Source organism: Streptomyces fradiae, assembly GCF_041270065.1.
GTDB lineage: Bacteria > Actinomycetota > Actinomycetes > Streptomycetales > Streptomycetaceae > Streptomyces.
In genome coordinates this window covers 3,653,589-3,709,256 of the sequence record NZ_CP065958.1, presented here as the reverse complement: position 1 = coordinate 3,709,256, position 55,668 = coordinate 3,653,589, and the positions used below count along the sequence as shown (strand labels likewise).

Sequence of the window (55,668 nt, the reverse complement as noted above, 5' to 3'; positions counted from 1 at the left end):
AGTGCGCGTCACGGGCACTGCGCGGCAGCGTGGCCCACGCGTAGTCCAGCGCCTTCCCGCAGTCCACGGGCTGCTCCCTGGTCGACTCCGAGAACGAGTACGCGCCCCAGGCCAGGCACCCGGCCGGCAGCAGCAGGAGCCCGCTCAGCCCCAGCGCGATCCAGATCCAGCGGTGCGAGCGACGCTTCCCCGTGTCCGTCTCCTTGACCCCCATGGGTCGAGATCATGTCAGCCCGCAGCTGATCGCGCCGTGGGGACTTGCCACGCCCCGCCCGCCATGGGGGAGGATGGCGGGCATCCGTACGAAGGGAAATCCCGGTGAGCATCGACCCGTCCTCGATTCCTAATTTCGGGGCACAGCCCCAGCCTCAGGCCGGAGGACCGGCGGGCCCCGTCGTCCCCGACCAGGACCTGGTCAAGCAGCTGCTCGACCAGATGGAGCTGAAGTACATCGTCGACGACGAGGGTGACCTCGCGGCGCCGTGGGAGGACTTCCGCACGTACTTCATGTTCCGCGGCGAGGCCGAGCAGCAGGTCTTCTCGGTCCGCACGTTCTACGACCGCCCGCACGCCGCGGACGACCGGGCCAAGATCCTCGACGCGATCGACGACTGGAACCGGCGCACCCTGTGGCCCAAGGTCTACACCCACCTGCACGAGGAGGAGGACGGCTCCGCCACCCTCCGTCTCATCGGTGAGGCCCAGATGCTGATCGGCACCGGCGTGGCCCTGGAGCACTTCGTGTCCTCCACCGTCAGCTGGGTCCGCGCGTCGATCGAGTTCGACAAGTGGATCGTCGAGCAGTTCGGCCTGGAGTCCCCGGAGGACAAGGCGTCCGGCGACGGCGAAGGCGACGCCGAATAGCCACGGGCTACAGGGCCATGCGCGCGAGCGTCAGCGCGTACGGCGCATAGGCGAAGGAGAGCCCGGCCAGGCCCGCGATCACCACGATCGCGGCGCCCGGCCGGGCTCTCGTCATCGCGCGGGCCAGCGGCAGCAGCAGCGGGAAGGCCGGCAGCAGGAAGCGCGGCTTCGACTCGAAGAAGCCCGAGCCGCCCACCGTGATCAGGACGAGGACCCCCGTGTAGACGAGCACCGGCAGCGGCGGCCGCTCCGCCCGCTCCCCGCTCACGAGCAGCGCGAAGAGCAGCACCCCCGCCCCGGTGATCACCAGGGCCATCGCGAAGCCGAACTGGGTGGTGCCGGTCAGCATGTCCCGTACGAAGCGGAGCGCGCCCCGCCCGAAGTCGAAGCGCGAGGTCCAGCCGTCCTGCACGGCGAAGTAGCCGCCGAGCAGATCGCCGCGCCGGGCCCCGACCCACAGCAGGTACGAGAGCCAGCCGACCGGCGCGAGCACGGCCCCCGCCCACACCGGCGGGGCGACCCGCCCGCGCCGCCGCCACAGCTCCAGGCCGGCGGCGGCGAGCACCGCGGCGGCGATGGCGACCCCGTTGGGCCGGGACAGACCGGCCAGCGCGGCCAGCGCCCCCGCCCACAGCCAGCGCCGGGTCAGCAGCGCGTACAGCGCCCAGGCCGCGAAGGCGGTCATCAGCGGCTCGGTGTACGCCATGGACAGCACGATCGAGTGCGGAAGGAGTCCCCACAGCAGCACGGTCAGGACGGCCGTGCGGCGGCCGGCGAGCCGCTCCGCGACCAGGAAGATCCCCCAGGCCGCGGCCCCGGCGGCCGACCAGGACAGCAGCAGCCCGGCCGTGCCGCCGCTGATGGGCAGCACGCCGGTGACGGCCCGGACGAGCCCCGGATAGAGCGGGAAGAACGCCAGGTCGGACTGGACCACCCCGTCCGGCCAGGTCAGCGTGTGCCCGTAGCCGTGCGCCGCGATCCGGGTGTACCAGTCGGAGTCCCAGGACTTCGCGAGCAGCGCCCGCGGGGAGCGCCCGATGTGCCGGGCCCACAGGGCGAGCACCAGTATTCCGGTGAGCCGGGCCGCGGCGAAGAGCCCGAGGGCGGGGGCCGCCCGGCGCAGCGACGCCCGCCACCGGGGCGCCCGCCACCACGGTGCCCGCCGTACGGGTGGGGCGGCGGGCGCGGCGGCGGACGCCGGCCGGTCGAGGGTCTCGGCGGACAGGGGGCACCTCCGTGCGCACGGCGAACCGATCATTACCCGACAAATCGGTTTACCTGAAGGGCGCCGCCGGGTGCCGGAAGCGCGCCCGTCAGAAGCGCCGGATCACCCGCAGCTTGTCGGTGTAGAGGTCGCCCGGCGCCCCGTTCAGGACCGACTTGCCGCCGACGTCGCCGATGGTCGGCCCGTTCGGCGTCTTGCGGCTGGAGACGAAGCGCTGCTTGCCGTACCCGTCCACGCCCAGATAGATCCCGATGTGACCGCCCGCGTCCGAGGACTCGTCGGTGTCGAAGAAGACCGTGTCGCCGATCCGCAGCCCGTCGAGCGACGGCGCCTGACCGGTGGCCTCGGCGACCACCACACCGGGCCCGGAGGCCGCGAGGTCCTTCGACTCGCGCGGCAGCCGGCCGCCGCCGAACTGCTGATAGCGGACCATCGGCAGGCCCAGGTGGTAGCCGTAGACCATCCGGACGAAGCCCGAGCAGTCCAGGCAGCCGTCGAAGTCGGGGTTGGCGTCCCAGTGCTCGCCGCTCTCGGCGAAGTCCCAGTCGAGCCCCATGAACTGGTGGAAGTCCGCCCCGACCTTGCGCAGCCCGGTCACCGGGTCGGCCTTGCTGTACCCGGCCGTGCCCAGCACCCGCGCGCCCTGCCGCGCCGGATCGGTGACGTCCGGGGCGTACGGCCGGTACATCGAGCTGTACGCGAGGACGTCGGGGGAGGTGTCCCCGGCCCAGGCCCGGATCCGCTGCTCCACCGCGGGCGTCCACGTGCCGTCGTACGGCTCGGGCAGCACCCGCACCCAGGTGTCGTGGGTGACCAGCGGCGGGTCGGCCCACAGCGCCGAGTCGATCCGGAAGTCGTACACCCGGGCCTGCGGGCTCACCGTCGCGCCGAGCGAGGACAGACCGCGTACGCCGACGGTCCCGGCGCCGAACACCTTGGCCGGGTCCGGCTCCGGGTCGCGCACCGCGTGCTGCCAGCCGGTCGGCTCGGTCACGCCCGTGCCGTGCTTCCAGGCCCGCGCCCGCAGCACGTCACCGGCCTTCTCGACCCGCACCCACCAGTGGTCGAAGGCGGCGAAGCCGCTGCCGACCGTGACCGCCGTGCCGAGCACGGTCGAGACGTCGGCCAGCTCCTTCTCCAGGACCAGCTGCACCTCACCGGCCGGGGTCACGACGAGCCGGGCCCGGTAGTGGTTGTTGACGTCCTGCGCGCCGAACACGAGCGCGAGCGAGACGGGCGCGCCGGCCGGCAGCCGGTCGAAGGAGAACCGGGCGGCCGCGGAGAGGTCGCCGATGCCGTGGTCCGGCAGCAGCGCGTAGCGGCTCTTGTTGGGAGCCAGGGTGATGGCGGCCCGGCCGGACTCCAGGAAGTAGTCGGCGTCCGTGCCGTTCACGTGCGACCAGGTGCCGCCGCCCGGCGACATACCCCAGCCGCCGGTCGGCGGGGTCCGCGAGAAGGCGTCGGCGACGGCCTTCTTCTGCTCGGTGAACCAGCGCCGCGGCCCGCGCACGGTCACCGTCCGCGCCCCGGTGGTCAGCGTGGCGAGCACGCCGCCCGCGTCGGACACCTCCAGACCACCGGGCAGCGCCCGGGTGGTCAGCGCGCCCGCCGGGTGCGCCGTGAAGTGCCACGGGTCGGTCGGGTCGACCACCATCGGCAGCCGCCCGTCCGCGCCGCCCGGCCCGGCGAGCCCCGCCACGGTCGCTGTGGCCGCGGTCGCTGTTGCCGCGGTGGCCGGCGCCGCCGCGGCGAGCGGCAGCGCCCCGCCCGCCGCCACCCCGGCCAGCGTGCCCAGCAGCGCGCGGCGGCTGGGCGTGAACTCTCCTCTGGACATGCGTCCCCCCTGCTCCGAACGGCCGTCCGCCACTCGGAGGCCGGTCAGTCCGGGACCCTACTTGCGGCTAACTCATCCGCTTCAGCCGGTCCACCGCCTCCTGGAGGACCTCCGTCTTCTTGCAGAACGCGAACCGCACGAACGGCGCGCCCTCCTCGCGGTGGTCGTAGAACACGGCGTTCGGGATGGCGACCACGCCGGCGCGTTCGGGGAGCGCGCGGCAGAAGGCGAAGCCGTCGGTCTCGCCGAGGGGACGGATGTCGGTGGTGACGAAGTAGGTGCCGGCCGGGCGGTGCACGCCGAAGCCGGCCGCGGTCAGGCCCTCGCTCAGCAGGTCGCGCTTGGCGAGGAGTTCGGCGCGCAGGCCCTCGACGTACGTGTCCGGGAGGCGCAGGGCCTCGGCGACCGCGTACTGGAACGGGCCGGAGGAGACGTACGTGAGGAACTGCTTGGCCGAGCGGACGGCGGCGGTCAGCTCGGGCGTGGCGGTGATCCAGCCGACCTTCCAGCCGGTGAAGGAGTACGTCTTGCCGGCCGAGCCGATGGTGACGGTGCGCTCGCGCATGCCGGGCAGGCTGGCGAGCGGGATGTGCTCGGCGCCGTCGAAGACCAGGTGCTCGTACACCTCGTCGGTGACGACGAGCAGGTCGCGCTCCTGGGCGAGCTCGGCGATCGCGGTCAGCTCGGCGCGGGTGAGCACGGTGCCGGTCGGGTTGTGCGGGGTGTTGAGCAGGATCAGCCGGGTCCGGTCGGTGACCGCCGCCCGCAGTTCGTCCAGGTCGAGGGCGAAGGCGCCGTCGTGCGGGCGGAGGGTGACCGGGACGCGGGTGCCGCCGGCCATGGCGACGCAGGCGGCGTACGAGTCGTAGTACGGCTCCAGGGCGATCACCTCGTCGCCCGGTTCGACGAGCGCGAGCAGCGCGGCCGCGATCGCCTCGGTGGCGCCGGCGGTGACCAGGACCTCGCGGTCGGGGTCGTACTCCAGACCGTAGAAGCGCCGCTGGTGCTCGGCGATCGCGGTGCGCAGCTCGGGCACGCCGGGGCCGGGCGGGTACTGGTTGCCGCGTCCGTCGCGCAGGGCGCGGACGGCGGCCTCGCGGATCTCCTCCGGGCCGTCGGTGTCGGGGAAGCCCTGGCCCAGGTTGATCGAACCGGTGCGGGCGGCGAGCGCGGACATCTCGGCGAAGATCGTGGTGCCGAACTCCGCGAGCCGGCGGTTGAGCAGCGGTCGTGTCATGGGCGCCATCCTGGGCCGAAGCTCTGGACTTGCTCAAGTGCGCTTTGACGCTCTCCGGGGCGGGAATCCCCCTCGCACAGGCGCCGAACAGGCGCCGAGTGGGCCGAACAGGCATCGGGGCCGGTCGTCGACCGGCTCCTCACTGACGGGGGACGACATGGAAGTCTTCGTGGTGTTCGCACTCATCGTGCTCGTGGTCGTCGGCTTCTCGGCGGCGTCGGGCGGCAGCTCCCGCCGACGGCGCCGGCGCCGTCGCGGCGGCTGGTCGAGCGGCGGCGGCAGTGGCGGCGGCTGCGGCTCGTCCTCGTGCGGGTCCTCGTCCTGCGGTTCGTCCTCGTGCGGGGGTGGCGGCTGCGGCGGAGGCGGCGGCGGCGACTGAGCGGTGCGCGGCGCCGTGACCGAGCGGCGCGTGGGGAGTGTGCCCGGGCGGGTTGGTGTGCCCGGGCAACGGCCTTGGGTGATCGTTCTGTTGGGTGATGGTGGGAACCATTGGGCGATTGTGGGAATCCCGCGATCGAATCCGACTGAACAGTTGAACCGAGAGGCCCCCGAGGGGATGGAAACCACGCCAAGTTGGGCAAAAACGCTGTGAGCCGACCATGGTTCGTGATTCCCTCGCTGTCGAGAACATCCAGCCCTCGGACCGTGTGTGGACCCGAGCCGGCGATCCCCACTCCCGGTCGAGACCTCGACCGGGACGCCCCCGGCCCACCCGTCAAACCGTGTTTGCGGAGCCGATCCATGCTCACCACCCTGAAGACCTCCTACACCGATACCCGCGCGGCCGACCTGGCCTGGGCGCTGGGGCGCGATCCGCTGCCCGCGCTCGCGGTGCTCGACCTCGAACTCGCCGGAGCGAAGCTGCAGTTGCGGCTGCTCGGCGCCTCCCACCAGGTGCTCCTGGAGGAGGAGAGCCGCAGTTGCTCGGAGACCGTCGCCTGCATGCCCGGCAGCAGCACCCCGCTGCCGCTCGGTGTGTCCAAGCGGGTGGGCGAGTGGGAGTACGAGTTCGCCGCCCGCGTGGAGACCCTCACCCAGGGCTCGTTCGCGGGCCGCGCACAGGAGTTGCTCGCGCTCGTCGCCGACCATCCGCACGGCCTCGCGGGGACCTTCCCCGGCTCGCCGCACGCCTTCACGGCGATGCTGGCGCAGCGCCACGAGGGCCAGGTGCGCTGGCGCACCTGGCACGCCTACCCGCAGGAAGGGCAGTTGGTCGTGACCCGGACCCGGATCGGTGCGCGTATGCCCGCTTCGCTCTGACGCGCCGTACATATGCCTCAGGTGCACTCGTGTGGGTGACTGGCGGCGACGAAAATGTGACGTAGCGTTACGAACATGATCGACCCGCCCGTGACCATGACCCTGCCGCCCAAACGGGCGGCGCGGTCGCCCGAGCGGCCGACCGCGGTGCGCTACCCGGTCCTGGCGGTGGTGTTCGTGTGCGCCGCCTGCGGCCTGGTCTACGAGCTCGAACTGGTGGCGCTCGCCTCCTATTTGATCGGCGACTCGGTCACCCAGGCGTCCGTCGTGCTGTCCGTCATGGTCTTCGCGATGGGCCTCGGCTCGCTGCTCGCCAAGCGGCTGCGCTGCCGTGCCGCGGTCGGCTTCGGCCTGGTCGAGGGCGGTCTCGCGCTGATCGGCGGCTGCTCGGCGATGGTGCTGTACGCGTCCTTCGCCTGGCTCGGCGAGTCGCGCTGGGTGCTGGTGGGGTTCTCGCTGGCCATCGGCGTGCTGACCGGGGCGGAGATCCCGCTCCTGATGTCGCTGATCCAGCGGGCGGAGTCGTTCCGGGCGGAGTCCTTTCGGGCGGCGCCGGGGGGCGGGGGCGGTTCGTCCGTCGGGGGCTCGCCGGCCGGATCCGGCGGCGGTCCGTCCGCCGCCGGACCGGGCGTCGGCGGGGCCGAGCACCGCAGGCGGCGGCCCGAGTCGCACGACGCCGCCGGGACGGTCGCCGACCTGTTCGCCGCGGACTACGTCGGCGCGCTCGTCGGCGGCCTCGCCTTCCCGTTCCTGCTGCTGCCCTGGCTCGGACAGCTCACCGGCGCGCTGGTCACCGGCGCGGTCAACTCGATCGCCGGCGGCGGCCTGGTGCTCTGGCTGTTCCGGCACGACCTGACGGCCCGTTCGCGCGCCCTGCTCGTCGGCGCCAACCTGTCCGTCCTCGCCGTGCTCGCCACCGCGACCGTCCTCGTCGACGACTTCGAACAGGCCGCGCGGCGCGCCGTGTACGGCGACAGCATCCGGGTCGCCATCCACACCGAGCTCCAGGAGGTGGTGGTCACCGGCAGCCGCGGCGGCCCGCCCGATCTGTTCCTGGACGGCCGGCTGCGGGTCGGCGGCCGCGACGAGTACCGCTACCACGAGGCCCTGGTGCACCCCGCGATGAACGGGCCGCACGGCCGCGTGCTGATCCTCGGCGGCGGCGACGGCCTCGCCGCCCGCGAGGTGCTGCGCTACCCCGACGTGGACGCGGTCACCGTCGTCGAACTCGACCCGGGCGTCGCCCGGCTGGCCCGCACCGACCCCGGCCTCGCCGCGCTCAACGAGCGGGCCCTCCACGACCCCCGGGTCACCGTCGCCTACGGGGACGCGTTCACCTGGCTGCGCTCGGTCCGGCCCGTGCAGGAACGGTACGACGTGGTGATCTCCGACCTCCCGGACCCGGGCATCACCGCCGGCGCCAAGCTCTACTCGGAGGAGTTCTACGGGCTCGCGGCCGGCGCCCTCGCCGACGGCGGGCGGCTCGTGGTGCACGCGGGCTCGGCGACGGCCCGGCCCCGCACGTACTGGACGGTCGACGCCACCCTGCGCGCCGCGGGGTACGCCACCCGTCCGTACGGCGCCGGCGGCCGCACCGGCGGGGTGACCACCGGGCCCGACCGGGCCGGCCGCTCCACCGGCGGCGCGCCGCCCGCCGGGGGCGGGTGGGGCTTCCTGCTCGCCGCGCCCGGCTCCGTACGGCCCTCGCTCGGTCTCGACGTGGCGGCGCCGCAGTTGCGCTCGCTGACCGTGCAGGGGCTGCGGGTGGCGGAGCGCTGCGTCGAGCGCAGCCGTACGGAGGAGACGGACGCCCTGCCGCCCTCGACGCTGGTGCACCCGCGCTACTGACCGAGCCCGCGCCGGGGCGCAACGGGCCGGGGCGGCCGGGGGCGCAAACAGGCGACGGGCGGGCCGGGCCTGAGTAGGCTCGGCTCCCATGGAGCATGAGGTGTTCGTCCCGGTCCCGGCCGAGGTCCTGCGCGACACGCTGACGGACCCGGCCCGGGTGGCGCGCTGCGTCCCCGGGTTCCAGCAGGACACCGACGGGACGGCCGGGCCGCTCGCGGGCCGGCTCAAGGTCCGCGTCGGCGGCAACACCATCACCTACCGGGGCGCCCTGCGGCTCACCGAGCACGGCGGGCGCTTCGCCGTCGAGGGCGAGGGCACCGAGGTGCGCGGCAAGGGCACCGCGGCGCTCGCCCTGACCCTGGCGCTCACCCCGGTGGCCGAGGGCACCACGATCGGCTTCACCTGCCGGATCACCACGGCCGGCCGGCTCGCCGACACCGACGCGGAGGCCCGCGCCGTGGCGGGCGCGCGGTTGCTCGACCGGTTCGCGGAGGCGCTGGCCGCCGTCTCGGACGTGGCGGCGGAGGTCGCCGCCGAGGAGGCGGCCGAGGTGGCGGCGGCCGCCGGTGAGGCCGACAGCGACGACGACGGGGTGGACGACGGCGTGGAGGAGCCCTTCGCCGCCCCGGCGCCGGCGGACGACGACGCCGCCGGACAGCCCGCCGAGGCCGCGCACGCCCGCCGCACCATGATCGGCCGCAGCGCGGAAGAGGTCGACCACGCCCCGCCCCGCGGCCGCTACGCCCCCGTCCCCGCCGCCGAATCCACCGGCCCCACCGCCACCCTCCGCTGGATCGCCCCCGCCGCCGCCCTGGCCCTCGCCTCCGCCGTGGTGGTCGGCCGCGCGCTGCGGAAGCGCCGCGGCTGAACGGTGGCCCGACCGGGCGGCGGGAAGCCTCGTACACGCCTTAGGGTCGGGGCGTGAGCACTCTGACGCGACTGACGGCCGGCGACGCCGAGTTGACCATCGATCCGGAGCACGGCTGCCGGATCGACAGCCTTCGTATCGGCGGCACCGAGCTGCTGCTGCCCGGCGAGCGCCACGGCAGCTTCGTGATGGCGCCGTGGGCCGGGCGGACCGGGTACGGGCGGTTCCGGGACGGGGCCGTCGAGCACCAGTTGCCGGTCAGCGCGCACGCCGCGCCGCACGCACTGCACGGCACGGTGCGGGACGTCGCGTGGAAGACCGCGTACGTCACGGAGACCGCGGCCGCCTTCACCACCGAGCTCGCCGAGCCCTGGCCGTACGCCGGGAAGGTCACCCAGGTCGTCGAGCTGGGCGAGGACGCGCTCACCCTCCGGCTCGGGATCGAGACGCTCGACGCCTCGTTCCCGGCGCAGGCCGGCTGGCACCCCTGGTTCCGGCGCAGCCTCGACGGCGGGCCCGAGGTCGAGCTCGGCTTCCACCCGGCCTGGCAGGAGGAGCGCGGCGCGGACCACCTGCCCACCGGGCGGCGCATCGACCCGCTCCCGCGCCCCTGGGACGACTGCTTCGGCATGCCGGAGGGCGTCGACGTCACCCTCACCTGGCCGGGCGCGGTGGAGCTGAGGATCACCAGCGACGCCCAGTGGGTGGTGGTCTACGACGAGCCCGCCGACACGGTCTGCGTCGAGCCCCAGTCGGGCCCGCCGAACGGCCTCAACACCCTCCCCCGCCTGGTCACCCCCATCGACCCCCTGGAGGTCACCACCACCTGGAGCTGGCGTCGGCTGTGAGCCCCCACCGCGTCCCGGCTTAAGCTCATGGCATGACTGACGTACGCGCCGATCTGCTCCAGCAGATCAAGGACAAGGCCGTGGTGCACGGCAAGGTGACCCTCTCCTCGGGTCTCGAGGCCGACTACTACATCGACCTCCGCCGGATCACGCTCGACGGCGAGGCGGCCCCGCTGGTCGGTCAGGTCATGCTCGACCTCACCAAGGACCTGGACTTCGACTGCGTCGGCGGTCTGACGCTCGGCGCCGACCCGGTCGCGACCTCGATGCTGCACGCCTCCGCCGCGCGCGGCGAGCGGCTCGACGCCTTCGTCGTCCGCAAGGCGCAGAAGGCCCACGGCATGCAGCGCCGTATCGAGGGCGCCGACGTCAAGGGCCGCCGCTGCCTGGTGGTCGAGGACACCTCGACCACCGGCGGCTCCCCGCTGACCGCGGTCGAGGCCGTCCGCGAGGCCGGTGGCGAGGTCGTCGCCGTCGCGACGATCGTCGACCGCGGCGCCGCCGACGCGATCGCCGAGGCCGGCCTGCCGTACCTCACCGGCTACCGGCTGTCCGACCTCGGCCTGGCCTGACCCGCCTGACCCGATCGGCTCTGACCTGGGGTTTTGTGAAAGGGCGGGGTGTTTCACGTGAAACACCCCGCCCCTTCGTGTGCCTCGCCGGTGGGCCCCCGTGCCGGAGTCTGGAAGGATGGGGGCGACGATGACGTCGCCCCCCAGGTCAGGGACAGCACACGCACCTACCCGCACATCACAAGGAGCGGACGAATGCCCATCGCAACCCCCGAGGTCTACAACGAGATGCTCGACCGGGCGAAGGCAGGCAAGTTCGCCTACCCGGCCATCAATGTCACCTCGTCCCAGACGCTCCACGCCGCCCTGCGCGGCTTCGCGGAGGCCGAGAGCGACGGCATCATCCAGATCTCGACCGGTGGCGCCGAGTTCCTGGGCGGCCAGTACAACAAGGACATGGTCACGGGCGCCGTTGCCCTGGCCGAGTTCGCGCACATCGTCGCCGCGAAGTACGACATCACGGTCGCCCTGCACACCGACCACTGCCCGAAGGACAAGCTGGACGGCTATGTCCGCCCGCTGCTCGACATCTCCGCCGAGCGCGTGAAGGCCGGCCAGAACCCGCTGTTCCAGTCGCACATGTGGGACGGTTCCGCCGAGACCCTGGCCGACAACCTGGCCATCGGCCAGGAGCTGCTCGCCAAGGCCGCCGCCGCCAAGATCATCCTTGAGGTCGAGATCACCCCGACCGGTGGCGAGGAGGACGGCGTCAGCCACGAGATCAACGACGAGCTGTACACCACCGTCGATGACGCCCTGCGCACCGCCGAGGCCCTGGGCCTGGGCGAGAAGGGCCGCTACCTGCTCGCCGCCTCCTTCGGCAACGTCCACGGCGTCTACAAGCCCGGCAACGTCGTGCTTCGCCCCGAGCTCCTCAAGGACCTCCAGGCGGGCGTCGCCGAGAAGTACGGCAAGACCTCCCCGTTCGACTTCGTCTTCCACGGCGGCTCCGGCTCCACCGCCGAGGAGATCGCCACCGCGCTGGAGAACGGCGTCGTGAAGATGAACCTCGACACCGACACCCAGTACGCCTTCACGCGTCCGGTGGCGGACCACATGTTCAAGAACTACGACGGTGTCCTGAAGGTCGACGGCGAGGTCGGCAAGAAGTCCACCTACGACCCGCGCACCTGGGGCAAGCTCGCCGAGGCCGGCATGGCCAAGCGCGTCACCGAGGCGTGCGCGGCGCTGCGCTCGACCGGTACGAAGCTGAAGTAAGCGCCTGACCCAGGCGTAGTTGTACGACGGGCCCGGCACCACGAGAGTGGGGCCGGGCCCGTCGGCGTTCCCGTGTACTCACAAGGGGTGGAGATGTTCGACTTCGACCGCGCGATAGACCGGCACGGCACCTCGTCCGTCACCTGGGACGGCGCCGCCGAACGCTTCGGCGTCCCCGGCCTGCTGCCCTTCACCGTCTCCGACATGGACTTCGCCTCCCCGCCCGCCGTCCTGGAGGCCCTGCACGCCCGGATCGACCACGGGGTGTTCGGCTACACCGACTGGCGGCTCGGCGCGTTCCGGGAGGCCGTACGGGACTGGTACGCGCGCCGCCACGGCACCGCGGTCGACCCCGAGGCCATGGTCTTCGCGCCCTCCGTGCTCAGCCAGCTCTCCCAGCTCCTGCGCATGTGGACCGAGCCCGGCGACGGCGTCGTCGTGCACACCCCCACCTACGACGGCTTCCGCAAGGTCGTCACCGGCCTCGGCCGCGAGCTGCGCGGGGTGCCGCTGGACGACCCGGAGGCCCTGGAGCGCGAGCTCGCCCGGCCCGACAGCCGGATGCTGCTGCTCTGCTCCCCGCACAACCCGACCGGGCGGGTGTGGCGGGCCGAGGAGCTGAAGGAGTTCGCCCGGCTCGCCGAGCGGCACGGCGCCGCCGTCGTCAGCGACGAGATCCACGCCGACCTCACCCGCGCCGATCACGCCCACACCCCGTGGACGGCCGTCGCCGAGCCCGGGCGGGGCCGCCGCTGGGCGCTCGTCACCTCCGGCACCAAGGCCTTCAACTTTCCCGCGCTCTCCGGCTCGTACGGCTTCCTCGGCGACCCGGACGAGCGCGTCACGTTCCTCGGGCGCATGGAGAACGGTGAGGGCCTCGGCTCCCCGGCGGTGCTCTCGCTCACCGCGCACGTCGCCGCGTACCGGCACGGCGAGCCCTGGCTGGACGCGCTGCGCGGCTATGTCGCCGGCACCATGGGCATGGTCGCCGAACGCCTCGCCGCCGGGCTCCCCGAGCTCGACTGGACCCCGCCGCAGGCCGGCTACCTCGCCTGGATCGACCTGCGCCCGCTCGGCATCGACGAGACCGCGCTCCAGGAAGAGCTGATCACGAAGGAGAAGGTCGCGATCATGCCGGGCGGCGTCTACGGCACCCCCGGCTTCGTCCGCCTCAACCTGGGCTGCCCCCGGGCCAAGGCCGAGCGGGGCGTGGACGCGCTGATACGGGCGGCGACCCGGCTGCGCCACTGACCGTACGGGCCGGCCGTGATCGGTCGCGGGGTCCGGCGGATCGGGGGACCATGCAGGCATGACCGACACGGCGGGCACGGCGGGCGCGGCACCCGGTCTGGGGATCCGGCTGGCCTCGGGCACGGGCCGCTGGGTGGTCTTCACGACCGTCCTCGGCTCCGCGATGGCGATGCTCGACTCCACCGTCGTCAATGTCGCCCTGCCGCACATCGGCGAGGACCTCGGCGCCGACCTGGCCGACCTGCAGTGGACCGTCAACGCCTACATGGTCACTCTCGCGGGCCTGATCCTGCTCGGCGGGGCGCTCGGCGACCGCTACGGGCGGCGCAAGGTCTTCGTGGTCGGCGTGGTGTGGTTCGCGGCGGCCTCGCTGCTGTGCGGGCTCGCCCCGAACGCCGGGGTGTTGATCGCGGCCCGCGCCCTCCAGGGCGTCGGCGGGGCGCTGCTCACCCCGGGCTCGCTCGCGCTGATCCAGGCCAGCTTCCACGAGGACGACCGGGCGAAGGCCGTCGGCCTGTGGTCCGGGTTCGGCGGGGTCGGGGCGGCGATCGGGCCGTTCGTCGGCGGCTGGCTGGTGGACGGGCCCGGCTGGCGGTGGGTGTTCCTGTTGAACGTGCCGCTGGCGCTGATCTGCGTGCCGGTGGCGCTGCGGCACGTTCCGGAGTCCCGGGACGGGACCGTGCGCGGCCGGTTCGACGCGCTTGGCGCGGTGCTCGGCGCGGCGGCGCTCGCCCTGGTCACGTACGCGCTGATCGCGCAGATCTGGTGGCCGGGTGTCGTGGGCGTCCTGGTCGGCACCGGCTTCGTGCTCGTGGAGCGGCGGCGCGGCGAGGGCGCGATGATGCCGCCGTCGATCTTCCGGTCCCGGACGTTCACCGCGGTGAACCTGGTGACGCTGTGCGTGTACGCGGCGTTCAGCGGTTTCTTCTTCCTGGCCGCGCTCCAGCTCCAGGTGGTGTCCGGCTACTCGGCGCTGCAGGCCGGCACCGCGCTGCTGCCGACGACGGTGCTGATGCTGCTGCTCTCGGCGAAGTCGGGCGAGCTCGGCGAGAAGACCGGGCCGCGGCTGCCGCTGACCGTGGGCCCGCTGCTGTGCGCGGCGGGGATGCTCCTGATGCTGCGGGCCGGGGAGGACGCCACGTACCTGACCGACGTGCTGCCGGCCCTGCTGGTGCTCGGGCTCGGCATGACGATGCTGGTGGCGCCGCTCACCGCGACCGTGCTCGCCTCGGTCGACGTGTCCCGCTCGGGCCTGGCCAGCGGCATCAACAACGCGGCGGCCCGGGCGGCCGGCCTGATCGCCGTCGCGGCCCTGCCGCTGCTCGCGGGCATGGGCCCGGAGGCGTACCGCTCGGCGGAGGAGTTCGGCGCGACCTTCCGCCGGGCGATGCCGATCTGCGCCGGCGTCCTGGTGGCGGGCGCGATCCTCGCCTGGACCACCCTCCGCACCCCGGCCCACGCGCGCTGCCACCCGGAATGCAAGGTCCACTGCGGCGTCACCGCCCCACCCCTGGACCCGGGCACGGAGGCGACCCCGGAGGCGGCCACGGACCCGGGCACGAACCGGAGCCCGGGCGCGGCCTGAGGCAGACTGGGCCCCATGGCCATCCACGAGAACCTGCTGGGGGGACCGCCCCCCACCCACCTGCCCGACGACCCGGAGCCCCGTGAGCTCCTGGCGAGCGGGGCCGCGCCCGCCGACGTCGCGGCGAAGTACCCGACCTCCTCGCTCGTGTGGGCGCAGCTCGCCGACGACGCGTACGAGGGCGGCCGCGTCATCGAGTCGTACGCCTACGCCCGTACCGGCTACCACCGCGGCCTGGACGCGCTGCGCCGCAGCGGCTGGAAGGGCCACGGCCCGGTGCCGTGGGAGCACGAGCCGAACCGTGGCTTCCTGCGGGCCCTGCACGCTCTGGCCCGGGCGGCCGGGGAGATCGGGGAGAAGGAGGAGTTCGAGCGCTGCACGACCTTCCTGCGCGACTCGTCGGAGACGGCGGCCGACACCCTGGGCTGACCGCCCGAACCCTTTCCTGACGGCGCCCCCGACGGCCCAATGCACCCATGCTGTAACAGCTGCCCCCGATCGTTCGAGTGTGTTCGAACGCGTGGTTACGATCGCGGGGATCGCACATCGGGCCGTCGGGGGAGGGCCTCTTTCGGGGGGAAGGCCGCTTTGGGGAAGCGCCGTGCCACGCAGCAGAGCCGTCGACGCCGCAGGGGGAAGCAGCGGGGGAGGGGCGGCCGGTTCGTGCTGCCGGTGCTCGCGCTGGCGCTCGTGGCGCTGGGCGGCGGGGCCGCACTCGCGCACTTCGAGGGGCAGGACGGCCACGTGACCGCCGCGCCGCCCTCGGAGCCCGTACGCACACCGTCGTCGCAGCCGCCCACCCCGACGCCGAAGCCCCAGCCCAAGCCGACGCCGACGTCCAGACCCACGCCCCGGCCCACCCCGAAGAAGACAGCAAAGCCCGCCCCCGAGAAGACCGCCGTGCCGCGGTCCGGCGCCGGCACCTTCACCACCGCCCGGGCCACCGGCACCCCCGTCGGCACCGGCGGCACGCTGCGCCGCTACCGCGTCCAGGTCGAGGACGGCGTGGACGTCTCCGCCCGTGAGGCGGCCACCGAGATCGAGCGGATCCTCGCCCACCCGCGCGGCTGGGCCGCGCACGGCCGGGGCCGCTTCCAGCTGGTCAGCGCCGGTGAGAACGCCGACTTCGTGATCCGGATCGCCACCCCCGACACCGCCGACCGGCTGTGCGCCGCCAACGGCATGAACACCCACGGCGAGCTGAACTGCGAGACCTCCACCGGCGTCGTGGTCAACCTCAAGCGCTGGCTGCTCGGCTCGCCCACCTTCGCGGGCCCGCCCCACGAGTACCGGCACCTGATCATCAACCACGAGGTCGGGCACGAGATCGGGCTGCGCCGGCACATGGGCTGCCCGGGGCCCGGCAAGCCCGCGCCGGTCATGATGCAGCAGATCAAGGGACTGCACGGCTGTCATTCGAACGCGTATCCGTATGACGAAGACGGGATCTACATCGAGGGCCCGCTCGTGTCATGATGCGCTTGGGAGCGCGTGCGACGAAGCCCGCCTCCCGAGGGGACCGGGGCTCCCGTGCCGGCCGGGTCGATGACCGCCGAACGGAGGAGCGGACCGCTACCCGGTAGTTCGTATCGAGGAGACAGAAATGTCCACCTTCCCCGATGCCTCCGGAGCCGGTACGGTCGCCGACGTCGTCGCCGACGCGCCGAACCTCGACTTCGCGGGCACCACGCCGTACGAGGACTACGTCCAGGCGGACGTCCTCACCCACCTCCAGCACCTCCGCTCGGACGACCCCGGCGAGATGGTCTTCCTGGTCACCACCCAGGTCATGGAGCTGTGGTTCACCGTGATCGTCCACGAGTGGGAGACCGCGAGCCACGCGCTGCGCCGGGACGACATCCCGGTCGCCATGGACGCGCTCAAGCGCTCGGTGCGCGAGCTGGAGGCGCTCAACCACTCCTGGCGCCCGCTCGCCCACCTCACCCCCGCGCAGTTCAACTCCTACCGCGGCGCGCTCGGCGAGGGCTCCGGCTTCCAGTCGGCGATGTACCGGCGCATGGAGTTCCTGCTCGGCGAGAAGTCGGCGTCCATGCTGGTGCCGCACCGCGGCGCGCCCCGCGTCCACGCCGAGCTGGAGAAGGCGCTCCAGGAGCCCAGCCTGTACGACGAGGTCCTCGGCCTGCTCGCCCGGCGCGGCCTGCCCGTGCCGGCCTCGGTCCTCGGCCGGGACCTGGCGCAGCGCTACGAGCCCTCGCCCGAGGTCGAGGCGGTCTGGGCCGGGATCTACGCGGACAGCGACCAGAACGCCGAACTCGTCCGGCTCGGCGAGGCCCTGAGCGATGTCGCCGAACTGGTCTGGCGCTGGCGCAACGACCACCTGGTGGCCACCCGGCGCGCGATGGGCGCCAAGACGGGCACCGGCGGTTCGGCGGGCGTCGCCTGGCTGGAGAAGCGGGCCCAGAAGAACGTCTTCCCCGAGCTGTGGACGGCGCGCAGCCATGTCTGAGACCCGCGACGAGACGTTCTCCGCGCCGCACGACAAGACCTACGGCGAGACCTACGACGAGAAGGCCGCCCGGCTCGACGCGGCCGACGAACTGGCCAAGCACCGCGAGAAGTTCGCCCTGGACGGGACGGTCTACCTCGACGGCAACTCGCTGGGCGCGCTGCCCGCGCACGTCCCCGCCGTCATGGCCGACGTGATCACCCGTCAGTGGGGCGAGCTGCGCATCCGCTCCTGGGACGAGTCCGGCTGGTGGACCGCGCCCGAGCGGCTCGGCGACCGGATCGCCCCGCTCGTCGGTGCCGCCGCCGGGCAGGTCGTGGTCGGCGACTCGACCAGCGTGAACGTCTTCAAGGCGATCGTCGCCGGCACCCGGCTCGCGGGCGACGGCCGGGACGAGATCCTCGTCGACGCCACGACCTTTCCCACGGACGGGTACATCGCGGAGTCCGCGGCCCGCCTCACCGGTCACCGGATCGTGCCGCTCGACCCGGCCGAGATCCCCGGCGCGGCCGGCGAGCGCACCGCGCTCGCCCTGGTCAACCACGTCGACTACCGCACCGGCCGGCTCCAGGACCTGCCCGGCGTGACCGCCGCCCTCCACGCGGTCGGCGCGCTCGCCGTCTGGGACCTGTGCCACAGCGCGGGCGCGCTGCCGGTCGGCCTCGACGCGCACGGCGTGGACCTGGCCGTCGGCTGCACGTACAAGTACCTCAACGGCGGCCCCGGTTCGCCCGCGTACCTGTACGTCGCCGAGCGCCACCAGGACCGCTTCGACTCGCCGCTGCCGGGCTGGAACTCGCACGCCGACCCGTTCGGCATGACCCCCGGCTACCGGGCCGCCGACGGCGCGCTGCGCGGCCGGGTCGGCACGCCCGACATCCTGTCGATGCTGGCCCTGGAGGCCGCCCTCGACGTGTGGGACGGCGTCCGGATCGAGGACGTGCGCGCCAAGTCGCTCGCCCTGACGGACTTCTTCCTGGAGTGCGTCCGGGCGTACGCCCCCGAGGGCCGGGTCGCGTCCGTGACCCCCGGCGCGCACGCCGAGCGCGGCAGCCAGGTCGCGCTGCGCTGCGCCGAGGCGCCCGCCGTCATGGCGGAGCTGATCCGCCGGGGCGTGGTGGGCGACCTGCGCCGCCCGGACATCCTGCGGTTCGGCTTCACCCCGCTGTACGTGGGCTTCGCGGACGCGGAGCGCGCGGCGCGGGTGCTCGCGGACGTGCTGCGGGACATCCCGGCGGCCTGATCCGCCCGGCCCGCGATCCTCCTCGTAACGGGTTCGATCATCGGCCGATCATCTGATCTGTGGGGGCCGCACTCCTGGTACGGTCCCCGCAGGTCAGGCCGACGGTTCCGTCAATCGGCCCTGTACGAGGAGAGGTTGAAGCACCATGCCGGACGACCCTGTCGCGCGTGACGCCGCCGAAGAGGCATCGGCCTTCTCGCACCCGGCCGTCGCCCCGGACGCCTCCGCCGCGTACGGTCCGCACCCCGACCAGGTCGTCGACTTCTACGCGCCGCGCGACGGCCGGCCGAGCGCGCCCCTGGTCGTCGCCCTGCACGGCGGCGCCTGGCGCGCCCCGTACGACCGGCAGCACCTGACCCCTTTCGTGGACTTCCTGGCCCGCCGCGGCTTCGCCGTCGCGAGCGTCGAGTACCGGCGCGGCAGCGACATCCCCCGGCAGGGCGGCACCGCCCCGGTCGCCGGGCGCTGGCCCGAGACCTTCGACGACGTCGCCGCCGCCCTCGACGCGCTGCCGGACCTCGCCGCCGCGCACCTGCCGCAGGCCGACCCGCGCCGTACCGTGCTCACCGGCCACTCCGCGGGCGGCCACCTCGCCCTGTGGGCCGCCGCCCGGCACGTCCTGCCGGCCGGCTCGCCCTGGCGGCTGCCCGCCCCGCCCGCGCTGCGCGGGGTCGTGGCGCTCGCCCCGATCGCGGACTTCGCGTCCTCCGTCGAACTCGGCGTGTGCGGCGGCGCGGTCAGCGAACTGCTCGGCGGCGACGCCGACTTCGCCGCCCGCGCGGCGCTCTCCGACCCGGCCGTCCTGCTGCCGACCGGCATCGCCACCACCCTCGTCCAGGGCCGCACCGACATCGTCGTCCCGCCCGCCGTCGCCGAGGCCTTCGCGGCCGCGGCGGCCGAGGCCGGCGAGACCGTCGGCTGCACCTTCCTGGAGGACGTCGGCCACTTCCCGCTGATCGACCCGGCGGCGGACGCCTGCGCGGTGGTCGCGGAGGAGATCGCCCAGCTGGCGTTCTAGGGCCACGGTGGGCTCGGACTGGGGCCCGGGTAGTCCTCAAGGGGGACCCGCCGGGATCCGTACGCAGCCGGACGACCCCGGCGCGAGCCGCCCGTACGGTGGTCGGGTGACTTCGACCCGGACCACCGAACCGAGCCGCAGCCCCGAGCTCCGCCTGACCCTGAAGGCGCTCGGCGGTCTGCGTGCGGACCTCTTCACCGACGCCTTCGCCTACCGCCCGCTGCGGCGTCTCGACGTGAGCCGCGGGCCGCTCCGCATCCTCCCGGAGCGGATCCGCGACGAACTCGGCGTGCTCCCGCACCTCGTCGTCGGCTTCGCCGCGATGATCGTCTTCTTCCTCGGGCTCGCCCAGATCGGCGGCACCCTCAATCCGGTCGTGCTCGTCTACGCCGTCGTACCGGCCGCGACCGTGGTGCTCACCCTGATACGCCCGATGCTCGCCTTCTGGGCATCGCTCGTCTCCACGCCGTTCCTCGCCTTCCTGGGCCGGGCCGACGGAGACTGGCCGTGGGCCCCGAACTCGTTCGCCGCGCACCTCGTGGTCCTCGTCGTCGTCGCCCTGCGCACCCGGCCGCGCACCGCCGGCTGGATGTGGCTGGTCACCGCCGGGTACGCCCTCTTCGCCACGGTCCTCATCGGTGCGCACGGCGGCGGCGACGCCTTCGCGCTGCTGTTCGTCGCCGGGGTCTGTCTCCTGCTGGTCACGACCTCCCAGGTCCGCCGCCAGGCGCGCCGCGAGGTCACCGCCCAGCAGAGCGTCACCGCCGTCGAGCGCTCCAAGCGCACCCTCCTGGAGGAGCGCACCACCATCGCCCGCGAGCTGCACGACGTCGTCGCGCACCACATGTCGGTGGTCGCGATCCAGGCCGAGGCCGCCCCGTACCGCGTCGAGAATCCGCCGCCGGAGCTGGAGCAGGCCTTCGTCACCATCCGCGAGAACGCGGTGGCCGCGCTCACCGAGCTGCGCCGCATCCTCGGGGTCGTACGGGCCGAGGACTACGAGGCGCCGGACGCGCCGCAGCCCACCCTCGCCGACCTCGACAGCCTGGTCGCCAATGTCCGCGAGGCCGGGCTGGGCGTGGAGAAGGCGGTGACCGGCGCGGTGCGCGAGCTGCCGCAGGGCGTCGAGCTCTCCGCGTACCGGATCGTCCAGGAGGCCCTGTCGAACGTGCTGCGGCACGCGCCCGGCGCCGCCGCCCGGGTCGAGGTGAGCTACGTCCTCGGCGGCCTCGGCCTGCGCATCGCCAACGGCCCGGCGCGCGGGCTCGTCAAGCCGTCGCCGGGGGCCGGGCACGGCATCACCGGCATGCGGGAGCGTGTCACGATGCTGGGCGGCGAGATGACGGCCGAGGCCACCGCCGACGGCGGCTACGAGGTCACCGTCTTCGTCCCTGTCAGCCGGGACCAGGGCCGGGACCAGGACCGGGACCAGGACCAGGACCAGGACCGGGACGACCGTGACCGGGACCGTGAGGAGAGCCAGCCGTGATCCGGGTGCTGATCGTCGACGACCAGATGATGGTCCGCGAGGGCTTCTCCGTGCTGCTCGGCGCCATGCCGGACATCGAGGTGGTCGGCGAGGCGGTGAACGGCCGCGAGGCCGTCGCCCAGGTCGCCGCCCTGCGCCCCGACGTCGTCCTCATGGACATCCGCATGCCCGAGCTGAACGGCATCGAGGCCACCCGCGAGATCGTCGCGGCCGACGCCGCCGCGAAGGTCCTCGTGCTCACCACCTTCGACCTGGACGAGTACGTCTACCAGGCGCTGCGCGCCGGCGCCTCCGGCTTCCTGCTCAAGGACGCCTCGGCCCGGCAGCTCGCCGACGGCGTCCGGGTGGTCGCGGCCGGTGAGGCGCTGCTCGCGCCGACCGTCACCAAGCGCCTCATCACCGAGTTCGCCAAGTCGGCGGCCGCCTCGCCGCGCCCGCCCGCGATCGCGCAGATCGGCGAGCTGACCGAGCGCGAGACGGAGGTCCTGGTGCTGATCGCGCAGGGCCTGTCCAACGCCGAGATCGCCGACCACCTCGTCGTCGCCGAGTCCACCATCAAGACCCATGTGAGCCGCATCCTGGTGAAACTGGGCCTGCGCGACCGGACGCAGGCGGCGGTCTTCGCGTACGAGGCGCGACTGGTGCGGGTCGGCGGGTAGGGCGCTGCAGCGGGTAGCGTCCAGTCATGGATGCCGCCGATGCCGCTCACGCCGATTTCGACCCCTGGTCCCCGGAGTTCGTCGCCGATCCCTACCCGGCCTACGCGCGGCTGCGCGCCGCCGGCCGGGCGCACTGGCACGGGCCGACCCACCAGTGGCTGATCCCGCACTACGAGGACGTGTCGGCGCTGCTGCGGGACCGCCGCCTGGGCCGTACGTACACCCATCGCTTCACGCACGAGGAGTTCGGCCGGGAGGCGCCGGACGCGGCCCACGAGCCCTTCCACACGCTCAACGACCACGGGCTGCTCGACCTGGAGGGCGCCGACCACACCCGGATCCGGCGGCTGGTGTCGAAGGCGTTCACGCCGCGGACGGTGGAGGACCTGGCGCCGACGGTACGGCGGCTGGCCCGCGACCTGGTCGCCGGTCTGGTCGCGGACGGCGGCGGCGACCTGCTCGCCAAGGTCGCGGAGCCCCTCCCCGTGGCGGTGATCGCCGAGATGCTCGGCATCCCGGCGGAGGACGAGGAGCGGGCCCGGCTCCGGCCCTGGTCGGCGGACATCTGCGGGATGTTCGAGCTCAACCCCTCGGAGGAGACGGCCCGCCGGGCGGTGCGCGCCTCGCTCGAGTTCTCCGACTACCTGCGGGAGCTCCTCGCCCGCCGCCGCAAGGCCCCGGGCGACGACCTGATCTCGGGGCTGCTCGCCGTACCGGAGCTGACCGAGCAGGAGATGATCTCCACCTGCGTGCTGCTGCTCAACGCCGGCCACGAGGCGACCGTGAACACCACGGTCAACGGCTGGTGGACGCTGCTGAGCCGGGGCGTGCGGCCGGATGTCGGGCCGGGCCCCGAGCCCGATCCCGAAAAGTTGTCCACAGCTGTGGAAGAACTGCTGCGCTACGACACGCCCCTGCAGATGTTCGAGCGCTGGGTCCTCGATGACATCGACCTCGGCGGCGTCGTCATCCCGCGCGGCTCCGAGGTCGCCCTGCTCTTCGGCTCCGCCAACCGCGACCCCGCCCGCTTCGGCCCGACCGCCGACACGCTCGACCTCACCCGCGCCGACAACCCGCACATCACCTTCGGCGCCGGCATCCACTACTGCCTGGGCGCCCCACTCGCCCGCCTCGAACTCACCGCGGTCTTCGCCGAGTTGCTGAAGCAGGCGCCGGAACTCCGGCTCGCCGCCGAGCCGGAGTGGAAGCCGGGCTATGTGATCCGGGGCTTCAAGGAGCTGTTGGTGGAGATGTGATCACGCGGCGAAGGGCCCCCGTTTCCGGGGGCCCTTCGCCCGCTCGTCACGGCGTCACGAGGTCATGAGGTCCCGGCGGCGCAGCCCCACGAGCCCGGCCGCGACGAGCGCGACCGCGAGGGTGGTCAGGGCCAGGACCGGGGTCCAGGTCATCTCCTGGCCCGGCAGCTTCGGCAGATGCCCGAAGGGGGAGAGGTTCAGGACCGACTGGGGCAGGTTCAGGGCCGGGCCGATCCAGCCGATGACCAGGCAGATCCCGGCCGCCGCCCACCCGGCCACCGCGGCCTTGGGGAAGGCGCCGTGGAACAGGACCGCGACCCCCGCGAGCGTCCAGACCGCGGGCAGCTGGACCAGGCAGGCGCCCAGGATCGGGCCGAGGTCCTTGCCGTAGGTGAGGGAGAGCCCGACGCCGCTGAGCACCATGATCAGTACGGCGCCCGCGAAGGCGATCACCAGGTGACCGGCCGCCCAGCGGACCCGGCCGACCGCGTTGGCCAGGATCGGCTCCGCCCGCCCCGAGGTCTCCTCGCCGTGCAGCCGCAGCACCGACCCCACCGCGTACAGCGCCGCGATCATGCCGAACATCCCGATCATCGCAGCGAGGAACGCGCTCTCCAGCGCGGACTGCCCGCCCATCCGCTCGAAGATCTCGCGGGCCTGCTGGTTGTCGCCGACGATGTCCGCCGCACCGGAGGCCATCCCGCCGAAGGCGATCCCGGCGACCAGGAAGCCGATCGACCAGCCGAGCAGCCCGCCGCGCTGGAGCCGCCAGGCGAGGGCCGCGGCCGTCGCGAGCCGCCCGACGGCCGGTCCGGGCCGGGTCGGCAGGAAGCTCATGCCGACATCGCGGCGGTTCGTCAACGCGTACGCGAAGCCCGCCTGGACGAGGACGGCGGCGCCGATCAGCAGGAGCACCCACCAGCGCTCGCCGCCGTACGGGCGCACGTTCTCGGCCCAGCCGATCGGCGAGAGCCAGGTCAGGACGGACGATCCGTCGGACTTCCCGGAGTCGCCGGCGGCCCGCAGCAGGAACGCGGTGCCGAGGACGCCCGCCGTGAGGCCCTTCGCGAGCCGCGCGCTCTCGGTGAGCTGGGCGACGATCGCGGCCATGGTGGCGAAGAGCATCCCGGTCCCGCCGACCGCGAGGCCGAGCGCGAGCGCCCCGCCCGCGCCCTGGCCGGCGAGTCCGGCCGTGATGATCAGGGCGACGAGGGCGTTGGCGAACACCGCGGTGAGCAGGGCGGCCGTCAGTGGTGCACGGCGGCCCACCACGGTGGCGGAGAGCATCTCCTGACGGCCCGTCTCCTCCTCCTCGCGGGTGTGCCGGACGACGATGATCAGGCTCATCACGGCGGCGAGGGTGGCGCTGAAGACGCCGAACCGCCAGGCCACGAGCCCGCCGACCGAGTCGCCGAAGACCGGTCCGTACAGCGCCCGCAGGGAGCTGTTGCCGCTCATCGCGCCGGCGACCTCGGCGCGGGCGGCGGGGGTGTCGTACAGGGCCTGGATCGAGCCGACGCCGCTGGCGACCATGCCGCCGACGACGACGGCCCAGATCGGCAGCATGACCCGGTCGCGGCGCAGCGCCAGCCGGGTCAGGGACCCGGTCCCGGTCAGCGGGACGGTGAGCGTGCTCATCGCGCCGCCACCTCGTCGCTGTAGTGCCGGAGGAAGAGCTCCTCAAGGGTGGGCGGCGTGCTGGTCAGGGACCGGACGCCCGACTCGGTCAGCGACCGCAGCACCGCGTCGAGCTTGTCGGTGTCGACCTGGAGCCGGACCCGCTTGCCCTGCACGTCGAGGTCGTGGACGCCGGGCAGGTGGGCGAGCCCGTTGGGCGCCCCGGCGAGCTCGGCGGTGACGCTGGTACGGGTGAGGTGCCGCAGGTCCGCGAGCGAACCGCTCTCCACGGTCTGCCCCTGGCGGATGATGCTCACCCGGTCGCACAGCTCCTCCACCTCGCTGAGGATGTGGCTGGAGAGCAGCACGGTCGCGCCGCGCCCGCGCGCCTCGGCGACGCAGTCCTGGAAGACCTCCTCCATCAGCGGGTCGAGGCCGCTGGTCGGCTCGTCGAGGACGTACAGGTCGACGTCGGAGGCGAAGGCGGCGACGAGGGCGACCTTCTGCCGGTTGCCCTTGGAGTAGGTGCGGCCCTTCTTGGTGGGGTCGAGCTCGAAGCGCTCGATCAGCTCCGCCCGCCGGGCCCGGTCGAGGCCGCCGCGCAGCCGCCCGAAGAGGTCGATGACCTCGCCGCCGGAGAGGTTGCGCCACAGGGTGACGTCGCCGGGGACGTAGGCGATGCGCTTGTGCAGCTCGACGGCGTCGGACCAGGGGTCCCGGCCGAGCACCTGGGCGGCGCCGGAGTCGGCGCGCAGCAGCCCGAGGAGGACCCGGATGGTGGTGGACTTCCCGGCGCCGTTGGGGCCGAGGAAGCCGTGGACCTCGCCGGTCTCGACGGTGAGGTCGAGGCCGTCCAGTGCGTGGGTGCGCCCGAACGCCTTGTGGAGTCCGGCGACGGTGATTGCCTTCGTCATGCTTCAGAACGTACGCTACTTTCACAAACTTGTGAAGTTAAGGAAGCGTATGGAAAGTGGGTGAGATAGTGGACGCCATGACTGAGGGCACGGCTGAGGGCATCACTGAGGGCATGACGGCGGATACGGCCGAGGGCGACGCGACCGATGCGGCGGACGCCACCGCGCGCTTCGTGGAACGCTTCGCCGCCGAGATGACCGCGGCCGGCATGCAGCGCATGGCCTCCCGCGTCTTCGCGGCCCTGCTCTCCTCCGAGACCGCCTCCATGACCTCGGCGGAACTGGCCGAACGGCTCCAGATCAGCCCCGCGGCCGTCTCCGGCGCGGTCCGCTACCTCTCCCAGGTCGACATGGTCAGCCGCGAGCGCGACCCCGGCACCCGCCGTGACCTGTACGTGCTCCACAACGAGCTCTGGTACGAGACCTTCACCCGCCGCGACCAGGTCCTCAGCCGCTGGGAGAAGATCCTGCGCGAGGGCACCGACACCCTCGGCACGGACACGGCGGCGGGTCGCCGGCTCGCCGAGACCGCCGAGTTCTTCGCCTTCCTGCACGACGAGATGGCCGGGATCATGGACCGCTGGCGCGTCCGCAAGGACGCGGAGCGGGCGGCGGGAGCCCAGGGCGGCCAGGCCTAGGGCCTCTCGGCGCGAGGCGCCTCGCGCGGCACCGTGAGCCCCCACGCCCCCGCCCGTACCGTCCAGGTCCGGCGGCGGACCGGGCCGGAGACCGCCGTGTCGGCGCGGTAGCGGAAGTCGGGGCCCGCGACGGTCAGGGTGCGGGCGGTGGTGGTCCGGGCGGGCTCGTCGCCCGGCGGGCGGAGGGTCAGCGCGAGGGTGCCCGCGAGGGCGCGGACGGTGAGCCCGGCGAGCGGCGTGTCGAGATCGCTGAGCAGCACCCCGTCCGCCTCGACGCGCAGCCGGTGGGCGGGCGCGGCGAGGACCGCCGGCGCCGGCCGCACCAGGGTGCGGACGAGCGAGCGGCAGGTGTGCCAGACGGTCGGCGGCGCGGTCGGCGGTGCGGGCGCGGGGCCGCCGCCCGAGGGCCCCGAGCCGCCCGAGGCCGGCACGTCGAGGCGGTCGAGGACGAGGCCGCCGCTGTCGTCGACGAGCAGGTCGAGCCGCCGTACCGCCCCGTCGAGCACCGCCCGCGCGGCCGCCACCGTGCCCGGCGGCACACCGAGCGCACGGGCCGTCGTCACCCGGTCGGCCGCACCGATCGGGACCATCGCGACGGCCGTCGTACCGGCCCCGTCCGCCGGGTCCCGGTCACGGTCCCGGTCGCGCTGCAGCAGGGTCACGGCGCGCAGCAGCGCGCGGTCGTCGCCGAGGACGACAGGGCGCCGGGAGCCGCGCCTGGCCAGGGCCCGGGAGAATTCCTCCGGACCGTCCGGCAGGCAGATCTTCGCTTCGGCGCCCGCCGACAGCACATCTTTCGCGATCCGTACGGACTCGCCGTCCATTCGGCGGGCGACCGGGTCGACGATGACCAGCAGCTGGTCGTGATCCGACACCTCGGTCCTTCCTCGGGTAGTCTCTTTGTGCAAGAGCCCCTTGCGCTATTGCGCCAGGGGCTTCGTCTATTCCGGGGCACACCGGTGAGGCGGCGTCGGCCCCCTGACCTTGGTCTTGCCCCGCCCGGAAGGGGTGTACGCCTGTGCCCGCACTTGTGCTGCTCGGTGCTCAGTGGGGTGACGAGGGCAAGGGAAAGGCCACCGACCTGCTCGGCGGGTCCGTTGACTACGTGGTGCGTTACCAGGGCGGCAACAATGCCGGCCACACGGTCGTCGTCGGCGACCAGAAGTACGCGCTGCACCTTCTCCCTTCCGGAATCCTCTCCCCGGGGTGCACCCCGGTCATCGGAAACGGCGTCGTCGTCGACCCGGCGGTCCTGCTCTCCGAGCTGAGCGGGCTGAACGAGCGCGGCGTCGACACCTCCAAGCTCCTGATCAGCGGTAACGCCCATCTGATCACCCCGTACAACGTCACCCTCGACAAGGTGACGGAACGGTTCCTCGGCAAGCGCAAGATCGGCACCACGGGTCGCGGCATCGGCCCGACCTACGCCGACAAGATCAACCGCGTCGGCATCCGGGTCCAGGACCTGTACGACGAGTCGATCCTCACCCAGAAGGTGGAGGCGGCGCTGGAGGGCAAGAACCAGCTGCTCGCCAAGCTGTACAACCGCCGGGCGATCGAGGCCGCGCAGATCGTCGAGGAGATGCTCCAGTACGCGGAGCAGATCAAGCCCTTCGTCGCCGACACCACGCTGATCCTCAACAAGGCGCTCGACGACGACAAGGTCGTGCTCTTCGAGGGCGGCCAGGGCACCCTGCTCGACGTCGACCACGGCACGTACCCCTTCGTCACCTCCTCGAACCCGACCGCCGGCGGTGCCTGCACGGGTGCGGGCGTGGGCCCGACGAAGATCAGCCGGGTCATCGGCATCCTCAAGGCGTATACGACCCGCGTCGGCGCCGGCCCGTTCCCGACCGAGCTCTTCGACGAGGACGGCGAGGCGCTGCGCCGCATCGGCGGCGAGCGCGGTGTGACCACCGGCCGTGACCGCCGCTGCGGCTGGTTCGACGCGGTCATCGCCCGCTACGCGACCCGCGTGAACGGCCTGACCGACTTCTTCCTCACCAAGCTCGACGTGCTGACCGGCTGGGAGCAGATCCCGGTGTGTGTCGCGTACGAGATCGACGGCAAGCGCGTCGAGGAGCTGCCCTACTCGCAGACCGACTTCCACCACGCGAAGCCGGTCTACGAGATGCTCCCGGGCTGGTCCGAGGACATCACCAAGGCCAAGACCTTCGCCGACCTGCCGAAGAACGCGCAGGCGTACGTGAAGGCCCTGGAGGACATGTCCGGCGCCCCGATCTCCGCGATCGGCGTGGGCCCGGGCCGGGACGAGACGATCGAGATCAACTCGTTCCTGTAGGCCGTACGGCATACCCGTGAGGGCCCGCACCCTGGGGTGCGGGCCCTTTCACGTGTCCATGGCCAGGCGTCTAGGCGTCGAACTTGGTGTCCCGGCCGACCTTGTCCCAGGCGTTCAGATCGGCCCGGACCTGGTCGAGGTGGGCGTGGATCATGTCGATGGAGTCGTCGCCGAGGGCGAGGCGGAGCGGCGGCTCGTCGGCGTTCAGGGCGGTGAGGACGGCGGCCGCGGCCTTGGCCGGGTCGCCGGCCTGGGTGCCGTCGCCGCCCTCGACGAAGGCGCGGGTGGCGCCGACGGTGTCGGCGTAGTCGGGGATGGTGTCCGCGCTGAGGCTCTTGCCGCCGCCGAAGAGGGACGTGCGGAAGGCGCCGGGCTCGACGATCAGGACGTGGATGCCGAGCGGCTTGACCTCGGCGGCGAGCGCCTCCGACATGCCCTCCAGGGCGAACTTCGTCGCGCTGTACGCGCCGAAGCCGGGCAGCGAGCCCTGGCCGCCGACGCTGCTGAGCTGCACGATCGCGCCGGAGCGGCGGGCCCGCATGTGGGGCAGGACGGCGCGGGTCAGGGCGGCCGGGCCGAAGACGTGCACGTCGAAGAGCGAGCGCAGTTCGGCGTCGCCGGTCTCCTCGACCGAACCGACGTGGGTGCGGCCCGCGTTGTTGACCAGGACGTCGATGCGGCCGTGCCGCTCGGCGACCTCGCCCACCACCCGGTCGACGGCGGCGTGGTCGGTGACGTCCAGGGTGACGGCGTGGACCTGGTCGGGGTGGGCGGCCACCAGGTCGTCCAGGGTGCCGGCGCGGCGGGCGGCGGCGACCACGACGTCCCCGGCGGCGACCGCCGCCTCGGCGAAGGCGCGCCCGAAGCCGCTGTTGGCGCCGGTGATCAGCCAGACCTTGCTCATGTCTCTCGATTCCCCTCGTTGGTGGTGCGTTCCGCGTGCAACCACCCTGCCTGCGAGGGCAGTTGTCCGTCCAAGATCTGTCGTGATAGCCCATGGTCATGACCATCACGGATGTGCACGGCCGGGACCTGCGCTACTTCCTCGCGGTCGCGGAGGAGCTGCACTTCACCCGTGCCGCAGAGCGCCTGTACGTGTCGCAGCCCGCGCTCAGCAAGCAGATCCGCGCCCTGGAACGGCAGCTCGGCGCCCCGCTGTTCGACCGCGACCGGCACGGCGTCCGGCTCACCGAGGTCGGTACGGCACTGCTGCCGCACGCCCGCGCGGTGCTCGCCGCGTGGGCGGAGGCGGAGGGCGCGGTGCGCGCCGCCCGGGCCGCGCGGGAGGCCACCCTCGTCATCGGCATGTCCACCAGCCCCGGCCGGGGCGGGCTGCTGCCCGCGATCCGCTCCCGTTTCACCGAGGCACACCCGGAGGCCCGGCTCCGGCTGCGCCAGATCGGCTGGGACGACCCGACCGCCGGGCTCGCCGACGGCACCAGCGACCTGGCGTTCGTCTGGCTGCCGCTGGTCGACGCCGAGCGCTACCGCTGGGTCGTGGTCGCCACCGAACCGCGCCTGATCGCCCTGTCCGAGCGGCACCCGCTGGCCGGCCGCGACCGGATCGCCTTCGCCGACCTCCTCGACGAGCCCTTCCTCGCCCTCCCCGGCGAGGTCGCCCCCGAACTCCGCGACCACTGGCTGGCCCTGGACGCCCGCGACGCCCGCCCGGCCCGGATCGGCGCCGAGATCGGCTCCACCGACGAGACGTACGAGGCGCTCGTCGACGGCCTCGGCATCTGCCTGGTCGCCGAGGGCAACGCCCCGCTGCTCACCCGTGGCGGCGTCGTCGTCCGCCCCGTCGACGGCGTCACCCCCACCCGCTTCGCCCTCGCCTGGCGCGCCGACGACCCCCGCCCCCTGGTCCACGACTACGCCCGGGCGGCGGCCGAGGCGGTGTCCGGGACCCCTGCTAATGTCAGGCAGCTTTGAGCGAAGCAATTCGTGGATCGTGGTGCGAGTTTCTGGGGAGGGACCGCGTTGCGCAGTCGCGCATGGATGAGGGCCGGTGTCAGTACGGCCCTGTTGCTGGGTCTGGTCGGGGGGCCGGGCGTGCTGGGGGGAACGGCGACGGCCGCCGAGCCCGCTCCCGTATCAGGGGAAACGATTTTCCAGTCGGATCGGTACGCGCCGAGGAAGACCGTCCCGCTGGGCGCCGGCGCCACCGGCGTGCTCTACCGGCAGGAGGGCACGAACGGCTATCTGTGGACCGGCTGGGACGGCCGCACCAGGGCCGTCGACCTCGGCACGACCGTACTGAAGGGCGGGGACTACAAGGACGACCAGCGCTCCTGGCTGCCGGCCGGGACCGACGTCCTCGTCCACGAGGCGGGCGCGGACGGCTGGGCCCGCGAGGACCTCGCCACCGGCGCACGCGTCACCTTCGCGCTGCCCGAGGGCCACACCTTCCTGGCGGCCGCGGGCCCGAATGTCCTGACCCGTACGGGAACGGCGGGCGCCTACGCCCACCACCTGTTCACGGTCGGCGCGGACGGGGCCCTGAGCGCGCCCGTGGAGGTCGCCGCCCCGGCGGACATCACGGTGAACCGGCAGTTGGCCGCCGATGCGAAGGGGCTGGTGGTCGAGTACGCCGGACCCGACAAAGTCGCGACGATCGGACTGATCGATCTGGCGACGGGAGCGTTCGACAAGGGACGACCCCTGGCCGGCAATGTTCGCTCGCAGATCGTCCTGACCCCCGGCCGGCTGGTGCTGACCGATGGCACCTCGGTCCGCTGGGTGCCCAGGGGTGACCTCGGCTCAGCCGCGACCGACCTCGGTGTCACCCGCGCGACCGGCGAGAGCCTGGTCATCGCGGCCGTCGGTGACCAGGTGCTGGTGACCGGGTACCTCGGGACGCCCCCGAACAACCTTGTCGACGCCTCCGGTTACCCGGTCCGGCGGGTCGGCTTCGACGGTGCCGCGCCGGTGACGCTGTACCGCCACGCCGCGTCCGCGATGGTGACGGCCGCCGACGGCAGTGCGGTCTTCGCCGCGGGGGCGGATTCCTCTCACTGGGCGCTGCGGAAGATCTCCGGGGCCGGTGCGCAGAGCGAGGTGGCGGCGGTCGAGGGTGTGCCCGCGCAGATTGACAACCTGTCGCTGGCGAACGGCCAGTTGGCTACGCAGGAGCGCGACGGCAGCTTCGTGAACGCCTACTTCACTCGCGCGATCACGCCCGAGGGAGCGTCCTACCGGCCGGGCGAGCGGGTCTACCAGGGCTGGAACGGCGGCCTCGACGGCCTGTGGAGCACCGGCGACGGCCGGGCCGTCCACGTGGACCAGGACGTCGAGGGCAAGGCCGTTCGATCGATCGACAAGGAGGACGACGCCGGCTACTTCCGTACCAGCTCGGCCCAGGCCACCGTCCTCGGCGTCACCGGGCGCTATGCCGTCGTCAACGGCACCGACCCGGCCCGCCAGTACGTCGGTGACCTCGGCGTCTTCACCGATCTCGAACCGATCCGCAGCGGCGCCGTCACCGCCGCCTCCGTCTGGGGCTACACCTACTGGACCCAGACCGCGACCGTCGGGCAGCTCGTCGGCGAGGACCTGCGGACCGGGACCAAGACCACCCAGGCGACGGGCGCCCCGTGCGTGGCCAAGGAGCTCCAGGCCGTGGGCCGTTGGCTCTACTGGTCCTGTGGCACCACCGGCCCCGCCGGCGTGTACGACCGCACGGCCAGGAAGAACATCGCCGTACCGGCCGGTGAGGCGCTCGTCGGCGACGGCTATCTCGTTCGCCACGACAGGGCCGCCGGCAAGCTGATGCTCACGGCCTTCCGGGACGGCTCCGCCGTCACCCGGGAGGTCGGCGACCTGGCCGGCACCCCCGAGAACCAGCGCGGAGTGACCTGGACCGTCGACAAGTTCGGCGGCCCGCTCGCCTACGTGGCGGCCGACCGGCGCATCCACCTCGTCCCGAGCGGCGTGGCCACCGAACCGTTCTCCCTCGTCCAGGCCACGGTGAGCACATACAAGCGGGTGGCATACGGCGAGACCTGGCGGCCCCGCTGGGTCGCCTCCAAGCCGGCCGGCTCCTGGCAGCTGACCCTGCGCGACGCCCGCACCGGCACCTTGGTGCGTACCCTCACCGGCCGGGGCGACGGCCGGACGGCCGGGGCCGTCTCCGCCAGCTGGGACGGCCGGGACGACCTGGGCCGGGGCGTCGCCGACGGCTCCTACAACTGGTCGCTGACCGCCTCGCCGGGCGACGGCGTGGGCACGCCGATCACGCAGTCCGGCTCCATGGAGCTGTACGACAGCGCGGTGACGACCCTTCCCGGCACGTACGAGCCGCTGGCGCCTACCCGTACCCTCGACACCCGCACCGGCCTCGGCGCGCCCAAGGTCGAGGTGGGCGCGGGCAAGACCGTGACGCTCAAGGTCGCGGGCGTCGCCGGGGTCCCGGCGAGCGGCATCACAGGAGTCGCGCTCAACGTGACGGCGACGAACGCCACTTCGGCGACCCATGTGACGGTCTATCCGTCGGGCCGGCCGAAGCCGTACGCCTCCAACCTGAACGTCACGGCCGGGCAGACCGTCGCCAACGCGGTCGTCGTGCCGGTCGTGGACGGCAAGGTGAATCTCACCAACCACGCCGGCTCGGTGGACCTGCTGGCTGATGTCGCCGGCTACTACGTGGAGGGCAAGGGCGGTTCGGCGTACCGCTCGGTGACGCTGGAGCGTCTGATGGACACCCGCTCGGCCCTCGGCGTGCCGAAGGCGAAGGCGGGAGAGCAGGGCACCGTGACGCTTCAGGTCGCGGGCCGGGGCGGGGTCCCCTCGTCCGGGGCCACCGCCGTCGTGCTGAACGTGACGGCCACCGGACCGACCCGGTCGACCTATGTCACCGCCTACCCCTCGGGCACCCCGCGCGGCACCACGTCCAGCCTCAACGTGCCGGCCGGACAGACCGTGGCCAATCTGGTGACGGTGCCGCTCGTGGACGGCAAGGTGTCCTTCTACAACCACGCCGGCTCGGTGGACCTGCTGGCCGATGTCGCCGGCTACTTCACGGACGACCCGGCGGCCGGGGGCGCCACGTTCACCGGGGTCGGGCCGGTCCGGGGCCTCGACACGCGCAACTCCTACTACGGGCAGTGGGGCAAGATCGGCGCCGGTCAGACGGTGACGCTGTGGACGTCGTCCTTCCCCGGCGTGCCGGCCAAGGGCGTCAGCGCCGTCGTTCTCAACCTGACCGTGACGAACCCGACGGCCACCGGCTATGTGTCCGCGTTCCCCGCGGGCGCGCAGCGACCGAGCGTGTCGAACGTCAACTTCACCGCGGGCCAGACGGTGCCGAACCTGGCGGTGGTGCCGGTGAGCGCTGACGGGAAGATCAGCTTCTACAACCACTCCGGAACGACGGACCTGATCGCCGACGTCGTCGGCTACTACGGCTCATAGACCCGGGGATCTCCCTGACTGCGGGGCGCGTGCTCGTCGAGCACGCGCCCCGTGCCGTTTCCCGCTAGTCGCGGACGAACTCGCCCGGTTCGCTGTCCGCGGCCATGGAGTAGACGTGCAGCAGCTCCTTGCCCTGGTAGTGGACGATCCGGAGGTTGCTGGAGCCGTTCTCGGCGCACTCCGGGTCCCAGGTCTCCGGGTCGCGGGTCTCGGGGCCGACGACCAGGAGGTTGCCGGCGCCGCCGACGACGGCGGTGGTGACGCAGCGGACGTTCTCGGAGGTGGGGGTGCCGTCCTTGTCGGTGCGCGGGAAGGACTGGTCGAGGCGGATCAGGGGTGCGCCGACCGGGCCCTGGGTGACGGTGAGCTGGTACGTGTAGCGGTCGGCGTCGGGCTGGGTCACCTGGTCCCGGGACTGCTGCCAGCTGCCGACGAGGGCGGCGGGGACGACGGCCGCGCCGGCCGGGACGCGCTGGAAGGTGGTCTTCGCGACGCCCGAGCTCCACTCGACGACGTCCGTGGAACGCAGCCGCAGGGTCTGGCGGGCGGCCGGGGTGCAGCGCTGGGCGGGGACGCTCGCGGTGATCTCGGCGTCGCCGAAGACGAGTTCGCTGTCGGTGGCGGAAAGCAGCACGGCCCGGCCGATGCACAGCCGCTCGCCGGTGACATGGGTATAGACGACGCTCCGGGAGCCCGCCGCGCCCTGAGTCACCTCGATCCGGCTGGTCTCGTACGGCATGTCCGCCGTCCCCTTGAGGACGCCCTCCCAGGCGCCGAGGAACGCCGCCGGGACGATCCCGGCCGGCCGCGCCCCGGTCGTCGTGGCGCCACCGCGGCCCTTTCCGCCGCCGCTGACGGGAGTGTTCGGGTCGGACAGCGGCCAGTAGGTGTACGCGAGGGCCGCGGCGCCCGCCACGGCGAGCGCGGCGACGGCGGCGACCAGGCCCGTACGACGGCGGGGCCGGGCGACGCCGTCCTGCTCGCGGGTGCCGGGCAGCGGGGTGGCCGGGGTGGGGTCGCCGGCGGAGGCGGCCTCGGCCTCCAGGAGCCGGGCGGCGTGCCGGCCGAGCCGGGCGAGGACGTCGGCGGGCAGCCAGGGGTCGGTGACCCTGAGCGTGTCGACCAGTTCGGCGGCGGACGGCCGGCCCGCCGGGTCCTTGGTGAGGCAGGCCCGGATCAGGCCGGCGAGTTCGGGCGCCAGGCCGGTCAGGTCGGGCTCGTCGTGGGCGATGCGGAACATGGTGGCGTGCACGCCGCTGTCCGAGCCGCCGAACGGCGAACGCCCGGTCGCCGCGTACGCAAGCACCGACCCCAGGCAGAAGATGTCCGCGGCCGGGCTGAGCTTCTCGCCCCGCACCTGCTCCGGCGACATGAAGCCGGGGGAGCCGACGACGGCGCCGGTGGTGGTGAGCCCGCCGTCGGTGACGGTGTCGAGGGCGCGGGCGATGCCGAAGTCGATGATCTGCGGGCCGTCGACGGTGAGCAGGACGTTCGACGGCTTCAGATCGCGGTGGACCAGGCCCGCGGTGTGGATGTGGGTGAGGGCCCGGGCCAGTCCGGCGGCGAGGGTGCGGACGCTGTCCGGCGGCAGCGGCCCGTACTCGTCGGCGACGACGGTCCGCAGCGAAGGACCGGGCACGTATCCCACGGCCACCCAGGGCAGTTCGGCCCCGGTGTCGGAGCCGAGGACGGGCGCCGTGCCGGTGCCGCCGACCCGCTCCAGTGCGGAGACCTCCCGGGCGAAGCGGCGCCGGAATTCGTCCTGGGCCGCCAGCTCCGGGTGCACGACCTTCACGGCGACGGCACGCCCGCCGGCCGACCGGGCCAGATACACCCGCCCCATGCCGCCCACACCGAGCCGGCCGAGCAGCCGGAACGGTCCTATGGTGACCGGGTCTTCCGCGTTCAAGGGATCCACGTCGCTAGAGGATGCCAGACCCGCCCGCCGGGCTCCCCGTCATCCCGCGCCGCAGATCCGCAGCCCCTTGGGGGTGGCGCAGGGCAGATGCCCGTGGCCGAGGATCACGTCCTGCCCGCCGCCGCGCCCCAGATAGGTGAGGAAACTGGAGGTCAGCGAGCCGGGCCGGGGCAGCTCCCAGGTGTAGGCGTACTCGATCTCCCGGTACGGGTAGGGCGACCTGCCCAGCTCCGCCAGGTCCGGCCTGCGCCCGTCGACGGATATCCGGTGCAGGCCCTTCGGACGGCTGCCGGTGCGCAGCTCGGTGTAGCCGAGGGCGCCGGGCAGCGCGGCGACGGTGGACAGGACCTGGTCGGTGCTGTCGAGCTCGCACCGGATGACCAGGGCCTCCGGGTCGTCCTTGGCCGAGCAGTTACGGGAGGAGTTGGCGGGCTCGTTGCGCCCGAGGACCCGGCGCTGGAACACCTCGCGGGTCCCGGAGTCGGCGTCCCGGCTGACCAGCCGCACGGGCAGGTCGGGGCCGCCGAGGGTGCGCCAGTTGGTGATGTCGCCGCGGTACAGGGCGCGGATGTTCTCCAGGGTGAGGTTGTCCAGCGGGACCCGGTCGTTGACGACGAGGGTGAAGAGCGAGACGGCGACGGGGGAGTCCTTCAGCTGCGGGTAGCCCTCGGGCTTGGCCCCGTCGGACAGGGTGACGAGCTCCGGGCGCCCGTCCTTGCCCTGCCGCGCGCCCTGCTCGGCGAGCCGCCGTATGCCGGCGGTGGAGCCGCGCGCGTCGACGCTCACGGTGGCGCCCGGGCAGTCCCGTTCGTACTGCGCGGCGGCGTCCTTCAGGACCGGCTCGAAGGCGGTGGAACCGGTGACGGTGAGGCTGCCGCGGGCGCAGCCGATGGGCGGCGGCACGTCGTCGCGGATCACGATGATCGCGGCGAGCGTGATCACACAGACGGTCAGGGCGATGATGACGCGGCGGGCGGCCCGGGTGAAGGTGGGCGGCTTGTCGTCGAAGGTCGCGCTGTGGTTGACGTGGACCCCGCCGTCGCGGATCGGTCCGGCGACGGCGATCTCGTCCTTGGGCTCGCCGCCGGTGAGCAGCACGAGCACCTTGAAGTAGTCCCCGGGATTGAGCGCCACCTTGGGGATCCTGATCTCGCGGTCGCCGACCGCCAGGTCGTCGCTGCCGAACGGCGCCTGTGAGGCGGCCGCCGCCTCGACCCTGCGGCGGGTGAACCGCACGGACAGCCCGTGGTTCTCCTGGTTGTAGTCCTCGCGGCCGATGGAGACGCCGCCGTCGTTCTCGATGCGCAGCAGCACGAGGGTGGCGTCCGTCATGTCGGCGCGTCCGTGGAAGAGGCGGGTGACCCTGTCCCCCACCGGGGTGTCCAGCTGGACGCGGTAGCCGACGCGCTTGCGGCGCGGCACCCGTCGCTCGATGACGAGCACGGCGAAGGTGACGACCACACCGAGCAGCGCGGTGACGACGGCGATGACGTTCTCGGGGCTGACCCAGTCCACGGGCGCCACCGTACGGACGGGTGTGCGGTTCGGTACGAGAGCTGGATTCCGGCCATCTGGAGTTCGTCCTTCCGACAGGTTCCCCCGGCTTCCTTACAGCTGTTGCCGGGGTTGGCGGGCATGGGTGTAATGGGCCACGAGGGGGCTGCCGCAGGAGGAGACCCATGCGTGTCGTCGAAGTGACCGCCTACGGCGGACCCGAGGTGCTGAACATGGCCCGCCGCCCCGAGCCCGAGGCCGGGGACGTGCCGGGCAAGGTCCGGGTCCGGCTGAAGGCGGCCGGTGTGGCCGTCGCCGACATGAGGATCCGGGCGGGCTACTACGCCGAGGAGCTCGAACCGCTCCGGCCCCCGTTCGTCCTCGGCACGGACTTCGCCGGCCGGCTCCTCGACCCCGCGCCCGGCCCGACGGGCACCCTTCCGGCCGGTACCCGGGTGGCGGGCTTCGTTCCGTGGTTCACCGAGCGGACGGGTGAGGGCACCTACGCGGAGGTCATCCGGGTCGACCCCGAATGGCTGGCGCCGATCGCCGACGAGGTGGACTTCACCCAGGCGGCCTCCGTCCCGCTTGCCGCCGCCACGGCCCAGCAGGGCCTCGGCGTGCTCGACCTCCCGGCGGGCGCCACTCTCCTCGTCACCGGCGCCAGCGGCGTCGTGGGCCGCTTCGCGGTCCAGTTCGCCTCGGCGGCCGGCCTGGAGGTGGTGGCCGTCGCCCACGAGGGCGACGAGAGCGAGCTCAAGGTCCTCGGCGCCAAGCACTGCGTCACCCGCGGCGAACCCGCCGACGTGCTCGCCCAGCTCCTGGCGCTCGTCCCCGACCGGGTCGACGGCGTCTTCGACGGCGCCCTCGTCGGCGACCCGGTCCTCCCGGCCGCCAAGGACGGCGGCGCCTTCGTCGCCCTCGCGAAGGACCGCACCCCCGCCCCCGAGCGCGACATCCGCGTCGAGACCGTCTTCGGCCGCCCCGACCCCGCCGAGCTGGCCGCCATCTTCCAGAAGGTCGCCGACCGCGAGCTCATCACCCGGGTGGCCGACGTCATGCCCCTCGAAGAGGCCGCCGAGGCCCACCGCCGCGCCGAGGCCGGCCGCCGGCCGGGCCGGATCGTCCTGATGATCTGACAGACAGGAGCGGACGCTGTCCGTCAGGCCGTCAGGCCGTCAGCGCGGCCAGCTCCGCGTTCGCGCGCGCGGTGACCAGGGCGAGGACGCGGCCGGCGGCGGCCAGGTCCTCGGCCGGTATGCCGCCCCAGACCCGGGCGCTGACTGGCGCCGTCTCGGCGGTGATGGCGGCGAGCAGTTCGCGGCCCGCGTCCGTGGGCCGCAGATGCGAGCCGTCCGCGACCAGCAGGCCTCGGTCCCGCAGTTCGTCGAGCGTGACGCGGATGTCGGCCGGGTCGGCCTTGAGGCTGCTCTGGACCCGGGCGACGAGGGCGTCGGCCGTCTGCGGGGCCTCGGCCGTGACGGCGGCGCGCAGGGCGATCTGCTGCTGGAACGTGGCGCCGTGCCGGGCCAGGACGTGCTCCAGGACACCCCGGGCGGCGTAGTGGGCCAGGCCGAGGGAACGGGCGTCGGCGGCGGGCGCAGTGGACACGGACGTGGTCGTGTGCGTGGGCGTGGATGCGGTCATGATGATGTCCCCCTCTAACGTTCGGGCTACTAACGTTTGTGGCACTAACGACATTAGATCGTTCGGACCACTAACGCAAGAGGTAATCTGCACCGCATGAGCGAGACCCCCGACGCGCCCGAGTCCCGTGAGATGGACGAGCGGCAGACGCAGACCCCCGACCGCCTCCGCGCCCTCCCTAGCCGCCTGCTCGCGATGACCTCTGCCCGGGCGGACCGCCTCGTGAGCGATCGGCTGGCTGCCGAGGACTCCCGCAAGTGGCACTACGCGGTCCTGGCCTCCCTCGACGCGTACGGCCCGGCCAGCCAGGCCGAGCTGAGCCGGCGCACCGGCGTCTACCGCAGCGATCTCGTCGCCGTCATCAACGAGTTGGAGCAGCGCGACCAGGTCGCCCGCACCCCCGACCCCGACGACCGCCGCCGCAACGTCGTCACCCTCACCCCGCCGGGCCGAAAGCACCTCGAACGCCTCGACGCGGTCCTCGCCGAGGCCCAGGACGAGTTGATGGCGCCGCTCTCCGTCGCCGAACGAGCCCTGCTCGTCGGCCTGTTGGAGCGTGTGCTGTCCCGCTGAATGAAGGAGTCCGGTCGCGTCCGGTTCGGTTCGATCTGGTCCAGACCATTGACAGGTGCAGACCAATAGCGGTTGCGTGGGCCTTCCCCCACCGGAAGGACGAGCCGCATGCTGCGACGTCTCCTCACCGTCCTGGCCGCGATCTGTACGGTCGCCGGCCTCGCCGTCTTCCTGCCCGCCACCGTCGCGGGCGCCGCGCCCGCCTGTGTGGCCGCCTGGAACTCCTCCAGCGTCTACACGGGCGGCATGACCGCCTCGTACAACGGTCACAACTGGTACGCCAAGTGGTGGACCCAGAACGAGCGCCCCGGCACCGCCGACGTCTGGCGCGACGAGGGCACCTGCGGCGGCGACGGCGGCACCACCACCCCGCCGCCGTCCACCTCCGGATTCGTCGTCTCCGAGGCCCAGTTCAACCAGATGTTCCCGGGCCGGAACTCCTTCTACACGTACGCCGGCCTCAAGGCCGCCCTCAGCGCGTACCCCGGCTTCGCCACCACCGGCAGCGACACCGTGAAGAGGCAGGAGGCCGCCGCCTTCCTCGCCAACGTCAGCCATGAGACCGGCGGCCTCGTCTACATCGTCGAGCAGAACACCGCCAACTACCCGCACTACTGCGACTGGAGCCAGTCGTACGGCTGCCCCGCTGGCCAGGCCGCGTACTACGGCCGCGGCCCGATCCAGCTCTCCTGGAACTTCAACTACAAGGCCGCCGGTGACGCCCTCGGCATCAACCTCCTCGCCGACCCCTACCGCGTCGAGCGCGACGCGGCCGTCGCCTGGAAGACCGGCCTCTGGTACTGGAACACCCAGAACGGACCGGGGACGATGACCGCGCACAGCGCCATGGTCAACAGCCGCGGCTTCGGCGAGACCATCCGCTCCATCAACGGTTCGCTGGAGTGCAACGGCGGCAACCCGGCCCAGGTCCAGAGCCGGGTCACCAAGTACCAGCAGTTCACCCAGATCCTGGGCGTGCCCGCCGGTTCGAACCTCTACTGCTAGACGGTCAGTTCTGCCAGGCCACGAACGTGCCCCAGGCGGCGGGCTCCACGGTGAACGTGGGCCCGCCGTCGGCGTTCTTGGAGTCGCGTACGTGGACGGCGTGGGGGCAGGCGGCGACCTCGACGCACTCGCCGCCCGCGCTGCTGCTGTACGACGACTTGCGCCAGTCGAAGGCGACCTCAACGCAGTTGCCGCCGCTGTCGCTGCTGTAGCTGGACTTGAACCAGGTCAGGGACTTGCTCATCTTTCTTCTCCCGCCAACCGCTCGATGAGGCCCAGTGATTCGCGAGGGCCCAGGGCCTGTGCCCGGATCTTCGCATAGCGCTGTGCGTACGTGCTCACCTTGGCGGGAGGCGTGATCAGTACACTCTCGTCCTGGATTTCCAGGTAGACGAGGCGGGCGTGGTCGGGCGGTTCGACCAGGTTCAGCTCGCCCCGCGCGCCCGCGTTCTCGCCGGTCAGGCCGACGTCGAGAGGGAGGACCTGGAGCGTGACGTTCTTGTACTGGGCGCACTCCGCCAGGTAGCGGTACTGCTCGCGCATGACTTCCTCGCTGCCGAACTTACGGAGCAGCGCCGACTCGTCCAGAATCAGCTCGATGTGGCACATCGGCTCCTTGTCGAAGAGCGCCTTGCGGGCCATTCGTGCAGTGACCAGTTCCTCGACCCGTTCCGGGGTGGGTGGCGGGTAGCCACCTGAGATCTGGGCCCGCGCGTACGCCTCCGTCTGGAACAGACCGTGCACGTTGCTCAGTGCGTACAGGCACAGACTCAGCGCCTGCTCCTCGATCAGCAGGTAGTCCCGGAACTCCTCCGGCAGCTTCTCCAGCCGTACGAGCAGCCGCATCTCGTCGAAGACGCCGGTGCCCTCGCCCAGAACCTCCTCTAGTTTGACCAGCATCTCGTCGCTCACCGGGTGAACCAGGCGCTCCATCGCGCTGATCGCCGCGCCCGTGTACCCCATGAGCGCCCCCTCCTGTGCCTGAGTGAGCCCCCTTCGCAACCGCATTCGCTTTGCCACCACGGCGGCCATCCGCGCCGCCGGGCCCACCGTTTCCTTGTTTTCCGCTCGCGCCATCGTGCTCCCCATTTGGACTCAACCGATCTCAACCGGTCTCAACTGCTCCCCGCCGAATTCGACTGTCCGCAAGGCGCGTTGACGCAGGTCAAAGGGTTACTGACGCGCCCTCGCAGTCGTGGAAACGCTAGCGTCGACCCGTCACCATGTCCCTGTGAATGCCTCAAAAGCAGAGCGAAACATGAGCTCTTGTGATTGGATCCCCTATTTGGGTTTCCAACTCCGCAAGGCCGGCGTGCAATTCGACGCTATCCGCGTCGACGGCGATGACGGGCGGCGCCTCGCCGATCTGATGGCGGCGCTCACCGGCGGCGAGCCGGGGCCGGTGGTCCTGGAGGAGAACGGGCGGCGCGGGGTGTACTTCCTGCTGCCGCCCGGGTCGACAGCGCACCGGTCGTGGCCGCGCGGGGTGACGCGGTTCAATGCGGCGCCCGGGGTGGTGAGTTACGTCCCCGTCCCGGCGCTCTCGGGCAAGACCTGGCCCCTGACCTGGCGCTTTCCCCCGACCGCGCCGGACCGCTTCGTGCACCCGCTCCTGCTGCGGAGCGCGGTCACGGAGATTCTGATGTGACGGGCGGGTGGGACAACTCGCGTCCCGAGCGCACACCGGATGCCCTGCGCCTCGCCCTCGCCAGGATCGCTCCGCACCGGCTGGGGGAGATGGAGCAGCAGAAGAACGCGGCCTTCTCCCTCGCTGCCGAGCACGACTCCCTCGGGCCCATCCATGGCTGGCTCAACGTCTGGGCCAGGGAGGTGGAGATCGAGCGACGGTCCGAACTGTCCACCCGCCGCCGGCACGCCCTGGACGTGCTGCACCACACCAGGACGAGGCCGTGCGGGCGGTGGCCGAGTGACCTGGCGCTGGGAGTACGACCCCGGCGCGGAGTGCGTCGTCGGCGGCGCACCGCCCGCGTGCGTCGCCGAGGTGGAGGAGCGGGCCGATGAGCCGGCGCGGGCCGCCGAGGCCCGCTACCTCGGCGGGTCCTGGGACTCCACCGCCTCCACCGCCCGCGACAGCCGTTCCAGCACCCGTACCGTCTCGTCGAACGCCTCCTGGCCGCCCAGTTCGCGCATCAGGCGGGCGGCCAGTTCCGCGTGGCCCGGGACGATGCGGTGCATGGCGGCGCGGCCGGCCTCGGTCGGGGTGAAGAGCTTGGCGCGGCGGTGGGCCGGGTTGGGCTCGTAGGCGGCCAGGCCGTCCCGTACGAGGAGGTCGGCGATGCGCTGGACGCTCTGGCGGGTGATGCCCATGGCGCGGGCGATGCCGGAGACCGAGAGCGGTTCGTGGACGACGGCGCCCAGGACCTGCCACCAGGCGGCGGTGAGGCCGGCCGGCTCGGCCAGCTTCTCCGCCACCGCGAGGAACTGGCCGTTGAGGCGGAAGACGCCGAGCGCGGTACGGGACAGGGCGTCCTGCTGGCGGCGGCTCATCCGGTTCGTCCTCTCACCCGTGTCATCCGTTCATCCATGTCATCCGTTCAGCTCGGCGTAGGCCGCCGGGTCCGAGTCGTGGAACAGGCGGAACCAGGCGTCCCGCTGCCCCTCGTACGCACCGAGGCGGGCGAAGATCTCGCGGGCGAAGGCCACCGGCTCGGTCGGCCCGGCCGTGATCAGGTCGCCGTCGCGGACGGCGTCGGCCTCGACGTAGTGCTCGCCGCCCTTGTAGCCCGTGGCGGCCAGGTACACGTCGGCGGCGCTGGTGTGCGGGCGGGCGTCGAGCAGTCCCTCCCGCGCCAGCCCCGCCGTGGCGCCGCAGATCGCGGCGACCGGGACGCCCGCGTCGAGGAAGGCGCGGGCCTTGGCGGTGAAGGGGGCGAGCTCGTCGCCCTCGTCGTACTTCTCGGCGCCCGGGAGGATCAGCAGCGCGCTGTCCTCGGGGTTCAGGTCGGCGAGGGCGAGGTCCGGGACGATCCGGATGCCCGCGATCGTCGTGATCGGGTCCCCCGCGCGCGTGCCGACGGTTTTCACGGTGAATCCCGCCCGGGCGAGCCAGGCGGTCGCGTGGCCCGTCTCCCAGTCGGCGAGGGTGTCGTAGACGGCGAGATGGACAGTGGCAGTGGCCTTGGGGGTCTCGATCTCAGTTCCAGTCATGACAGTAGGCTGTCATGATGACAGCCTACTGTCAATACTCGTACCGCCCGGCACACTGTCTCGTCCGCCCCGGTCTCGGTGGACAAGATGGTCATGGCCCGTCCCACCTGCGTTTCCTTACCCTCGGACGCATGACCCCTCATGTCGAACCCGACCCCCAGGCCGGAGCGGCCGTCAAGGCCGCCGACCGCGCGCACGTGTTCCACTCCTGGTCCGCCCAGGGCCTGATCGACCCGCTCGCCGTCGCCGGCGCCGAGGGTTCGTACTTCTGGGACTACGACGGAAACCGCTACCTCGACTTCACCAGCGGCCTCGTCTACACCAACATCGGCTACCAGCACCCCAAGGTCGTCGCCGCCATCCAGGAGCAGGCCGCGAAGCTCACCACCTTCGCGCCCGCCTTCGCCATCGACGTACGCTCCGAGGCCGCACGCCTCATCGCCGAGCGCACCCCGGGCGACCTGGACAAGATCTTCTTCACCAACGGCGGCGCCGAGGCCGTCGAGAACGCCGTTCGCATGGCCCGTCTGCACACGGGCCGTACGAAGGTGCTCTCTGCCTACCGCTCCTACCACGGCGCCACCTCCACCGCGATCAACCTGACGGGTGACCCGCGCCGCTGGCCCTCCGACACCGCCTCCGCGGGTGTCGTGCACTTCTGGGCGCCGTTCCTCTACCGCTCGCCCTTCTACGCCACCACCGAGGCGGAGGAGAGCGCGCGGGCCCTCCAGCACCTGGAGGACACGATCGCCTTCGAGGGTCCGGCGACCATCGCCGCGATCATCCTGGAGACCGTCCCCGGCACCGCCGGCATCATGACCCCGCCGCCCGGCTACCTCGCCGGCGTCCGCGAGATCTGCGACAAGTACGGCATCGTCTTCGTCCTCGACGAGGTCATGGCCGGCTTCGGCCGGACCGGCAAGTGGTTCGCCGCCGAGCACTTCGACGTCGTGCCCGACCTGATGACCTTCGCCAAGGGCGTGAACTCGGGTTACGTGCCGCTGGGCGGCGTCGCCATCAGCGCCGAGATCGCCGCCACCTTCGACAAGCGGCCCTACCCGGGCGGCCTCACCTACTCCGGGCACCCGCTGGCCTGCGCCGCCGCCGTCGCCACCATCAACGTGATGGCGGAGGAGAAGGTCGTCGAGCACGCCGCCGACATCGGCGAGACCGTCCTCGGCCCCGGCCTGCGCGAGCTCGCCGAGCGCCACCCGTCGGTCGGCGAGGTGCGCGGCATGGGCGTCTTCTGGGCGCTCGACCTGGTCAAGAACAAGGAGACGCGCGAGCCGCTCGTCCCGTACAACGCGGCCGGCGAGGCCAACGCACCTATGGCCGCCTTCGCCGCCGCCGCGAAGAAGAACGGCCTGTGGCCCTTCGTCAACATGAACCGCACCCACGCGGTCCCCGCCTGCAACGTCACCGAGGCGGAGGCGAAGGAGGGCCTGGCGGCCCTGGACGCGGCGCTCAGCGTCGCCGACGAACACACGGTGTGACCGTTTGTCTGACGGTTTGACCTTGTGCGGCGGTCGCGCGGTGTGACCTTGCGACCGTCACCCAACAGTGATCCGCCCCCTCCCGGCCCTGGATTAGGGTGTCCGGAAGTCGTACGGAGGGGGCCGGTCACCATGGCCGCGAGCGGAGCAGGAGTCACCCGCAGCACCCTGCGACAGCAGATCGCGGACGCGCTGCGTGACGAAGTGCTCGCGGGGCGTCTCCAGCCGGGCCAGGAGTTCACGGTCAAGCAGATCGCCGAGCAGTACGGGGTTTCGGCGACGCCCGTACGAGAAGCGCTGGTCGACCTGTGCGCGCAGGGGCTCCTCGACTCCGACCAGCACCGCGGCTTCCGCGTGCACGAGTTCTCGGTCGACGACTACCGGGGCATGGTCGAGGCCCGGATGCTCGTCGTGGACGGCATCTTCCGCCGCCACGCGCCCGTCTCCCAGCCGCCCGCCGAGCCCGACGTCTCCTACGGCGTCGCCCTGGTCTCCATACGCCGCCGGGGCGAGGCCGCCGCGCGGGCGGCCCGCGCCGGCGACCTCGACGTCCTCATCGGCTACGACATCCGCTACTGGCGCGAGCTCGGCCGCCTCGTCGCCGCCAACGACTACATCGCCGACTTCCTGCACCGCCTCCGCGTCCAGGCCTGGGTCTTCTCCGTGCCCTATCTGCGCGCCGACCGCGATCTGCTCGGCTGGCTGTGGAGCGAGCACATCGAGCTGGTCGACGCGATCACGCGCGGCGACGCGGCCGGCGCCGTCGATGTCGTACGCGCCTACAACACGCGCTCCCTGGAGTGGGCGGACCGGCTGGACGCCCGCGCCGGCCGTACGGGTTGAGGAGCCGTCCGCGGGGGCAGGCACCCAGCGGGCAGGCACCCAGCGGGTGTGCGGGATCACGAGGCCGCACTACCCTGACGGTCCTGCACCGCCCAACCGGGCAACCGCGCAACCGACGGAGAGCGAGCCTGTCTTGGCCTGTGACCTGTGGCTGGTCCCCCTCGTCGACGTGCTGTGCCACAGCCCCGACAACCCCTTCGCCGAGGAGATCGCGGTCTACGACCACGCCCTGACCTCGGCCGGCCTGCCCACCGTGCCCGTCTTCGCCTACATGCCGGGGCTCTCCGGGGACGTCGCCCCCGTCGCCGGGTTCGACTACGAGGCCCTGCACTTCCTGCGCCGCGCCTATCTGCTCCAGATGTGCGGGCTGCCCGTGGAACCGGTCGGCGAGCTCGGCGGGGACTACGAGCAGCTCCTGGAGATGTTCGAGGCGACCGCCCAGCAGTCCCACCTGGTGTGGCACTACGACCATGCCGGCGCCTATGTGCCGGTCGACTTCCCGGCGCCGCTCTCCAACGACGAGCTGCTCGCGGGCGGCGGCCCGCTCGGCTCCTCGCAGGGGCTGCTGCGGGAGCTGGAGTTCGTGGCGCCCGCGATCGGCATCGACCCCGCGAACCCGCCGGCCGCGCCCCGGCCCCCGGAGCGGCCCACCGACCTGGACGAACCCGCCGCCCCCGTGCCGTACGAGGACGACAGCCCCTTCGCCCGCGAACGGCACGTCTGGCTGGGCCTCCACGCGGCGGCGACCCGCAGCCTGGGCCAAGGCTCGATGATCATCCTCAGCTGACCACGTGGGTAGGGGTCGCCCGCCCCCGGTCCGGGTAGACATCCGGCCAGGGGGCCGCCCCACCCCTACGGGCAACCCCGTACGGGCACCCCTCAGCGCGGCTCCGGCGGCCGCTGCCGCGGCATGTTCGGGCGGGTGCCCGGCGGGAGCGGGAAGCGGCCCGCGGGGTGGCCGCCCTCGGGGCGGGGCGGGGTGGTGCCGACCGACTGCAGGGCCAGCGGAGCGGGGCCCGAGCGGAACTCGACCATCCAGTCGGCGGTCTCCGCCCGTACCAGCTCCGTGATGTCCTCCGAGAAGCGCCGCAGCACGCCGAGGCAGCGTTCGGCGGCCTCGCTGGCCGTGCCCTCGGTGGGGCCGAGGACCTCGCGGACGCTCTCCGAGGCCCAGTCGAACTGCAGCGCCTGCAGCCGGCGCTGCACGGCCTGGGCGGTGGCCATGTTCCTTATCCAGCCCGAGGTCAGGCCGAAGTAGCGGTCGCAGGCCAGACAGGCCGCGCCGAGCAGCAGCGACAGATAGCCCCAGCCGGCCGTGCCCTCGGCCACCCCGGTCAGATCGAGCAGCGGCAGCGCGGCGCCCGCGATCACGCCGACGGCGGTGCCGATGCGCAGGGCGCGGGCGCAGCGGCGCTTCCAGACGCGGTCGGAGAGATACCACTCGGCGGTGCGCAGCGCGTTGGACTCGACCCAGCGGTAGAGCTCGTCGAGGCGTTCGGCGGGCTCGCCCCAGTCGCCCAGCGGGAAGGGGGACCCGGTCAGATCACGGTGGTGGGCGGCCGGGCCTCCGGTCTTCCCCGGAGCCTCGGGCTTCCCCGGGCCCTCGGGATTCCCCGGCTGCGGCTGCATGTCCGGCTGCTGGCTCACCGGGGAACTCCTCTGTTCAGCTCAGCGCTCATGTCCTTCTGTGACGTGCGGTGCACGTGGTGCCTGCCCTTCCTACCGCCGAATGGTGGGCTGTGGGCCCGGAATCCCGGGATTTCCGCCCGCAAGAGGGTGTTGATCAGGTAGAGGAGCCCGCAGTTTCTCACTCGAAAGAGTTGTGTCGGCACCCCGGTCCACGAGCACGTAGGCTCGGCTTACCGACCGACTTCCGTATCCGCAGATGCGGACGCAGACCAGCAGGAGTGAGTGACCGTGTTCCCCGGTGGTGGCCAGCCCAACATGCAGCAGCTCCTCCAGCAGGCCCAGAAGATGCAGCAGGATCTCGCCCGCGCCCAGGCGGAGCTCGCCGCGACCGAGGTCGAGGGGCAGGCGGGCGGCGGCCTGGTCAAGGCCACCGTGACCGGCTCCGGCGAGCTGCGCGGCCTGGTGATCGACCCGAAGGCGGTCGACCCGGAGGACACCGAGACCCTCGCCGACCTGATCGTGGCCGCCGTGCAGGCCGCCAACGACAACGCGCAGCAGCTCCAGCAGGCCAAGCTGGGCCCCCTGACCCAGGGCCTGGGCGGCGGGATGCCGGGCCTCGGCTTCTGATGCCGGGCCCAGGCCTCTGAAACTGGGCCCGGGCTTCTGATGCCTTCCGGCCCGTACGGCTTCTAACGCTGCATTTAAGCCACTACCGTAAGAATCAAGCATTCCCCGAGAAGGGCGCTCGCGTTGTACGAAGGCGTGGTTCAGGACCTCATCGACGAGCTGGGCAGACTGCCCGGTGTCGGTCCCAAGAGCGCCCAGCGGATCGCCTTCCACATCCTCCAGGCCGAGCCGACCGACGTGCGGCGGCTCGCCCAGGCGCTCCTGGAGGTCAAGGAGAAGGTCCGCTTCTGCGCGGTCTGCGGCAATGTGGCGCAGCAGGAGCAGTGCAACATCTGCCGCGATCCGCGCCGCGACCAGACGGTCATCTGTGTGGTCGAGGAGCCGAAGGACGTCGTGGCGATCGAGCGGACCCGTGAGTTCCGCGGCCGCTACCACGTGCTCGGCGGCGCCATCAGCCCCATCGAGGGGGTCGGCCCGGACGACCTGCGGATCCGCGAGCTGCTGGCGCGGCTCGCGGACGGCACGGTCACCGAGCTGATCCTGGCCACCGACCCGAACCTGGAGGGCGAGGCCACCGCGACGTACCTGGCGCGGATGATCAAGCCCATGGGCCTCAAGGTGACCCGCCTGGCCAGCGGACTTCCCGTCGGCGGCGACCTGGAGTACGCCGACGAGGTCACCCTGGGGCGTGCCTTCGAGGGGCGGCGGCTGCTAGATGTATGACGACGACCGGGTCCGTGCGGTCCGTACGGTCCGAGCGGTCCGTGCGATCCGTGTGATCCGTGCGCACGACGGCGCACTCTCAGGGAGGCTCCTCGATGTCTGACGCCACGCTGCACTCCATCACTCAGGACCCGGACGACTTCGCGGTGCAGATCGCGGACTCGATCGAGAGCTTCATCGTCGCCACGACCGAGGTCGCCAAGGGCGACGAGCCGGACAGCGCGGTGCCCTTCCTGCTCCTGGAGGTCTCGCAGCTGCTGCTCGCCGGCGGGCGGCTCGGCGCGCACGAGGACATCGTCCCGGACGAGCGGTACGAGCCGGACGCGGGCCCTGACCTGGACGTGGACGAGCTGCGGGAGCGGTTCGCGGCGCTCCTGGAGCCGGTGGACGTGTTCTCCGAGGTCTTCGACCCGTACGAGCCGCGCAAGGCGCCCGTACCGGCGCGGATCTCCGACAACCTCGCCGACATGATCACCGATCTGCGGCACGGTCTGGCGCACTACCGGGCGGGCCGGACCAGCGAGGCGCTGTGGTGGTGGCAGTTCTCGTACTTCTCGAACTGGGGCCCCACCGCCTCCGCCACCCTGCGCGCCCTCCAGTCCCTGGTGGCCCACGTCCGGCTCGACCAGCCGCTCGCCGACCTGGCGGGGCTCGACACGGACGAGGACCTGACGGAGGACGTCCTCGCGGAGGAGGCGGGGCGCGTGATGGCGGAGGAGCTGGGCGGCCTCGGCCGCAAGGGAGTCTGACGCCTCGGCCGCAAGGGGTCTGACGGACCTGTCCGAAGGCCGAGGGCCGGCTGCCTGTCCGAAGGCCGGGGGCCGGCTGCCTGTCCGAAGGCCGGGGGCCGGCTGTCGCCGTTACAGCCGGCCCGCCTCCACGATCCGGCTGAGGAACCGTCGGGTCCGCTCGTGCGCGGGCGCGCCGAAGACCTCGGCCGGGGTGCCGCGCTCCAGGACGACCCCGTCGGCGAGGAAGCAGACCTGGTCGGCGACCTCGCGGGCGAAGCCCATCTCGTGGGTGGCGACGACCATGGTCATGCCGTCCTCCTTGAGGTCCCGGACCACGTTCAGGACCTCGCCCACCAGCTCCGGGTCGAGCGCCGCGGTCACCTCGTCGAGGAGCAGCAGCCGGGGCCGGTTCGCGAGGGCGCGGGCGATGGCGACACGCTGCTGCTGGCCGCCGCTGAGCCGGTCCGGGTATTCGGCGGCCTTGTCCCCGAGCCCGAGCCGGCCGAGCAGCTCGCGGGCGCGGTCCTCGGCCTCCCGGCGGGCGGCCTTGTGGACCCGGCGCGGGGCGAGCGCGATGTTGTCGAGCACGCTCATGTGCGGGAAGAGGTTGTACGCCTGGAAGACGACGCCGATCCGGCGCCGTACGGCATCGGCGTCCACGCGCGGGTCGGTGATCTCCTCGCCGTCGAGGAAGATCGCGCCGTCGTCGACCTCCTCCAGGAGATTGGCGCACTTGAGGAGGGTCGACTTGCCCGAGCCGGAGGCGCCGATGAGGACGGTGACCGAGTGCTGCGGGACGGTGAGGTCGACATCGCGCAGGACGACCGAGCTGCCGTGCCCGTGCCCGTACGTCTTACGGACCGATTCGAGGCGGAGGACCGGGTCCGGGTCCGGGGCCGGGGCCTGCGTCATACGGTCCCTCCCTGGGACTGGCGGCGGTTCATCCGGGCCGTGACCCAGTCGGTGAACCGGGTCATCGGGATCGTCAGGACGACGAAGACGAGGCCCGCGACGACGTACGGGGTGTAGTTGAAGGTCTTGCCGGCCAGGATCTGCGCCGCGTACACGGCGTCGACCGCGCCCGCGATGGAGACCAGGCCGGTGTCCTTCTGGAGCGAGACCAGGTCGTTGAGGAGCGGCGGCACCACCCTCCGTACGGCCTGCGGCAGGACGACGAACCGCATGGTCTGCGCGCTCGACAGGCCGAGGGAGCGGGCGGCGGCGCGCTGGGCCGGGTGCACGCTCTCGATGCCGGCCCGGAAGACCTCGGCCAGATAGGCGGAGTACGTGAGGACCAGCGCGATCCCGCCGAGGACGACGGGGTCGGTGGGGACGCCCTGGAGGCGCAGCGCGGGCAGGCCGAAGATCACGGCGAGCAGGCAGATGATCAACGGCAGGCCGCGGAAGAAGTCGACGTACGCGGTGGCCAGCGCCCGCAGCGGGAACAGCGCCGGGCCGCGCACCGTACGGGCGAGCGCGAGCAGCATCCCGAGGGCGAGCGCGACGGCGCCGCACACCACCAGCAGGCGCAGGTTGAGCCACAGGCCGTCGAGGACCAGGGGCAGCGCCCGGCGGGCGTACTCCGCGCTGAAGAAGGTCTCCTTGGTACGCGGCCAGCCGGGGGAGCGGGTGACGACCACGTACAGGACGGCGAGCGTCGCGGCCGTGCTGAGCGCGGCGACGGCGGTGGCGCGGCGGGTACGGGAGCGGCGGTGGCGCTCGCGGGCGAGCCGCCGCGCCGACGGGGTGTACGTGTCGTCGGGCGCGGCGGCCTCCTTCGCGAGGTCGCTGGTGGTCACTTGAGCACCGGCGCGCCCGCCGCGTCCGACAGCCACTGCTTCTCGATGGCGGCGAGGGTGCCGTCGGCGCGCAGGGCGTCCACGGCCCGGGAGACGCAGGACGTCAGCGCGGAGCCCTTGTCGAGGACGAGGCCGAACTGCTCCTTGGCGCCCCCTGTCGCTTCGAACTGGCCGACCACCTTGGCCTCCGGCACCTCGGCGCCGGTGATGTAGAAGGCGGTGGGGAGGTCGACGACGATGGCGTCGACCTGGCCGTTCTTGAGGGCGGACTTGGCGAGGTCGTTCTTCTGGAAGACGGCGGCCGGGCGGTCCGGCTTGATCTGCTCGTTGATGACGTCGAGGCTGGTCGTGCCGACCTGCGCGCCGAGCCGGGCGCCCTTGAGACCGGCGAGGTCGGTCGCCTTGGCGGCGGGGGAGTCCTTGAGCGCGATGACGGCCTGGCGCACGTCGTAGTAGCCGCTGGACAGGTCGACGGCCTTGCGGCGGTCCTCGTTGACCGACACCTGGTTGATGTCGAAGTCGAAGGTCTTCGCGCCGGGCGCGAAGGCGTTGTTGAAGGCGACCTTCTGCCAGACCACGTCCTTCTCGGCGAAGCCGAGGCGCTTGGCGACGGCGTACGCGACGGCCGACTCGTAGCCCTTGCCGTTGGCCGGGTCGTCGTCCTGGAACCAGGGGGCGTACGCGGGCGTGTCCGTGCCGACGGTGAGCTTCCCCTTGGCCTTCGTGGCCAGGGCGGCGGGCGCGCAGGAGGCCTTCGAGGGTCCTGCGGTGGACGAGCCGGACGGACCGGAGGCGGTGCCGTCGGCCTCCTGGGGCGCGCAGGCGGAGGCGGCGAGGGCGGTCAGCGCGGCGAGGACCGCGAGAGCGGCGGGGGCGGGACGTGATCGCATGGCGGGAGACTCGCAGCCGGGACGCGGCCTGTCCAGGGCTGCAATCATGTGTTCATGACGGGGAGCGGAGTGTCGGGCAGCCGGTCGGACGGTCGGTCGAAGGCCCTTTGGTGGGCGGGGATCGGGATCGGGGTCATCGGGGTCGCGGCCCTGGTCGCGGTGGCCGTGGCCGACCTCGGGAAGGCCGATCAGATCGCGAGCGTGGCCGGCGCGGTGCTCGCCGCCGCCGGGCTCGGCCTGTCGCTGTGGTCCCTCAGGGGCGGCGGCAGCGGCGGCGCCGCAACGACCGGCGTGACGGCCGCCGGTGAACGGTCGGTCGCGGCGGGCGGGAACATCGGGGCGGTGGCCACGGGCGACAGGGCGACGGCAGGACCGGCGCCCACACCGCCCCCGTCCGGCGGAACCCCAGCCCCCGGCAACCCCATTGCCCGGCCCGCGACCGGTCCCGTCACCGCCTCCGGCGACCGTTCCGTGGCCGCCGGCGGTGACATCGGCAGCGTGTCCACGGGGGACGCGTGAGGGGACGCAAGGGCGGAGACGTCGAGGCCGGGGGCGACCGTTCGGTCGCGGCCGGCGGGAACATCGAGCGGGTCACCACCGGCGACCATGTCACCCAGGTCGAACACGCCACCCTGCTCCCGCCGGAGGCCCTGAGCGCGGCCTCGGCGACTCACCCCCTGGTCAACGTGCCGCGCCGCAGCGCCCATTTCGTCGGCCGCCGCGAGGAGTTGGAGCGGCTGGACGAGGGCTTCGCGGCGGGCTCCGACCTGCTCGTGATCTGCGGGCTCGGCGGCGTCGGCAAGTCCACCCTCGCCGCCCGCTGGGCGGAGAGCCGGACAGAGAGCCGGGCGGAGAGCCGGACCGGCGAAGGTGCTCAACCGCCCGCGCTCGTCTGGTGGATCACCGCCGAGAGCCGCGCCGATCTGGACGCCGGCCTGGCGGGCCTCGGGGCCGCGCTGCAGCCCGCGCTCATCGACGTACTGCCCCCGGAAGCCCTGCGCGAACGGGCCCTGCAGTGGCTGTCCGGGCACGACGACTGGCTGCTCGTCCTCGACAACGTCTCCGCGCCCGAGGACCTCGCGCCGCTGCTCGACCGGGTCCGCCGGGGCCGGATCCTCGTCACCCCCGGCAGACCGGCGGCTGGCACGGCATCGCCCGGGTCCTGACCCTGGACGTGCCGGCCGCGCACGAGGCCGTCGAGATGTTCACCCGGATCCTCACCCACACCGGCCCCCGGGACACCGGCGGAGTGCACCGACTGTGCGCCGTGCTCGGGCAGTTGCCGCTGGCGATCGACCAGGCCGCCGCGTTCTGCGGACAGACCGGCACGAGCCCCGTCGAGTACCTGGAGCAGCTCTCCTCGTACGCGGGGGAGGTGTACGCCCTCCGGATCGGCGGCGGGGCCAACGAGGTCGCCGTCGCCTGGACCTGGCGGCTGACGCTCGACCGGCTGGCCGAGGCCGACCCGCTGACCGGCACCATCCTGCGGGTGCTCGCCTGGTGGGCGCCGGACCGGATCCCGCGCGCGCTGCTCGACCGGATCGCCGCGCCCTTCGCCGTACGCGGCGCGCTCGGGCTGCTCGCCCGGCACAGCATGCTCACCGTGCACGACGACGGCACCGTGTCCGTACACCGGCTGGTCCAGGCGGTGGCGCGTACGCCGGACGCGGCCGATCCGCACCGGCGGGCGGCCGACATCGACGCGGCCCGGCGGACGGCCGAGGAGGCGCTGCTCGCCGTACTGCCGGAGCATCTGGACGATCCGGCGGGGTGGCGGGCCTGGCGGGAGCTGTTCCCGCACGTCGACGCCTATGTCCAGCAGGCGGACGCCTCCGTGGACAGCGCGCGGACGGCGGAACTCGTCGTGCGTGCGGCGTGGCGGCTGCTCGACACGGGGGACTGGGATCTCGCGGAGGAGTGGTTCGAGCGGGCCGCTCGCGCCCGTGAGCGGGTCCTCGGCGCGGACGACCCGCTGACCGTGCTCGCCCGGGAGGGCGTCGCCGAGTGCTGGGCGCGGACGAATGAGGCGGCCGCGGCGGCGTGGGCGCAGGAACAGGTCGTCGACGATCTGACCCGGCTGCTCGGGGAGGACCGGGCCGAGACCCATCTGGCGCGGGCGCGGCTCGCGGTCACCCTGCGGTATCTCGGCGACACCGATGGGGCCGTGCGGCTCCTGGAGGGCGCGCTCGCCGGCCTGGAGCGGCTGCTCGGGCCCGCCCACCGGGACACCCTGCGGGTGCGGAACAACCTGGGCGTGGCCTACCAGGAAGCCGGGTATCCGGAGGAGGCGATCGCGGTGCACGAGGCGACGCTCGCCGAGCGGGTGCGGCTCCTGGGGCCCGGGCACTCCGACACGCTCACCTCCCGGCTCAACCTGGTGCATCTGTACGCAGCGGTGGGGCGGACGGAACAGGCGGCGGCCGACTACGACGCGGTGCTCGCGGACAGCCTGCGGCTGCTGGGCGAGGACCATCCGTTCACGGTGCACGTCCTGCACCGCCCGCGGCCCGGCGGGGATATCGGCACCTGAGCGGTACCGAAATGTGAGACGGCCCACACGCCCGCGTACATCCCGGCTGCCCGGGAAGGCGGTGGCCAGGGCGGTCCGAGCCACCGGCGCAACGCGCGCATGATCACGTACCGAGCATCGCATCTCAAGATGTGATATACGGTCGGCGATTCCGGCCCGCTCGTTAAACTGACGCCGACCGCAGTGTTCACTGCGGCAGAGACTGAGCGAGGAGCGCACGTGGGCCTTGTCGTGCAGAAGTACGGAGGCTCCTCCGTTGCCGATGCCGAAGGCATCAAGCGCGTCGCCAAGCGAATCGTGGAAGCCAAGAAGAACGGCCACCAAGTGGTCGTCGTGGTCTCCGCGATGGGCGACACGACGGACGAGTTGATCGATCTCGCCGAGCAGGTATCCCCGATGCCGGCCGGCCGTGAGTTCGACATGCTGCTGACCGCCGGAGAGCGGATCTCCATGGCCCTGCTGGCCATGGCGATCAAAAACCTGGGCCACGAGGCCCAGTCGTTCACGGGCAGCCAGGCCGGTGTCATCACCGACTCGGTCCACAACAAAGCGCGCATCATCGATGTCACGCCGGGCCGGATCCGTACCGCGCTCGACGAGGGCAACATCGCCATCGTGGCCGGCTTCCAGGGTGTGTCCGCCGACAAGAAGGACATCACCACCCTGGGCCGCGGCGGCTCGGACACGACCGCCGTCGCCCTGGCCGCCGCGCTCGACGCCGAGGTCTGCGAGATCTACACGGACGTCGACGGCGTCTTCACCGCCGACCCGCGCGTGGTGAAGAAGGCGAAGAAGATCGACTGGATCTCCTTCGAGGACATGCTGGAGCTCGCCGCCTCCGGCTCCAAGGTGCTGCTGCACCGGTGCGTCGAGTACGCACGCCGCTACAACATCCCGATCCACGTCCGCTCCTCCTTCTCGGGGCTGCAGGGCACGTGGGTCAGCAACGAACCGACAGGGGATCCGAAGGTGGAGC

55 protein-coding genes (2 of these 55 running past the window's edge) are annotated in these 55,668 nt (G+C 72.7%); 36 read left to right on the top strand and 19 right to left on the bottom strand.

Features of this window, described 5'->3' with window-relative positions; translation table 11 throughout:
- A protein-coding gene (locus JAO84_RS16720) for a hypothetical protein (protein ID WP_370413609.1) crosses the window boundary here: on the bottom strand, positions 1–214 show its beginning. The gene continues 233 nt to the left of window position 1, outside the view; 214 of the gene's 447 nt are visible here — the first part of the coding sequence; its start codon is at positions 212–214; its stop codon lies beyond the left edge, outside the window.
- A 104-nt stretch (positions 215–318) separates the two neighbouring features.
- Between JAO84_RS16720 and JAO84_RS16715 the strand changes: the two genes are divergently transcribed.
- Positions 319–864 (top strand): YbjN domain-containing protein, encoded by a 546-nt coding sequence (locus tag JAO84_RS16715; protein ID WP_370413608.1) that lies wholly within the window; start codon positions 319–321, stop codon positions 862–864.
- A gap of 7 nt (positions 865–871) precedes the next feature.
- On the opposite strand, the gene JAO84_RS16710 is transcribed toward JAO84_RS16715, so the two are convergent.
- The 3 genes from JAO84_RS16710 to JAO84_RS16700 form a co-directional block, all read right to left on the bottom strand.
- Entirely contained in the window at positions 872–2,122 is a 1,251-nt protein-coding gene (locus JAO84_RS16710) for a hypothetical protein (RefSeq protein ID WP_370413607.1), read from the bottom strand.
- Between the two features lie 55 nt (positions 2,123–2,177).
- Complete coding sequence (locus JAO84_RS16705) at positions 2,178–3,923, bottom strand: NlpC/P60 family protein (RefSeq protein WP_370413606.1); 1,746 nt, start codon at positions 3,921–3,923, stop codon at positions 2,178–2,180.
- A 67-nt stretch (positions 3,924–3,990) separates the two neighbouring features.
- Positions 3,991–5,169 (bottom strand): pyridoxal phosphate-dependent aminotransferase, encoded by a 1,179-nt coding sequence (locus JAO84_RS16700; RefSeq protein WP_370413605.1) that lies wholly within the window; start codon positions 5,167–5,169, stop codon positions 3,991–3,993.
- Between the two features lie 160 nt (positions 5,170–5,329).
- Here JAO84_RS16700 and JAO84_RS16695 point away from each other — a divergent pair, with 160 nt between their 5' ends.
- From JAO84_RS16695 to JAO84_RS16615, 17 genes are all read left to right on the top strand, one after another.
- On the top strand, positions 5,330–5,539 hold the full coding sequence (locus JAO84_RS16695) for a hypothetical protein (protein WP_370413604.1): 210 nt from the start codon (positions 5,330–5,332) through the stop codon (positions 5,537–5,539).
- A gap of 362 nt (positions 5,540–5,901) precedes the next feature.
- The gene (locus JAO84_RS16690) at positions 5,902–6,420 is read left to right on the top strand and encodes a DUF2617 family protein (RefSeq protein WP_265865166.1); all 519 of its coding nucleotides are present in this window, start codon (positions 5,902–5,904) and stop codon (positions 6,418–6,420) included.
- Positions 6,421–6,495: 75 nt separating this feature from the next.
- Positions 6,496–8,268, top strand: a complete 1,773-nt coding sequence (locus JAO84_RS16685; protein WP_370413603.1) for a spermidine synthase — start codon at positions 6,496–6,498, stop codon at positions 8,266–8,268.
- Between the two features lie 88 nt (positions 8,269–8,356).
- Positions 8,357–9,136 carry an SRPBCC family protein gene (locus JAO84_RS16680; protein WP_370413602.1) on the top strand — a complete coding sequence of 260 codons (780 nt, stop codon included), beginning with the start codon at positions 8,357–8,359 and terminating at the stop codon, positions 9,134–9,136.
- A 53-nt stretch (positions 9,137–9,189) separates the two neighbouring features.
- The gene (locus JAO84_RS16675; protein WP_370413601.1) at positions 9,190–9,984 is read left to right on the top strand and encodes an aldose 1-epimerase; all 795 of its coding nucleotides are present in this window, start codon (positions 9,190–9,192) and stop codon (positions 9,982–9,984) included.
- Between the two features lie 32 nt (positions 9,985–10,016).
- Positions 10,017–10,556, top strand: coding sequence for an orotate phosphoribosyltransferase (pyrE, locus tag JAO84_RS16670; RefSeq protein ID WP_265865169.1), 540 nt, complete (start codon positions 10,017–10,019; stop codon positions 10,554–10,556).
- Positions 10,557–10,751: 195 nt separating this feature from the next.
- Positions 10,752–11,774, top strand: a complete 1,023-nt coding sequence (gene fbaA, locus JAO84_RS16665) for a class II fructose-bisphosphate aldolase (protein WP_370413600.1) — start codon at positions 10,752–10,754, stop codon at positions 11,772–11,774.
- Positions 11,775–11,867: 93 nt separating this feature from the next.
- Positions 11,868–13,025 (top strand): MalY/PatB family protein, encoded by a 1,158-nt coding sequence (locus JAO84_RS16660; protein WP_370413599.1) that lies wholly within the window; start codon positions 11,868–11,870, stop codon positions 13,023–13,025.
- A 58-nt stretch (positions 13,026–13,083) separates the two neighbouring features.
- On the top strand, positions 13,084–14,610 hold the full coding sequence (locus JAO84_RS16655) for an MFS transporter (protein ID WP_370413598.1): 1,527 nt from the start codon (positions 13,084–13,086) through the stop codon (positions 14,608–14,610).
- Positions 14,611–14,625: 15 nt separating this feature from the next.
- Complete coding sequence (locus tag JAO84_RS16650) at positions 14,626–15,039, top strand: DUF3151 domain-containing protein (RefSeq protein ID WP_370413597.1); 414 nt, start codon at positions 14,626–14,628, stop codon at positions 15,037–15,039.
- Positions 15,040–15,198: 159 nt separating this feature from the next.
- Positions 15,199–16,086 (top strand): DUF3152 domain-containing protein, encoded by an 888-nt coding sequence (locus JAO84_RS16645; protein ID WP_370413596.1) that lies wholly within the window; start codon positions 15,199–15,201, stop codon positions 16,084–16,086.
- A 127-nt stretch (positions 16,087–16,213) separates the two neighbouring features.
- Positions 16,214–17,077 carry a tryptophan 2,3-dioxygenase family protein gene (locus tag JAO84_RS16640; RefSeq protein ID WP_265865175.1) on the top strand — a complete coding sequence of 288 codons (864 nt, stop codon included), beginning with the start codon at positions 16,214–16,216 and terminating at the stop codon, positions 17,075–17,077.
- Complete coding sequence (kynU, locus tag JAO84_RS16635) at positions 17,070–18,320, top strand: kynureninase (protein ID WP_370413595.1); 1,251 nt, start codon at positions 17,070–17,072, stop codon at positions 18,318–18,320. Before JAO84_RS16640 ends, kynU begins: the two co-directional genes overlap by 8 nt.
- A gap of 145 nt (positions 18,321–18,465) precedes the next feature.
- Entirely contained in the window at positions 18,466–19,338 is an 873-nt protein-coding gene (locus tag JAO84_RS16630) for an alpha/beta hydrolase (protein ID WP_370413594.1), read from the top strand.
- Between the two features lie 106 nt (positions 19,339–19,444).
- Entirely contained in the window at positions 19,445–20,827 is a 1,383-nt protein-coding gene (locus tag JAO84_RS16625) for a sensor histidine kinase (RefSeq protein WP_370413593.1), read from the top strand.
- Entirely contained in the window at positions 20,824–21,486 is a 663-nt protein-coding gene (locus JAO84_RS16620; RefSeq protein ID WP_370413592.1) for a response regulator, read from the top strand. Before JAO84_RS16625 ends, JAO84_RS16620 begins: the two co-directional genes overlap by 4 nt.
- A gap of 26 nt (positions 21,487–21,512) precedes the next feature.
- Positions 21,513–22,742 (top strand): cytochrome P450, encoded by a 1,230-nt coding sequence (locus tag JAO84_RS16615; RefSeq protein ID WP_370413591.1) that lies wholly within the window; start codon positions 21,513–21,515, stop codon positions 22,740–22,742.
- 54 nt (positions 22,743–22,796) lie between these two features.
- Here JAO84_RS16615 and JAO84_RS16610 read toward each other — a convergent pair whose 3' ends face one another.
- Positions 22,797–24,380 carry an ABC transporter permease gene (locus JAO84_RS16610; RefSeq protein ID WP_370413590.1) on the bottom strand — a complete coding sequence of 528 codons (1,584 nt, stop codon included), beginning with the start codon at positions 24,378–24,380 and terminating at the stop codon, positions 22,797–22,799.
- A complete protein-coding gene (locus tag JAO84_RS16605; protein ID WP_370413589.1) occupies positions 24,377–25,273 on the bottom strand; it encodes an ATP-binding cassette domain-containing protein in 897 nt (298 codons plus the stop codon). The genes JAO84_RS16610 and JAO84_RS16605 overlap by 4 nt, the downstream gene beginning before the upstream one ends.
- A gap of 113 nt (positions 25,274–25,386) precedes the next feature.
- Between JAO84_RS16605 and JAO84_RS16600 the strand changes: the two genes are divergently transcribed.
- Complete coding sequence (locus JAO84_RS16600) at positions 25,387–25,911, top strand: GbsR/MarR family transcriptional regulator (RefSeq protein WP_370416781.1); 525 nt, start codon at positions 25,387–25,389, stop codon at positions 25,909–25,911.
- On the opposite strand, the gene JAO84_RS16595 is transcribed toward JAO84_RS16600, so the two are convergent.
- Positions 25,908–26,735 (bottom strand): diacylglycerol kinase, encoded by an 828-nt coding sequence (locus JAO84_RS16595; RefSeq protein WP_370416780.1) that lies wholly within the window; start codon positions 26,733–26,735, stop codon positions 25,908–25,910. The two genes, JAO84_RS16600 and JAO84_RS16595, sit on opposite strands and share 4 nt — an antisense overlap.
- A gap of 194 nt (positions 26,736–26,929) precedes the next feature.
- Between JAO84_RS16595 and JAO84_RS16590 the strand changes: the two genes are divergently transcribed.
- Complete coding sequence (locus JAO84_RS16590; RefSeq protein ID WP_265865184.1) at positions 26,930–28,213, top strand: adenylosuccinate synthase; 1,284 nt, start codon at positions 26,930–26,932, stop codon at positions 28,211–28,213.
- 70 nt (positions 28,214–28,283) lie between these two features.
- Here the strand turns inward: JAO84_RS16590 and JAO84_RS16585 are convergent, their stop codons facing one another.
- Positions 28,284–29,117 (bottom strand): oxidoreductase, encoded by an 834-nt coding sequence (locus JAO84_RS16585; RefSeq protein WP_370413588.1) that lies wholly within the window; start codon positions 29,115–29,117, stop codon positions 28,284–28,286.
- Positions 29,118–29,209: 92 nt separating this feature from the next.
- On the opposite strand from JAO84_RS16585, the gene JAO84_RS16580 reads away from it, so the two are divergent.
- Together JAO84_RS16580 and JAO84_RS16575 are read left to right on the top strand one after the other, a co-directional pair.
- Positions 29,210–30,145, top strand: a complete 936-nt coding sequence (locus tag JAO84_RS16580) for a LysR family transcriptional regulator (RefSeq protein WP_370413587.1) — start codon at positions 29,210–29,212, stop codon at positions 30,143–30,145.
- Between the two features lie 120 nt (positions 30,146–30,265).
- Positions 30,266–33,622, top strand: a complete 3,357-nt coding sequence (locus JAO84_RS16575) for a FlgD immunoglobulin-like domain containing protein (RefSeq protein WP_370413586.1) — start codon at positions 30,266–30,268, stop codon at positions 33,620–33,622.
- A gap of 64 nt (positions 33,623–33,686) precedes the next feature.
- Here the strand turns inward: JAO84_RS16575 and JAO84_RS16570 are convergent, their stop codons facing one another.
- Positions 33,687–35,540 carry a serine/threonine-protein kinase gene (locus tag JAO84_RS16570; protein WP_370413585.1) on the bottom strand — a complete coding sequence of 618 codons (1,854 nt, stop codon included), beginning with the start codon at positions 35,538–35,540 and terminating at the stop codon, positions 33,687–33,689.
- 39 nt (positions 35,541–35,579) lie between these two features.
- Positions 35,580–37,055 carry a substrate-binding domain-containing protein gene (locus JAO84_RS16565; protein WP_370413584.1) on the bottom strand — a complete coding sequence of 492 codons (1,476 nt, stop codon included), beginning with the start codon at positions 37,053–37,055 and terminating at the stop codon, positions 35,580–35,582.
- Positions 37,056–37,219: 164 nt separating this feature from the next.
- On the opposite strand from JAO84_RS16565, the gene JAO84_RS16560 reads away from it, so the two are divergent.
- Positions 37,220–38,173 carry an NADP-dependent oxidoreductase gene (locus JAO84_RS16560; RefSeq protein ID WP_370413583.1) on the top strand — a complete coding sequence of 318 codons (954 nt, stop codon included), beginning with the start codon at positions 37,220–37,222 and terminating at the stop codon, positions 38,171–38,173.
- Between the two features lie 31 nt (positions 38,174–38,204).
- Here the strand turns inward: JAO84_RS16560 and JAO84_RS16555 are convergent, their stop codons facing one another.
- Positions 38,205–38,681 carry a MarR family transcriptional regulator gene (locus JAO84_RS16555; protein WP_370413582.1) on the bottom strand — a complete coding sequence of 159 codons (477 nt, stop codon included), beginning with the start codon at positions 38,679–38,681 and terminating at the stop codon, positions 38,205–38,207.
- A 96-nt stretch (positions 38,682–38,777) separates the two neighbouring features.
- Here JAO84_RS16555 and JAO84_RS16550 point away from each other — a divergent pair, with 96 nt between their 5' ends.
- Entirely contained in the window at positions 38,778–39,254 is a 477-nt protein-coding gene (locus JAO84_RS16550) for a MarR family winged helix-turn-helix transcriptional regulator (RefSeq protein ID WP_370413581.1), read from the top strand.
- 108 nt (positions 39,255–39,362) lie between these two features.
- Positions 39,363–40,259 carry a glycoside hydrolase family 19 protein gene (locus JAO84_RS16545; RefSeq protein WP_265865191.1) on the top strand — a complete coding sequence of 299 codons (897 nt, stop codon included), beginning with the start codon at positions 39,363–39,365 and terminating at the stop codon, positions 40,257–40,259.
- Between the two features lie 4 nt (positions 40,260–40,263).
- Here the strand turns inward: JAO84_RS16545 and JAO84_RS16540 are convergent, their stop codons facing one another.
- Together JAO84_RS16540 and JAO84_RS16535 are read right to left on the bottom strand one after the other, a co-directional pair.
- The gene (locus tag JAO84_RS16540) at positions 40,264–40,503 is read right to left on the bottom strand and encodes a DUF397 domain-containing protein (RefSeq protein WP_370413580.1); all 240 of its coding nucleotides are present in this window, start codon (positions 40,501–40,503) and stop codon (positions 40,264–40,266) included.
- Positions 40,500–41,336, bottom strand: a complete 837-nt coding sequence (locus JAO84_RS16535) for a helix-turn-helix domain-containing protein (protein ID WP_370413579.1) — start codon at positions 41,334–41,336, stop codon at positions 40,500–40,502. The genes JAO84_RS16540 and JAO84_RS16535 overlap by 4 nt, the downstream gene beginning before the upstream one ends.
- Positions 41,337–41,517: 181 nt before the next feature.
- Here JAO84_RS16535 and JAO84_RS16530 point away from each other — a divergent pair, with 181 nt between their 5' ends.
- Entirely contained in the window at positions 41,518–41,907 is a 390-nt protein-coding gene (locus JAO84_RS16530; RefSeq protein WP_370413578.1) for a hypothetical protein, read from the top strand.
- Positions 41,908–42,305: 398 nt separating this feature from the next.
- On the opposite strand, the gene JAO84_RS16525 is transcribed toward JAO84_RS16530, so the two are convergent.
- Entirely contained in the window at positions 42,306–42,767 is a 462-nt protein-coding gene (locus tag JAO84_RS16525; RefSeq protein WP_370413577.1) for a MarR family winged helix-turn-helix transcriptional regulator, read from the bottom strand.
- Positions 42,768–42,806: 39 nt separating this feature from the next.
- Positions 42,807–43,427: a DJ-1/PfpI family protein gene (locus JAO84_RS16520; RefSeq protein WP_370413576.1), complete on the bottom strand. Its 621-nt coding sequence runs from the start codon at positions 43,425–43,427 to the stop codon at positions 42,807–42,809.
- 131 nt (positions 43,428–43,558) lie between these two features.
- Between JAO84_RS16520 and JAO84_RS16515 the strand changes: the two genes are divergently transcribed.
- The 3 genes from JAO84_RS16515 (at position 43,559) to JAO84_RS16505 (ending at position 46,550) form a co-directional block, all read left to right on the top strand.
- A complete protein-coding gene (locus JAO84_RS16515; protein WP_370413575.1) occupies positions 43,559–44,920 on the top strand; it encodes an aspartate aminotransferase family protein in 1,362 nt (453 codons plus the stop codon).
- A 132-nt stretch (positions 44,921–45,052) separates the two neighbouring features.
- Positions 45,053–45,763, top strand: a complete 711-nt coding sequence (locus JAO84_RS16510) for a GntR family transcriptional regulator (RefSeq protein WP_265865198.1) — start codon at positions 45,053–45,055, stop codon at positions 45,761–45,763.
- 133 nt (positions 45,764–45,896) lie between these two features.
- Positions 45,897–46,550: a hypothetical protein gene (locus JAO84_RS16505; protein ID WP_265865199.1), complete on the top strand. Its 654-nt coding sequence runs from the start codon at positions 45,897–45,899 to the stop codon at positions 46,548–46,550.
- A gap of 92 nt (positions 46,551–46,642) precedes the next feature.
- Here JAO84_RS16505 and JAO84_RS16500 read toward each other — a convergent pair whose 3' ends face one another.
- Positions 46,643–47,392: an SLATT domain-containing protein gene (locus JAO84_RS16500; protein WP_370416779.1), complete on the bottom strand. Its 750-nt coding sequence runs from the start codon at positions 47,390–47,392 to the stop codon at positions 46,643–46,645.
- Positions 47,393–47,680: 288 nt separating this feature from the next.
- Between JAO84_RS16500 and JAO84_RS16495 the strand changes: the two genes are divergently transcribed.
- The 3 genes from JAO84_RS16495 (at position 47,681) to JAO84_RS16485 (ending at position 49,491) form a co-directional block, all read left to right on the top strand.
- Entirely contained in the window at positions 47,681–48,019 is a 339-nt protein-coding gene (locus JAO84_RS16495; RefSeq protein WP_265865392.1) for a YbaB/EbfC family nucleoid-associated protein, read from the top strand.
- A 123-nt stretch (positions 48,020–48,142) separates the two neighbouring features.
- Positions 48,143–48,742, top strand: coding sequence for a recombination mediator RecR (gene recR / locus JAO84_RS16490; RefSeq protein ID WP_265865201.1), 600 nt, complete (start codon positions 48,143–48,145; stop codon positions 48,740–48,742).
- Positions 48,743–48,837: 95 nt separating this feature from the next.
- The gene (locus JAO84_RS16485) at positions 48,838–49,491 is read left to right on the top strand and encodes a DUF5063 domain-containing protein (RefSeq protein WP_370413574.1); all 654 of its coding nucleotides are present in this window, start codon (positions 48,838–48,840) and stop codon (positions 49,489–49,491) included.
- 111 nt (positions 49,492–49,602) lie between these two features.
- On the opposite strand, the gene JAO84_RS16480 is transcribed toward JAO84_RS16485, so the two are convergent.
- From JAO84_RS16480 to JAO84_RS16470, 3 genes are read right to left on the bottom strand one after another with little or no spacing between them, the layout of a single operon-like run.
- Positions 49,603–50,385 (bottom strand): amino acid ABC transporter ATP-binding protein, encoded by a 783-nt coding sequence (locus JAO84_RS16480; RefSeq protein ID WP_370413573.1) that lies wholly within the window; start codon positions 50,383–50,385, stop codon positions 49,603–49,605.
- Complete coding sequence (locus JAO84_RS16475) at positions 50,382–51,272, bottom strand: amino acid ABC transporter permease (protein WP_370413572.1); 891 nt, start codon at positions 51,270–51,272, stop codon at positions 50,382–50,384. Before JAO84_RS16475 ends, JAO84_RS16480 begins: the two co-directional genes overlap by 4 nt.
- Entirely contained in the window at positions 51,269–52,162 is an 894-nt protein-coding gene (locus JAO84_RS16470) for an ABC transporter substrate-binding protein (protein WP_370413571.1), read from the bottom strand. The genes JAO84_RS16475 and JAO84_RS16470 overlap by 4 nt, the downstream gene beginning before the upstream one ends.
- A gap of 54 nt (positions 52,163–52,216) precedes the next feature.
- Between JAO84_RS16470 and JAO84_RS16465 the strand changes: the two genes are divergently transcribed.
- From JAO84_RS16465 to JAO84_RS16450, 4 genes are all read left to right on the top strand, one after another.
- A complete protein-coding gene (locus tag JAO84_RS16465; RefSeq protein ID WP_370413570.1) occupies positions 52,217–52,681 on the top strand; it encodes a hypothetical protein in 465 nt (154 codons plus the stop codon).
- Positions 52,678–53,328, top strand: a complete 651-nt coding sequence (locus JAO84_RS16460; RefSeq protein WP_370413569.1) for an AAA family ATPase — start codon at positions 52,678–52,680, stop codon at positions 53,326–53,328. The genes JAO84_RS16465 and JAO84_RS16460 overlap by 4 nt, the downstream gene beginning before the upstream one ends.
- Positions 53,329–53,336: 8 nt before the next feature.
- Complete coding sequence (locus JAO84_RS16455; protein ID WP_370413568.1) at positions 53,337–54,692, top strand: tetratricopeptide repeat protein; 1,356 nt, start codon at positions 53,337–53,339, stop codon at positions 54,690–54,692.
- 219 nt (positions 54,693–54,911) lie between these two features.
- Positions 54,912–55,668 carry the 5' portion of an aspartate kinase gene (locus tag JAO84_RS16450; protein WP_265865208.1) on the top strand. Its footprint extends 515 nt past the window's final position, so only the first 757 of its 1,272 coding nucleotides appear in the window; its start codon is at positions 54,912–54,914; its stop codon lies beyond the right edge, outside the window.

Bases quoted from the DNA above. Each gene is read 5' to 3' on its own strand.
- JAO84_RS16710 (WP_370413607.1), bottom strand. From the start codon at position 2,122: ATGATCGGTTCGCCGTGCGCACGGAGGTGCCCCCTGTCCGCCGAGACC.
- JAO84_RS16705 (WP_370413606.1), bottom strand. From the start codon at position 3,923: ATGTCCAGAGGAGAGTTCACGCCCAGCCGCCGCGCGCTGCTGGGCACG.
- JAO84_RS16700 (WP_370413605.1), bottom strand. From the start codon at position 5,169: ATGGCGCCCATGACACGACCGCTGCTCAACCGCCGGCTCGCGGAGTTC.
- JAO84_RS16690 (WP_265865166.1), top strand. From the start codon at position 5,902: ATGCTCACCACCCTGAAGACCTCCTACACCGATACCCGCGCGGCCGAC.
- JAO84_RS16685 (WP_370413603.1), top strand. From the start codon at position 6,496: ATGATCGACCCGCCCGTGACCATGACCCTGCCGCCCAAACGGGCGGCG.
- JAO84_RS16680 (WP_370413602.1), top strand. From the start codon at position 8,357: ATGGAGCATGAGGTGTTCGTCCCGGTCCCGGCCGAGGTCCTGCGCGAC.
- pyrE (WP_265865169.1), top strand. From the start codon at position 10,017: ATGACTGACGTACGCGCCGATCTGCTCCAGCAGATCAAGGACAAGGCC.
- fbaA (WP_370413600.1), top strand. From the start codon at position 10,752: ATGCCCATCGCAACCCCCGAGGTCTACAACGAGATGCTCGACCGGGCG.
- JAO84_RS16660 (WP_370413599.1), top strand. From the start codon at position 11,868: ATGTTCGACTTCGACCGCGCGATAGACCGGCACGGCACCTCGTCCGTC.
- JAO84_RS16655 (WP_370413598.1), top strand. From the start codon at position 13,084: ATGACCGACACGGCGGGCACGGCGGGCGCGGCACCCGGTCTGGGGATC.
- JAO84_RS16650 (WP_370413597.1), top strand. From the start codon at position 14,626: ATGGCCATCCACGAGAACCTGCTGGGGGGACCGCCCCCCACCCACCTG.
- JAO84_RS16640 (WP_265865175.1), top strand. From the start codon at position 16,214: ATGTCCACCTTCCCCGATGCCTCCGGAGCCGGTACGGTCGCCGACGTC.
- kynU (WP_370413595.1), top strand. From the start codon at position 17,070: ATGTCTGAGACCCGCGACGAGACGTTCTCCGCGCCGCACGACAAGACC.
- JAO84_RS16630 (WP_370413594.1), top strand. From the start codon at position 18,466: ATGCCGGACGACCCTGTCGCGCGTGACGCCGCCGAAGAGGCATCGGCC.
- JAO84_RS16615 (WP_370413591.1), top strand. From the start codon at position 21,513: ATGGATGCCGCCGATGCCGCTCACGCCGATTTCGACCCCTGGTCCCCG.
- JAO84_RS16610 (WP_370413590.1), bottom strand. From the start codon at position 24,380: ATGAGCACGCTCACCGTCCCGCTGACCGGGACCGGGTCCCTGACCCGG.
- JAO84_RS16605 (WP_370413589.1), bottom strand. From the start codon at position 25,273: ATGACGAAGGCAATCACCGTCGCCGGACTCCACAAGGCGTTCGGGCGC.
- JAO84_RS16600 (WP_370416781.1), top strand. From the start codon at position 25,387: ATGACGGCGGATACGGCCGAGGGCGACGCGACCGATGCGGCGGACGCC.
- JAO84_RS16595 (WP_370416780.1), bottom strand. From the start codon at position 26,735: ATGGACGGCGAGTCCGTACGGATCGCGAAAGATGTGCTGTCGGCGGGC.
- JAO84_RS16585 (WP_370413588.1), bottom strand. From the start codon at position 29,117: ATGAGCAAGGTCTGGCTGATCACCGGCGCCAACAGCGGCTTCGGGCGC.
- JAO84_RS16580 (WP_370413587.1), top strand. From the start codon at position 29,210: ATGGTCATGACCATCACGGATGTGCACGGCCGGGACCTGCGCTACTTC.
- JAO84_RS16560 (WP_370413583.1), top strand. From the start codon at position 37,220: ATGCGTGTCGTCGAAGTGACCGCCTACGGCGGACCCGAGGTGCTGAAC.
- JAO84_RS16555 (WP_370413582.1), bottom strand. From the start codon at position 38,681: ATGACCGCATCCACGCCCACGCACACGACCACGTCCGTGTCCACTGCG.
- JAO84_RS16550 (WP_370413581.1), top strand. From the start codon at position 38,778: ATGAGCGAGACCCCCGACGCGCCCGAGTCCCGTGAGATGGACGAGCGG.
- JAO84_RS16545 (WP_265865191.1), top strand. From the start codon at position 39,363: ATGCTGCGACGTCTCCTCACCGTCCTGGCCGCGATCTGTACGGTCGCC.
- JAO84_RS16540 (WP_370413580.1), bottom strand. From the start codon at position 40,503: ATGAGCAAGTCCCTGACCTGGTTCAAGTCCAGCTACAGCAGCGACAGC.
- JAO84_RS16535 (WP_370413579.1), bottom strand. From the start codon at position 41,336: ATGGCGCGAGCGGAAAACAAGGAAACGGTGGGCCCGGCGGCGCGGATG.
- JAO84_RS16530 (WP_370413578.1), top strand. From the start codon at position 41,518: ATGAGCTCTTGTGATTGGATCCCCTATTTGGGTTTCCAACTCCGCAAG.
- JAO84_RS16525 (WP_370413577.1), bottom strand. From the start codon at position 42,767: ATGAGCCGCCGCCAGCAGGACGCCCTGTCCCGTACCGCGCTCGGCGTC.
- JAO84_RS16520 (WP_370413576.1), bottom strand. From the start codon at position 43,427: ATGACTGGAACTGAGATCGAGACCCCCAAGGCCACTGCCACTGTCCAT.
- JAO84_RS16515 (WP_370413575.1), top strand. From the start codon at position 43,559: ATGACCCCTCATGTCGAACCCGACCCCCAGGCCGGAGCGGCCGTCAAG.
- JAO84_RS16510 (WP_265865198.1), top strand. From the start codon at position 45,053: ATGGCCGCGAGCGGAGCAGGAGTCACCCGCAGCACCCTGCGACAGCAG.
- JAO84_RS16500 (WP_370416779.1), bottom strand. From the start codon at position 47,392: ATGCAGCCGCAGCCGGGGAATCCCGAGGGCCCGGGGAAGCCCGAGGCT.
- JAO84_RS16485 (WP_370413574.1), top strand. From the start codon at position 48,838: ATGTCTGACGCCACGCTGCACTCCATCACTCAGGACCCGGACGACTTC.
- JAO84_RS16480 (WP_370413573.1), bottom strand. From the start codon at position 50,385: ATGACGCAGGCCCCGGCCCCGGACCCGGACCCGGTCCTCCGCCTCGAA.
- JAO84_RS16470 (WP_370413571.1), bottom strand. From the start codon at position 52,162: ATGCGATCACGTCCCGCCCCCGCCGCTCTCGCGGTCCTCGCCGCGCTG.
- JAO84_RS16465 (WP_370413570.1), top strand. From the start codon at position 52,217: ATGACGGGGAGCGGAGTGTCGGGCAGCCGGTCGGACGGTCGGTCGAAG.